Annotated in this window: 52 protein-coding genes (2 of these 52 only partly in view); 23 read left to right on the top strand and 29 right to left on the bottom strand. The window is 62.8% G+C overall.

Annotated elements, in window-relative coordinates:
- The 3 genes from mgrA to JVX91_RS19840 all read right to left on the bottom strand — a co-directional run.
- Positions 1-665, bottom strand: the 5' portion of a protein-coding gene (gene mgrA, locus JVX91_RS19850) for an L-glyceraldehyde 3-phosphate reductase (protein ID WP_205335872.1). It extends 379 nt beyond the left edge of the window; 665 of the gene's 1044 nt are visible here — the first part of the coding sequence; its start codon is at positions 663-665; its stop codon lies beyond the left edge, outside the window.
- 46 nt (positions 666-711) lie between these two features.
- Entirely contained in the window at positions 712-2034 is a 1323-nt protein-coding gene (locus JVX91_RS19845; RefSeq protein ID WP_205335871.1) for an LLM class flavin-dependent oxidoreductase, read from the bottom strand.
- Between the two features lie 98 nt (positions 2035-2132).
- Positions 2133-4388, bottom strand: a complete 2256-nt coding sequence (locus JVX91_RS19840) for a TonB-dependent receptor (protein ID WP_205335870.1) — start codon at positions 4386-4388, stop codon at positions 2133-2135.
- 221 nt (positions 4389-4609) lie between these two features.
- On the opposite strand from JVX91_RS19840, the gene JVX91_RS19835 reads away from it, so the two are divergent.
- Positions 4610-5650, top strand: a complete 1041-nt coding sequence (locus JVX91_RS19835) for a LacI family DNA-binding transcriptional regulator (protein WP_205335869.1) — start codon at positions 4610-4612, stop codon at positions 5648-5650.
- Positions 5651-5654: 4 nt separating this feature from the next.
- On the opposite strand, the gene JVX91_RS19830 is transcribed toward JVX91_RS19835, so the two are convergent.
- From JVX91_RS19830 to JVX91_RS19810, 5 genes are all read right to left on the bottom strand, one after another.
- Positions 5655-6296 (bottom strand): phosphoribosyltransferase family protein, encoded by a 642-nt coding sequence (locus JVX91_RS19830; protein ID WP_205335868.1) that lies wholly within the window; start codon positions 6294-6296, stop codon positions 5655-5657.
- 195 nt (positions 6297-6491) lie between these two features.
- Positions 6492-7145, bottom strand: coding sequence for a glycosyltransferase (locus JVX91_RS19825; protein WP_205335867.1), 654 nt, complete (start codon positions 7143-7145; stop codon positions 6492-6494).
- Positions 7142-7732, bottom strand: coding sequence for a class I SAM-dependent methyltransferase (locus JVX91_RS19820; protein WP_205335866.1), 591 nt, complete (start codon positions 7730-7732; stop codon positions 7142-7144). Before JVX91_RS19820 ends, JVX91_RS19825 begins: the two co-directional genes overlap by 4 nt.
- Positions 7729-8472, bottom strand: coding sequence for a PIG-L family deacetylase (locus JVX91_RS19815; RefSeq protein ID WP_205335865.1), 744 nt, complete (start codon positions 8470-8472; stop codon positions 7729-7731). The genes JVX91_RS19820 and JVX91_RS19815 overlap by 4 nt, the downstream gene beginning before the upstream one ends.
- Positions 8469-9491 carry an acyl-CoA dehydrogenase gene (locus JVX91_RS19810; RefSeq protein ID WP_205335864.1) on the bottom strand — a complete coding sequence of 341 codons (1023 nt, stop codon included), beginning with the start codon at positions 9489-9491 and terminating at the stop codon, positions 8469-8471. Before JVX91_RS19810 ends, JVX91_RS19815 begins: the two co-directional genes overlap by 4 nt.
- 259 nt (positions 9492-9750) lie before the next feature.
- Between JVX91_RS19810 and JVX91_RS19805 the strand changes: the two genes are divergently transcribed.
- From JVX91_RS19805 to JVX91_RS19790, 4 genes are all read left to right on the top strand, one after another.
- Positions 9751-9957, top strand: coding sequence for a hypothetical protein (locus JVX91_RS19805; RefSeq protein ID WP_205335863.1), 207 nt, complete (start codon positions 9751-9753; stop codon positions 9955-9957).
- A gap of 341 nt (positions 9958-10298) precedes the next feature.
- On the top strand, positions 10299-10724 hold the full coding sequence (locus JVX91_RS19800; RefSeq protein WP_205340051.1) for a low affinity iron permease family protein: 426 nt from the start codon (positions 10299-10301) through the stop codon (positions 10722-10724).
- A gap of 170 nt (positions 10725-10894) precedes the next feature.
- On the top strand, positions 10895-11287 hold the full coding sequence (locus JVX91_RS19795) for a response regulator (protein ID WP_205335862.1): 393 nt from the start codon (positions 10895-10897) through the stop codon (positions 11285-11287).
- A gap of 64 nt (positions 11288-11351) precedes the next feature.
- Positions 11352-11525, top strand: coding sequence for a hypothetical protein (locus tag JVX91_RS19790; protein WP_205335861.1), 174 nt, complete (start codon positions 11352-11354; stop codon positions 11523-11525).
- An 88-nt stretch (positions 11526-11613) separates the two neighbouring features.
- Here the strand turns inward: JVX91_RS19790 and JVX91_RS19785 are convergent, their stop codons facing one another.
- Both JVX91_RS19785 and JVX91_RS19780 read right to left on the bottom strand, forming a co-directional pair.
- Positions 11614-11781, bottom strand: a complete 168-nt coding sequence (locus JVX91_RS19785; protein WP_205335860.1) for a general stress protein — start codon at positions 11779-11781, stop codon at positions 11614-11616.
- 150 nt (positions 11782-11931) lie between these two features.
- Positions 11932-12192 carry a hypothetical protein gene (locus JVX91_RS19780; RefSeq protein WP_205335859.1) on the bottom strand — a complete coding sequence of 87 codons (261 nt, stop codon included), beginning with the start codon at positions 12190-12192 and terminating at the stop codon, positions 11932-11934.
- 230 nt (positions 12193-12422) lie between these two features.
- On the opposite strand from JVX91_RS19780, the gene JVX91_RS19775 reads away from it, so the two are divergent.
- The 5 genes from JVX91_RS19775 (at position 12423) to JVX91_RS19760 (ending at position 19479) form a co-directional block, all read left to right on the top strand.
- A complete protein-coding gene (locus JVX91_RS19775) occupies positions 12423-12638 on the top strand; it encodes a hypothetical protein (protein WP_205335858.1) in 216 nt (71 codons plus the stop codon).
- Between the two features lie 639 nt (positions 12639-13277).
- Positions 13278-13658 carry a BPSL0761 family protein gene (locus JVX91_RS29200; protein ID WP_345890254.1) on the top strand — a complete coding sequence of 127 codons (381 nt, stop codon included), beginning with the start codon at positions 13278-13280 and terminating at the stop codon, positions 13656-13658.
- Positions 13659-15457: 1799 nt separating this feature from the next.
- Positions 15458-16714 carry an EAL domain-containing response regulator gene (locus JVX91_RS19770; RefSeq protein WP_205335857.1) on the top strand — a complete coding sequence of 419 codons (1257 nt, stop codon included), beginning with the start codon at positions 15458-15460 and terminating at the stop codon, positions 16712-16714.
- Between the two features lie 10 nt (positions 16715-16724).
- Positions 16725-17135, top strand: coding sequence for a hypothetical protein (locus JVX91_RS19765; RefSeq protein WP_205335856.1), 411 nt, complete (start codon positions 16725-16727; stop codon positions 17133-17135).
- Between the two features lie 544 nt (positions 17136-17679).
- A complete protein-coding gene (locus JVX91_RS19760; RefSeq protein WP_205335855.1) occupies positions 17680-19479 on the top strand; it encodes a response regulator in 1800 nt (599 codons plus the stop codon).
- 9 nt (positions 19480-19488) lie between these two features.
- Here JVX91_RS19760 and JVX91_RS19755 read toward each other — a convergent pair whose 3' ends face one another.
- The 8 genes from JVX91_RS19755 to JVX91_RS19720 form a co-directional block, all read right to left on the bottom strand.
- Positions 19489-20412 (bottom strand): fimbrial protein, encoded by a 924-nt coding sequence (locus tag JVX91_RS19755; RefSeq protein WP_205335854.1) that lies wholly within the window; start codon positions 20410-20412, stop codon positions 19489-19491.
- Positions 20413-20558: 146 nt separating this feature from the next.
- On the bottom strand, positions 20559-23069 hold the full coding sequence (locus JVX91_RS19750) for a fimbria/pilus outer membrane usher protein (protein WP_205335853.1): 2511 nt from the start codon (positions 23067-23069) through the stop codon (positions 20559-20561).
- A 176-nt stretch (positions 23070-23245) separates the two neighbouring features.
- Positions 23246-23980, bottom strand: coding sequence for a fimbria/pilus periplasmic chaperone (locus tag JVX91_RS19745; RefSeq protein ID WP_205335852.1), 735 nt, complete (start codon positions 23978-23980; stop codon positions 23246-23248).
- A gap of 66 nt (positions 23981-24046) precedes the next feature.
- Positions 24047-24625 carry a fimbrial protein gene (locus JVX91_RS19740; protein WP_205335851.1) on the bottom strand — a complete coding sequence of 193 codons (579 nt, stop codon included), beginning with the start codon at positions 24623-24625 and terminating at the stop codon, positions 24047-24049.
- 291 nt (positions 24626-24916) lie between these two features.
- A complete protein-coding gene (locus tag JVX91_RS19735; RefSeq protein ID WP_205335850.1) occupies positions 24917-25327 on the bottom strand; it encodes a GFA family protein in 411 nt (136 codons plus the stop codon).
- Complete coding sequence (locus JVX91_RS19730; RefSeq protein WP_205335849.1) at positions 25324-26739, bottom strand: MFS transporter; 1416 nt, start codon at positions 26737-26739, stop codon at positions 25324-25326. The genes JVX91_RS19735 and JVX91_RS19730 overlap by 4 nt, the downstream gene beginning before the upstream one ends.
- A gap of 68 nt (positions 26740-26807) precedes the next feature.
- Positions 26808-27806 carry a flavin reductase family protein gene (locus tag JVX91_RS29035; RefSeq protein WP_240201629.1) on the bottom strand — a complete coding sequence of 333 codons (999 nt, stop codon included), beginning with the start codon at positions 27804-27806 and terminating at the stop codon, positions 26808-26810.
- Positions 27807-27873: 67 nt separating this feature from the next.
- Positions 27874-28935: an LLM class flavin-dependent oxidoreductase gene (locus JVX91_RS19720; protein WP_205335848.1), complete on the bottom strand. Its 1062-nt coding sequence runs from the start codon at positions 28933-28935 to the stop codon at positions 27874-27876.
- Between the two features lie 82 nt (positions 28936-29017).
- On the opposite strand from JVX91_RS19720, the gene JVX91_RS19715 reads away from it, so the two are divergent.
- The 6 genes from JVX91_RS19715 (at position 29018) to JVX91_RS19690 (ending at position 37928) form a co-directional block, all read left to right on the top strand.
- Positions 29018-29932 (top strand): LysR family transcriptional regulator, encoded by a 915-nt coding sequence (locus JVX91_RS19715; RefSeq protein WP_205335847.1) that lies wholly within the window; start codon positions 29018-29020, stop codon positions 29930-29932.
- 434 nt (positions 29933-30366) lie between these two features.
- Positions 30367-32169 (top strand): acyl-CoA dehydrogenase, encoded by a 1803-nt coding sequence (locus JVX91_RS19710; protein WP_205335846.1) that lies wholly within the window; start codon positions 30367-30369, stop codon positions 32167-32169.
- A gap of 34 nt (positions 32170-32203) precedes the next feature.
- On the top strand, positions 32204-34315 hold the full coding sequence (locus JVX91_RS19705; protein ID WP_205335845.1) for a 3-hydroxyacyl-CoA dehydrogenase NAD-binding domain-containing protein: 2112 nt from the start codon (positions 32204-32206) through the stop codon (positions 34313-34315).
- A gap of 50 nt (positions 34316-34365) precedes the next feature.
- The gene (locus JVX91_RS19700; protein WP_205335844.1) at positions 34366-35550 is read left to right on the top strand and encodes an acetyl-CoA C-acyltransferase; all 1185 of its coding nucleotides are present in this window, start codon (positions 34366-34368) and stop codon (positions 35548-35550) included.
- Positions 35550-36323, top strand: a complete 774-nt coding sequence (locus JVX91_RS19695; protein WP_138526256.1) for an SDR family NAD(P)-dependent oxidoreductase — start codon at positions 35550-35552, stop codon at positions 36321-36323. The genes JVX91_RS19700 and JVX91_RS19695 overlap by 1 nt, the downstream gene beginning before the upstream one ends.
- A gap of 132 nt (positions 36324-36455) precedes the next feature.
- Positions 36456-37928, top strand: a complete 1473-nt coding sequence (locus JVX91_RS19690) for an NAD(P)/FAD-dependent oxidoreductase (RefSeq protein WP_138526255.1) — start codon at positions 36456-36458, stop codon at positions 37926-37928.
- Positions 37929-37970: 42 nt separating this feature from the next.
- On the opposite strand, the gene JVX91_RS19685 is transcribed toward JVX91_RS19690, so the two are convergent.
- On the bottom strand, positions 37971-38981 hold the full coding sequence (locus JVX91_RS19685) for an AraC family transcriptional regulator (RefSeq protein WP_138526254.1): 1011 nt from the start codon (positions 38979-38981) through the stop codon (positions 37971-37973).
- Between the two features lie 205 nt (positions 38982-39186).
- On the opposite strand from JVX91_RS19685, the gene JVX91_RS19680 reads away from it, so the two are divergent.
- The 4 genes from JVX91_RS19680 (at position 39187) to JVX91_RS19665 (ending at position 44447) form a co-directional block, all read left to right on the top strand.
- Positions 39187-40635 carry an arylsulfatase gene (locus JVX91_RS19680; RefSeq protein WP_205335843.1) on the top strand — a complete coding sequence of 483 codons (1449 nt, stop codon included), beginning with the start codon at positions 39187-39189 and terminating at the stop codon, positions 40633-40635.
- Positions 40636-40843: 208 nt separating this feature from the next.
- Entirely contained in the window at positions 40844-41233 is a 390-nt protein-coding gene (locus JVX91_RS19675) for a c-type cytochrome (RefSeq protein ID WP_240201628.1), read from the top strand.
- Positions 41234-41286: 53 nt separating this feature from the next.
- Complete coding sequence (locus JVX91_RS19670) at positions 41287-43053, top strand: DUF1302 domain-containing protein (RefSeq protein WP_138526252.1); 1767 nt, start codon at positions 41287-41289, stop codon at positions 43051-43053.
- A gap of 17 nt (positions 43054-43070) precedes the next feature.
- Positions 43071-44447: a DUF1329 domain-containing protein gene (locus JVX91_RS19665; RefSeq protein ID WP_205335842.1), complete on the top strand. Its 1377-nt coding sequence runs from the start codon at positions 43071-43073 to the stop codon at positions 44445-44447.
- Positions 44448-44502: 55 nt separating this feature from the next.
- Here the strand turns inward: JVX91_RS19665 and JVX91_RS19660 are convergent, their stop codons facing one another.
- Genes JVX91_RS19660 through JVX91_RS19630 form a run of 7 tightly spaced genes read right to left on the bottom strand, consistent with a single transcriptional unit; the run spans position 44503 to position 50605 of the window.
- Entirely contained in the window at positions 44503-45522 is a 1020-nt protein-coding gene (locus tag JVX91_RS19660) for a DUF1254 domain-containing protein (RefSeq protein ID WP_205335841.1), read from the bottom strand.
- 22 nt (positions 45523-45544) lie between these two features.
- Positions 45545-46942: a DUF1254 domain-containing protein gene (locus tag JVX91_RS19655; RefSeq protein ID WP_240201627.1), complete on the bottom strand. Its 1398-nt coding sequence runs from the start codon at positions 46940-46942 to the stop codon at positions 45545-45547.
- Positions 46943-46999: 57 nt separating this feature from the next.
- Positions 47000-47578, bottom strand: coding sequence for a DUF2889 domain-containing protein (locus tag JVX91_RS19650; protein WP_205335839.1), 579 nt, complete (start codon positions 47576-47578; stop codon positions 47000-47002).
- Between the two features lie 53 nt (positions 47579-47631).
- Entirely contained in the window at positions 47632-48459 is an 828-nt protein-coding gene (locus JVX91_RS19645) for an SDR family NAD(P)-dependent oxidoreductase (RefSeq protein WP_205335838.1), read from the bottom strand.
- Positions 48460-48488: 29 nt separating this feature from the next.
- Entirely contained in the window at positions 48489-48908 is a 420-nt protein-coding gene (locus JVX91_RS19640) for a MaoC family dehydratase (RefSeq protein ID WP_240201626.1), read from the bottom strand.
- Positions 48909-48918: 10 nt separating this feature from the next.
- Positions 48919-49359 carry a MaoC family dehydratase N-terminal domain-containing protein gene (locus tag JVX91_RS19635; RefSeq protein ID WP_205335836.1) on the bottom strand — a complete coding sequence of 147 codons (441 nt, stop codon included), beginning with the start codon at positions 49357-49359 and terminating at the stop codon, positions 48919-48921.
- A gap of 58 nt (positions 49360-49417) precedes the next feature.
- Positions 49418-50605, bottom strand: a complete 1188-nt coding sequence (locus tag JVX91_RS19630; RefSeq protein ID WP_205335835.1) for a lipid-transfer protein — start codon at positions 50603-50605, stop codon at positions 49418-49420.
- 401 nt (positions 50606-51006) lie between these two features.
- Between JVX91_RS19630 and JVX91_RS19625 the strand changes: the two genes are divergently transcribed.
- Both JVX91_RS19625 and JVX91_RS19620 read left to right on the top strand, forming a co-directional pair.
- Positions 51007-52821, top strand: a complete 1815-nt coding sequence (locus tag JVX91_RS19625) for a DUF1302 domain-containing protein (protein ID WP_138526243.1) — start codon at positions 51007-51009, stop codon at positions 52819-52821.
- Between the two features lie 15 nt (positions 52822-52836).
- Entirely contained in the window at positions 52837-54201 is a 1365-nt protein-coding gene (locus tag JVX91_RS19620; RefSeq protein ID WP_205335834.1) for a DUF1329 domain-containing protein, read from the top strand.
- Between the two features lie 61 nt (positions 54202-54262).
- On the opposite strand, the gene JVX91_RS19615 is transcribed toward JVX91_RS19620, so the two are convergent.
- From JVX91_RS19615 to JVX91_RS19605, 3 genes are read right to left on the bottom strand one after another with little or no spacing between them, the layout of a single operon-like run.
- The gene (locus JVX91_RS19615; protein ID WP_205335833.1) at positions 54263-54949 is read right to left on the bottom strand and encodes a TetR/AcrR family transcriptional regulator; all 687 of its coding nucleotides are present in this window, start codon (positions 54947-54949) and stop codon (positions 54263-54265) included.
- A gap of 59 nt (positions 54950-55008) precedes the next feature.
- Positions 55009-55443 carry a thioesterase family protein gene (locus JVX91_RS19610; RefSeq protein WP_205335832.1) on the bottom strand — a complete coding sequence of 145 codons (435 nt, stop codon included), beginning with the start codon at positions 55441-55443 and terminating at the stop codon, positions 55009-55011.
- Positions 55440-56591, bottom strand: coding sequence for an iron-containing alcohol dehydrogenase (locus JVX91_RS19605; protein WP_205335831.1), 1152 nt, complete (start codon positions 56589-56591; stop codon positions 55440-55442). Before JVX91_RS19605 ends, JVX91_RS19610 begins: the two co-directional genes overlap by 4 nt.
- Before the next feature lie 379 nt (positions 56592-56970).
- Between JVX91_RS19605 and JVX91_RS19600 the strand changes: the two genes are divergently transcribed.
- A protein-coding gene (locus JVX91_RS19600) for a hypothetical protein (protein ID WP_205335830.1) crosses the window boundary here: on the top strand, positions 56971-56995 show its beginning. Its footprint extends 1406 nt past the window's final position; only the first 25 of its 1431 coding nucleotides appear in the window; the start codon lies at positions 56971-56973; its stop codon lies beyond the right edge, outside the window.

Genomic DNA, 56995 nt, shown 5'->3' with positions numbered 1-56995 from the left:
AAGGCGATGACGCCGGTGCCCAGCTCGTCGGTAGTGGCCAGCAGGTCCTTTTCCACCCAGCGGTTGAACAGGTTGTAGGCCGGCTGGTGGATCAGCAGCGGTACTTTCCATTCTTTCAGCAACGCGGCCAGTTCGGCAGTCTTGCCGGCGGAGTAGGAGGAGATGCCCACGTATAGCGCCTTGCCCTGCTGCACGGCGCTGGCCAGTGCGCCGGCGGTTTCCTCCAGCGGCGTGTCCGGGTCGAAGCGGTGCGAGTAGAAGATGTCCACGTAGTCCACGCCCAGGCGTTGCAGGCTCTGGTCGAGGCTGGACAGCAGGTACTTGCGCGAGCTGCCGCCCTGGCCGTAGGGGCCGGGCCACATGTCCCAGCCGGCCTTGGTGGAGATGATCAGCTCATCGCGGTAGGCGGCGAAGTCCTCGCGCAGCAGGCGACCGAAGTTGATCTCGGCGCTGCCGTAGGGCGGGCCGTAGTTGTTGGCCAGGTCGAAGTGGTTGATGCCCAGGTCGAAAGCGGTGCGCAGCAGGGCGCGCTGGCGGTCCAGCGGCGCGCTGTCGCCGAAGTTGTGCCACAGGCCGAGGGAGAGGGCAGGCAGCACCAGGCCGCTGCGGCCGACGCGGCGATAGGGGACGCGCTGGTAGCGGTCGGGGTGGGCGAGGTAGGTCATGGGAGCTCCTTTGCAAACGGGCCGCACAGGGGCGGCCCGTGAATCGTCAGATCGTGTAGCGATTGGCCGGGCGCTTGAGCCCGAGGTGGTCGCGCAGGGTGCTGCCGCTGTAGTCGCGACGGAACAGTCCGCGACGTTGCAGTTCCGGCACCACGAAGTTGGCGACATCTTCCAGCCCGCCCGGCAGATGCGGCACCAGTACGTTGAAGCCGTCGGCGGCGCCGCCTTCGAACCAGGCCTGGAGCTCGTCGGTGATCTGCGCCGGCGTGCCGATCAGGCTGTAGTGCCCGCGACCACCGGCGATGCGCCGGCCAAGCTGGGCGAGGGTGAGGTTCTCGCGCCCGGCCAGCTCGGTGAGCAGCAGCTGGCGGCTGCGCTGGCCGCTGTCGGTCAGCGGCAGCTCGGGTAGCGGGCCGTCCAACGGGTAGGCGGAGAGGTCGAAGTTACCGAGCATGCGCGAGAGCAGGGCGACGCCGACCTGCGGCTCCACCAGCTCCTGGAATTCCTCGAACTTCTCCTGCGCTTCGCTCTGGCTCTGGCCGACCACCACGAACACGCCGGGCATGATTTTCAGCTCATCCGGCGTGCGGCCGAACTTGCCCAGGCGGCCCTTCAGGTCGCTGTAGAAGTCGCGGGCGGCGGCCAGCGAGGTCTGCGCGGTGAACACCACTTCGGCGGTCTGTGCGGCCAGCTCGCGGCCGGTCTCGGAACTGCCGGCCTGGACGATCACCGGGCGCCCCTGGGGCGAACGCGCGACGTTCAGCGGGCCTTGCACGCGGAAGTGTTCGCCTTCGTGGTTCAGCACGTGCAGCTTGGCCGGGTCGTAGTACTGACCGCTGGCCTTGTCACGGGTAAAGGCGTCGTCTTCCCAGCTGTCCCACAGGCCGGTGACCACTTCGTGGAATTCCCGTGCACGGGCGTAACGCTCGGCGTGGCCGAAGTGTTCCTGGCGGTTGAAGTTCAGCGCCTCGGCGGCGGCATCGGAGGTCACCAGGTTCCAGCCTGAGCGACCGCCGGAAAGGTGGTCGAGCGAGGCGAACTTTCGCGCCACATGGTAGGGCTCGTTGTAGCTGGTGGTCACGGTGGCAACCAGGCCGATGCGCTCGGTCACCGCCGCCAGCGCCGAGAGCAGCGTCAGCGGCTCGAAGTGATCGGAGCGGGCCATGCGGCTGGCGATGTTCGCCGTGGGCGCGGCCACGCTGTCGGCAACGAAAACGGCATCGAATTTCGCCGCCTCGGCTATCTGCGCCAGACGTTTGTACAGTGGGAAGTCGAGGCCGCCGTCAGCCGGGACATCCGGGTGGCGCCACGCGGCGACGTGGTGACCGGTGGCCATGAGAAAGGCGCCGAGGGAAAGGGTTCGTGTCATGTCGGGTTTCCTGTGAGTCCATTGGGAGGACGCAAGGCAGCGGGTTCGATCTCATGGGCGGCGCCGGGGCGAGCCGGCGCCGCACTTCCTTGGAAGGCTCAGAAGTCCTTGCGCAGTTCCACGCCGAAGTAGCGCCCATCGTCACGCGGCACCATGCGGTAGATGTAGCTGCCGCCGCTCGCCAGCAGCGGCGAGTAGGACTTGTCGGTGAGGTTCTTGCCCAGCAGGGCGACGCGCCAGCCGTCGTTGTAGTCGGCCAGGGCGATGCTGGCGTTCCACAGGCCATAGGCGCCCTGGATGGTGTCGGGGTTCTGGCTCAGGTCGTACTGCACCTTGTCCTGCCAGCTGTAGTCGGTGCCCAGTTCCACATCCAGGCCGTTGTCCAGCGGGATGCTGTAGTCGGCGCGCACATAGCTCTTCCAGTCCGGAGTGAAGGGCAGGGGCTTGCCGTTGACGTTGCAGCTCGACGCCGCACCCGGCGGGCAGGCGAAGCTGTCGACCCGGGCCTTGGTGTAGGCGAGGGCGCCGGAGAGCTTCAGCTGGCGGGTGGCTTGGTAGCTGAAGTCCAGCTCGGCGCCTTCGGTCTTCACCTTGCCGGCGTTGATCAGCCGGGTCACCACCTGGCCGGCGACGGTGTCGTAGAAGTTCGCCTGGTAGTTGTCGTAAACCGTGTGGAACACCGCCAGGTTGGCGGTCAGGCGATTGTCCAGCGCGGTGGCTTTCAGGCCGACTTCCCAGGAGTTGGAAGTTTCCGGCTTGAGCGCGTCGGTATCGCGCGGCTGCATATTGAAGAACACGTTGTACGCCGGGCCTTTGTAGCCGCGCGAGTAGGTGACGTAGCTGGTGAGCTGCTCACTGAGGTCGTACTGCAGGCCGAGGCGGCCGGACCAACCGTCCTCGTCGGTGGACCCGGAACTGGACGTGGACGGCTGGATTCCGGTCACCGCCGTGGCCGAGGTGGAGCGCCGGCGATGGTCGTACTCCAGATCGTCATGGGTGTAGCGCAGGCCAGCGATGCCACGGAAGTCTTCGGTGAAGTTCAGCGTGCTCTCGCCGAATACCGCGTAGGTGTCGCTGCGCGTGCTGTAGTCCGCCACGCCGGTGTTCTGCGTGGTGGTGGAGGTCACCACGCGGCGGTAGGTCTCGTCGTCCACGGCATGCATGTAGTACAGGCCACCGACGTACTCGAGGAACTCCCCCTTGGGCGAGGCCAGGCGCAGTTCCTGGGAGTACTGGTCGTAGTTCAGCTCGCCCTTGTCGTGGGAGCTGGGAATGCTCGCGGTGACCTGCGAAAGGCGGTCGCCATCCTGCCACTGGGTATTGTCCCAACCGCGCCACGCGCTGATGGAAGTCAGGGTGTAGTCGCCCAGGCTCCAGTCCAGCTGCGCCGACAAGCCCTTGTTGGTGTCGTCGACGTGGGTGCGGTAATCGCTGTTGATCTTGCGGTTGTCGCTGTCCGGCGTCACCGGGCGCAGCGCGTTGGTGAAAGCCGCGCTGCTGCTCTGGGTGATCACGCCGCTGGGACCGTCGTCGTTGCCCTTCATGTAATCGGCGATCAGCGTGACCTTGAGGTCGTCGTTGGGGGTCAACTCGAACTTGGTGCGTGCGCCGGCGCGGTTGTAGCCGTTCACTTCGTGGCCGTTGTAGACGTTGTCGACGTTACCGTCGTAGCTGCCCACCAGGGTGGTGACACTGGCCTTGAGCTTGCCGGGAATCAGCGTGCCGCCGATGCCGAAGCGGGTGCGGTTCTCGTTGCCGCCGCCAAAATGCGAGTAGTCGATGTAGCCGGTGGTTTCGTCCGGCACTTCGCGGGTCACCACGTTGAGCACGCCGGCCGAGGCATTCTTGCCGAACAACGTTCCTTGAGGGCCGCGCAGCACCTCGATGCGCTCGACATCGAGGAGGTCCAGCGTCGCCTGGCCGGGGCGGCCGAGCACCACGCCGTCGATCACGGTGGAAACGCTCGGCTCGACGCCGGGGGAGGTGGAAATGGTGCCCACGCCACGAACGAACAGCGAGGTGTCCTTGTTCGAGGCGCCAGTGCGGAAGTTCAGGGTCGGCACCTGCTGGACGATGCTCGACACGTTGTTGCGGTTGTCGCGCTCCAGTTGCTCACCGTCGATTACCGAGACGGCCACCGGCACCTTCTGCAGCGACTCTTCGCGGCGGGTCGCGGTGACGGTCACGGCTTTCAGGGTCGGTGCAGATTCGGCGCTCTGATTGTCACTACTGGCTTCGCCAGCCTGGGCGTTGAAGGCCAGCGCGGCGATCACGCTGGCGATACCGATGGCCAGCGCGCTGCGCCGGCCGTTGAATTGCGGACGCACAGACGTCCCCCGATGTTGCGATTGCATAGCCACTCCTCATGCCCTGGTCCGCCCTCGGTTCTCGTTGCCGGGGCGCCTTTTTCTGCGGGACTGTCACGAGCTCTCGCTCGTGCGAGTGGCGTGTCGGTTGTTGCGGACAGTCTTGGTTGTTAGCGCTAACATCGGCGAGTATCCTGATCGCTTGATAGACCGTCAAATAATTAAAAATTACGTTTATATTCCTGAAATACAGAAACAGGAGAGTCGGATTGGCCAACCAGACACCGCGCAAACGCCGTGGGGCAGGGCGCGTGACGCTGACCGCCGTGGCGGAACTCGCGGGCGTTTCCGCCATCAGCGTGTCGCGCTACTTCAATCAGCCGGCGCAGCTGTCGGATGACCTGCGCGAGCGCATCGCTGCGGCAGTTGAAGAGCTGGGCTACGTGCCAAATCAGGTGGCCGGCGGACTGGCCTCGGCGCGGGGCAGGGTAGTGGGGATGGTGGTGCCGAACATTTCCGGGCCGATCTTCGCCGACACCATCCAGGCCTTCAGCGACACCCTGGCGGCCCACGGCTACCAGTTGCTGCTGGCCTCCAGTTATTTCTCCGAAGACAAGGAAGAAAACGCCGTGCGCGCCTTCCTCGGCTGGAACCCGGCGGCGCTGGTGCTGACCAGCCATTTCCATACGCCGGCCACCGAGAAGCTGATCGCAGCGGCGGACATGCCGGTGGTGGAGGTCTGGGATTACCAGCCCGAGCGCGCGCCGATCCAGGTCGGATTCTCCCACTACCAGGTCGGCGTGGATGCCGTGCGCTACCTGCACGGCAAGGGCTACCGTCGCATCGCTTTCGTGCAGAACAGCGCTCCGGGAGACTTCAGCGCCCTGGACCGCCGTGACGGCTACGCCGACACGCTGCGCGAACTGGGAGGCGAGCCATGGATGTTCGTGCCCACCGAAAGCGCACCCTTCGATGCCGGTCGGCAAGCCATGGAAGCGTTGATGGCGCGCGGCGCGGAACGTCCCGAGGCGATCATCTTCGCCAACGACAACCTCGCCGCTGGCGGCCTGCTCGCTGGCCAGCGCGCGGGCTTGAGGATTCCCGAAGACTGCGCGGTGCTGGGCTTCGGCGATTATCCCTTCGCGCCGATGCTGCTGCCGAGCCTCTCGACCATCAAGCCGCCGGCCCGAGAAATCGGCGAAATCGCCGCGCTACGGGTCCTGCAAGCCATCGGCGTGGCGCCGCTGGAAGGCGCGGTGGAACGCTTGAACCTGCTCGGCTGCCGCGTGCTGGAGCGCGAAAGCGGCTGACGGCTCACTTGTTCAGCAGGTCGATGACTTCCTGATCGCTGAGCTGGTGGAAATCCCGGTAGTGATCGCCGACCGAACGGAAGGGCGTCGGGGTTTCCAGGCAGACCAACTCATCGACCTGTTCGCGCAGTTTCTCCACCGTTTCCGCCGGGCCGACCGGCACCGCGAGGATCACCCGGTGCGGATGGTGCTCGCGCAAACCCTTGAGCGCCGCACGCACGCTGCTACCAGTGGCCAGGCCGTCGTCGACCACGATGACGTCGCGATCCTCCAGCGTGGCGGGCGCCTTCGAGCCGCGATAGAGCACACGCCGGCGCTCCAGTTCGCGCAACTCCTCCAGCACCTGCTGCTCGAACCATTCGGGCGGCGGATCGAAGCGTTCGAGCATCTGCTCGTCCACCACCCAGTTCGGCTCGGGACCGTCGACGATGGCGCCCAAGGCGAATTCCTCGTGGCCGGGCGCGCCGATCTTGCGTACCAGCAAAACGTCCAGCGGCGCATGCAGGGCGCGGGCGACCTCGCGCCCCACCGGCACACCGCCACGCGGCAGCGCCAGGATCAGCGGGTCTTCCAGGCGCAGCTCACGCAAGGCCATGGCCAGTGCCACGCCGGCATGGCGGCGGTTGGTGTATTGGGGATAGGGCATCTGGACCTCCTTTCGCGACTCACAGCAGCTTGTCCAGGGTGATGGGCAGCTCGCGGATGCGTTGTCCCGTGGCGTGGTGGGTCGCATTGGCCACCGCTGCCAGGCGTGCTGTCGCCGGGCCTCCAGAAGTTTCAGTGGCTTGCCTGGCGTGTGAGCGAGCCGTTTTACGATGGTTCAGAAAGTCGGTACGAGCGGTCACGGCGCAGCCAGCGTGTCGAGAAATTCGCCGAAGCCACCGCGTGCGCGGTAATCGCGCCGGGCGCTGGTGGTCACGCAGGTCTGGTGCGTCCAGACGATCCGTGCGCCGCTGCGCTGGAGATCGTGCACCAGGCGTACGTCCTCGTCCGACGTCAGCGGTCGAAAGCCGCCGGCACGCCGGTAAGCCCGCGCGCAGACACCGAGATTAGCGCCGTGGACGTGGCGATGATCCTCGCGGCTCTGGTAATGGCGTTCGTAGCGCAGGCGGACCTGCTCGGCCTGCGGCGACCAGTCGGTGACGCGCACGGTGCCGCACACCGCCTCGGCGCCGAAGGCCAGTTGGCGCACTAGCCAGTCCTGGCCGACGCAGCTGTCGGCATCGGTGCAGGCCAGCCAGCGTGCGCCGAGGTCCAGCAGATGCGCGGCGCCGGCGCGGCGGGCGTGCCCGACGTTGCGCTCGCTCACCCGCAGCACCGCCACCCCCAGCGACCGCGCGACCGATTCCGTTGCATCGGTGCAGGCGTCCAGCACCACCAGGATATGCACACGCTCCCCGCCCAGTGCCGGGTGCGATGCTGCGCGTTGCAATGTCAGCAGACAGGCGCCGAGCAGTTGCGCTTCGTTGTGCGCGGGCACCAGCACGCCGATCATCGCGCCACCGGGGCGAACCAGAGTTCGAGGCGAAAATCGCGTTCCAGGTGGCGAACCGCAGGGCGCGCGCCCATCGCCTGGGCCAGGTGGCCCTGCACGTCATCACCGCTCAGTACGCAGCCCTGGATGGGGTGGCGCCAATGGCAGGCCACCAACACGCCGTCTTCGCTCAGGGCGGCGGCGGCCTCGCGACAGACCCTACGCCAGGCGTCCGCGGAGAGGTAATAGCCCAGCTCACTGAGGACGATCAGGTCGAAGCTGCCCGCCGGCCATTCCAGCGGCAGCACCTGCAGCTCCGTGCGCACATTCTCCCGTCCCGCGAGCCGGTGTCGGGCCAATGCCACGGCTTCGGCGCTGCAATCGCTGCACAGCAGATCATCGACGCGCGCGGCCAATTCCGCGCTGGTCTCGCCGTTGGCACAGGCCGGCTCGAAGCCCTTGCGAAAGCGCGGCCGTGGCAGGCAGGCCAGCAGCACGTCGCGTTTGCGTTTCTCGTACCAGCGGGTGCGAAACGCCCAGGGGTCGGGGTCGCCGCGATACAGCTCGTCGAAGTACTCGGCGCCATGGCCCTCGGAAAATTCACTCACAACAGATACACCTCGAAAGGTTGCAACAGGGTTTCCAGCAATCCCGCGCCCAGCACCGGCTTCGGGCCATCGAGCTGACTGGCGTGGGCCTGGATGGCCGCGCGCTTGCGCTCGACCAGATCGTCGTCGAGGTCCAGGCGCCGCGCGCGAGCCCAGGGGATGCGCGGATCGCCGGGGAGTGCCCAGTGCCAGGCCCAGACCGGCGTTTCGAAGTGTCGCGCACCGCACTCGGCGGCCACCTGGGCGCACGCGAGCCCGGCTTGTTCGTGGTCGCGGTGGCCATCGTGGCGCCAGGTGCTGACCAGGCGATCACCAGGACGGATCAGTTCGCGCAGGCGGTCGACGAGCTGCGCGGCACTGACGCCACTGTCCGGCAGGCGCAGGCGAGGCCATTCCCAGCCGGCAAGATCGAGCCCGAGGCGGGCGAGGGCAGAGCGACTTTCCTCCTCCCGGGTACGGCGCAGCCGTTCCGGTGTCCAGCGTGGCGAGCCGGGATGGCTGCCTTCGCCATCGGTGACGGAGACCAGCAGGCCTTCCGCGCCGACCGGGAGGCCGGCGAGGAGCCCGCCGCACGCCAGGACTTCGTCGTCCGGATGCGGCGCCACCACCACCAGGCGGCGTCCCGGGGGCAGCAACTGCTCGCGGCTGATGCGCGGCAGGCGCTCCAGCTGGGCTGATCCCCGCCAGACCGAAGCCGGCGTACAGCGGCTGCCGGCGATGAGATTCTGCGTCTGACTCATAGCGACCAGGCCTCGTCCACCGGTGCAGCCTTCAGGTGCAGGCCCAGGTGCGCCAGGTCGCGCTCGCCGTGGCTCTGGCGCAGGAACACCGGCAGATCGGCGGCGAGCCGGGCGAAACGCCGCTCGCGGCAGAAGGGGGTAGCGCCGAGGGCACGCCCCACATGCCATTGCACCGCCTCGACGGCGCCTTCCACTTGCGCGCGCACACGTCGGGCCGGCAGCTCGGCCAGCACGGCGGGGTTCTCGTCGATCCAGTTGGCGCACTCGCGCAGGGCACCGGCCGCGCCGGCCAGCGCGGCATCCACCGCGCCGAGGTGGGCCATGGCATGCGGATCGTCGCGATGGCCGTGGCGCAGATAGCTGGCCAGCCGGCAGGCCGCGCCGTACCAGCACGCCGCGATGCCCGCGCCACCCTGCCAGAAACCGGGGCGTTCCAGGTATTCCTGCGGGCCGCCGACGCACACCGCCATCGCCCCGTCGAAATCCACCGACACACTGCTCGTGGCCGCCATGCCAACGGCATTCCAGCCGGAATTGCCGATACTCACCGCGGGCTGGCCGAGCGTCACGGCCACCAGTTGCGAACGCTGCTGCTCATCTTTCACTGTGACCAGCGCGTGCTCGACAACGGCGGCGCCGGAGCACCAGGGCTTGCTGCCGCTGATCCGCACGAAGCCATCCTCGCGGGCCACCAGGCACACGCTGACGTGCGGCGGTTCGGCCGCCCACACCGCCCAGAGGCCGGGCAGGGCGTCGCCATCCAGTTCGGCGAGAATCGCCAGCGCATCGGTGTGCCCCTCGTAGAGTTTGAGCAGCGACAGATCGCTACCGGCGACGGTCGCCAGGGCCTGCCAGCGGCGCAACGTGTCGCCGCTGCCCGGCAAGGGCAGGCGATCAAGTCCGTCGCCGCTGAGTTGGCGCAGGGTGGCGCCGATGGCGGGCAACTGGCGGTCGGGCTCGAGCGGCAGATGGAAGTCGGCGAGAAGGTCGCGCAGTGCGTGCAGGCGGTCGTGAGTCATGGCATTCCCCAGCGGAGGTCCTTTCCATTGCCGACTGCCATTTCCGCGTGCAGGTTCAAACGCAATTCGCCGCCGAGCACCGCCACGACGGCTCGGAGCGGGAACCGCCGCTGGCGGGACGTAACTCCTACGCAGGATTTCTACGCTATTCGAAATGCGGGATTAATCCGTCGTTCTGACGAGAAATGAACTACATACGTTGATCCAGCGCCCCGTCATCCTTTGCGCCACTTCGACAATTCTCGCAAAGGATTCCGACATGCAACTTCACCAGGGCAACAATCAGGTTGGTGATGTTCTCTCCCTCAACATCCTGCAGGGCGAGGCCTCCGAATCGATGATGCAACTCCTGCTGACACAGGGCATCGAGATCGAGGTGAAAGCCATCGGCGAAAACAGCGTAACCATCGCCGTACGAGCGCCGCGCGGAATGATGATTGTCGAGGAAGTCGCCAGGCACGGCTGACGAGGACTTCCGTGGTGCGGTGATTTCTGACGGCTGTCGAGCGCATATTCAGGACTTGCCTGGCGCGGCAATGGCGTTGCGCTCCTACAGGTCTGCGGAGAACTTCTGAACTCCCGCAGGATTTCCCGCCTCTACCGTTCACGCACTTTCACTCGGGAAGTCCAGCGATGAACACTCAGCGTCCGGCACCGATCAACCGCACCACCGCAAAGAAACCACGCCGCAACGCCGTCCCAATCTCAGCGGAGCGGGACTACGTGACCATTCTCGTGCCCGACCTGAAACCCCACGAAGCCTGACGCGCCATGACGACCGAGCAGCGGAAGAAAAAGGGCGCAGGCCTGACCTTCTCGCGCTTCGCCCAGGCGCTGTCGCAATGGGCGGGTCGGCCGCTGACGTTTGCCCTGGCCTGCGTGATGCTGATCGGCTGGGCCCTGAGCGGGCCGTTCTTCCACTTCAATGACACCTGGCAGCTGGTGATCAACACCTCGACCACCATTATCACTTTCCTGATGGTCTTCCTCATCCAGAGCACGCAGTACCGCGACACGGACGAACTGCACATCAAGATCGACGAACTGCTGCGCACGACGCACCACGCGCATCGCTTCCTGATGGGGCTGGATGACATGGACAGCGAGCAGTTGCAGCAGCTGCGCAAGACCTATCAGGAAATGGGTGAGGAGAGCGGCAACCAGGGTTCCGCCCAGGACGTCGCCAACGACGAGGAACAGCAAGGCCGGGAGGAGCAGGGCGCCCGGAGCTGATCCACACGCCGGGCATTTTGCATCGCGCAACGCTGCCATTCGTGCGTTTTGCTGGTTGCACGGCGAGATCATGGCCCGTGCCGGCCGCTCTGCGACGGGCCTCGACTATTGTGCCCGCAGGAGGCGCGAAACTTGCTGAGCTCCCAGTCTCGACATGGGAGATGCGCGATATGCAAACGCTCGAAAACAAAATGGTCCTCGTCCTCGAAGAAAGACCCGAACAACTGCAGCGCCTGGAACACCATCTGCTGTCCCAGGGGCATGCGGTCCTCAGCGCGCTGAGCGAAGAAGAAGCCATAGAACATCTGATTTCGTCATCGGTCATCGACCTGTTCCTGATCGACGAGCAACTCACCGGCCCGCTGACCGGCGCCGCCCTGATAGAGGCCTGCCTTCCGCTGCGGCCCCGCATGCGCGTGCTGGTGTTGTCGCCCTGGGCGGAACATGGCGAGGAGGGCGTTCCGTACCCTGTGCTGCCAAAGTCCGTCGACCTCAGCGAGCTGGAAGGCGCCATCCAGCAGACCCTACGCAATCCGCCGGTGCAGCCCTGGCTGTTGAACTAAGGCTGATCGTCACGTGATGCCTGCCAAGGCATTGCCGCTTTTTCCCAGCCACGGAGGATCAGCCATGCACGCCTATCTGATTCGTTACAGCCGCGACGGCCAGCCGATGAGCACCGTGCTTTTGCAGGAAAGCCTGAGTCGCGAGCAGGCTCAGAAATTCGTGCAGGCACTGCATGGTCCGCTGGGGCGGGACTCAGGGGCGGACATCAAGGTCAGCGCGGTGCTTTGTACGCACTGAGCGAGAAGTCGTGGAGGGCAGGGGGCGGGGTGTTTCATCGAGGCGGCGCCAACGCACGGGCGCCGCTTCGATGTTTCAGGTGTGGAATTCAGCGTCCGCCGTGGCTCCGCTGGCCGCCCTTGCGACCGGCATCGGACGCGCGCTGCGGATCATTCCTGAAGTTGCCTCCACTGATCTGACCACCTTTGCGGCCAGCTTCGGATGCACGTTGCGGGTCTTCCGCGAAATTGCCTTTACCGCCTCTGTGTTCGGCCATGACGACTACCTCATAGATTGCTGAATGGACGAATGCGGGGCATTCAGTTCATCGGAAAGGAATCGTCCGCGCATGTTCGATTCGTTTTCAGATCATTGAGTCATGATGTTCGCGAGTCGCCGTTATATACAGCGGCGTCGCGATGGCGAGTCAGATGACACGTTTACGCAGCCTCTCGATCAGCTTCTGCCGTTGTTCCAGGTCCGCTTCCCAGACCTTGCCGTCCAGCGCATGGCAGATCAGCCAGATTTCCTCGTTATTGAGCATGACCGCGCCACCACCGGCTTCCGCACGGCGCTTGCGATAGGCTGCCTGCTTTTCCGCGTTGGTGAGCGCGCCGTCCTTGCGGGGCCGTCCTTTGCGCGGCGGTTCGAAAGCATCGCGGGTAGCTCTGTCCTTGGCATCCTTCATGGCGTGCTTCCTTTTTGGTAACGCGTTACATAATGATGACTGGAGAAATAGTAACGCGTTACTAAATGTGCCGGCCAGCGTTATCTCTCTACGCGAACCCTGGCATCTGCAGGCCGCGCCAATCGTCGGTTTGCGCGGTGCCTTGGCGAAAATGGGGCTATTCCTGCATTGCTCGTTGAGCAACGGAGGACATGGAGGCGGAAACGATGGAACGGCTAAGGAAGGTGCTGTTGGCGACAGCGTTCAATGAAACCTGTGTGGTGGAGGTATTACGAGAGGCCGCTCGGGAAGTCGTCTCACCCAGAACGGTTACGGCGCTGTTATCGGCAGCACAGCTACTGGAGAGCGATGCCGAAATTCTGCTGCATGCCGCTCACCGGATCGACGTGGTGCTGCACCAGGCATCATCGGGGGGCAGTCCGATCCAGTTTGTAGTGATGGATTGATGCACCGTGCGTCGCCGCGGTAACGGGTTACCGGAAAGCCTGTCTGTTTTTGGTAACGCGTTGCCGTATTGAGGTGCGCGTCGATAGGAGCCGGCTTTTCGCAGGAATGGATCCTGTCCGTGACAGCCCTTGCTCGGCGCGGGGAAACTCGCGGAGAAGGTCTGCTGCTAAAAAGATGGAATCGAGAGCGCAGGAAACGATTGGCAGTGGATCGCGTTTCGTGGGGGCTGATTCGCCGTGGCGTAATTCGGGACGCAAAGAGACAAGAGCCAAACGGTCCGCCATGACATCGTTGAACGCTGAGAAACGCAAAGATGCCAGCAAAGCAGCCTGGGAGCTGAAATCCGGCCGCGAAATCTGTGACACTCGACCCTGGCCGCACCATACGTAACTTCGCATAATGTATATTATGTTAAATTACATATCAGGCCTTAAACAGCCTCCTCCTGGTACGGCTCAGTTCTCTGAACTAAATCTCTAAAAAATCGTGCACTACAAATCTAAAATGGGAGCGCTCCTCCCGTTTTAGATCTTTAGTTCTGCAAGGCTGTCATCAGGGCTGTCGTTTGCCCTGGATGCACTACTGTGCTCAGTGCGGTTCGTGGACGCCCCCATCGTTGGGGGGTAGCATGGTTCAAGATGCGCGAAGTGTGTAACGAGCTTTCGCTCCTGCAACCCGGCCCTGCTTCGCGCTTGCCATGGCTTCTGCAATGGAGCGTACACATGACCTTGCCTAGTGAACGCACCAGATCCATTGTCCTTGCGCGCGAGCTGTTGACGCAGTTGGAGCAGGACCCTGCTCAACGGGAGGACGTGCGCTCGCTTGCTGGGCAAATCCTTCGGCACTACCCCAGTAAGGGAGAGGTTCTTTTACAGGGGATGATCGAGGAAAGCCGCCCCCGAAGCGCTGGCCTATCACCCTTCCTCAGCTCTGTCTTGACTACCCATTCCCTGCGGACAAACGAATCGCTATGGGTTCGCCTGCGCAGGAGAGCTGCCCAGGCCTTGTTAGCGTACTGATCCTGATAGTGACAACGGTGGCAACAATGAAACAGCCCCAGCCACTTTTTGACACCCTAAATGAGTTTCGGAAATTAGACTTTGACGCGTATGGCCTTGGCAATGAGCGGCTCGTTGTTAGGGAGTATCTAGAAGGTTTCCCGCCAATCTGCCAGGCTATTGAGGGTTATGTCGCGGTCCGCTCATTTCTTCACGACTACTGCGAGTGTGACTCAACTTATTCGTCTTATAGAACTCATGCGGAGCGACTTTTATTGTGGTCATTACTGGTGGCTCACAAGCCATTATTACGCTTGCAAGGATATGATGCCGGTCACTTCATTAAATTCTGTACCACCCCCCCCCATCAGAATGGATTGGACCAGTCTCCAGGTCTAGATTCTTAAGAGTCGGCGGTCGCGTGAGGCGCGATAGTGATATATTTGTCGTGAACGAGAGTTGGCGCCCTTTCAATGCAACCACTTCCAAAAAGGAAGCCAAGATTGCCTCAGAGCGCGGCAGTGCCCCACCCTTGCCTATCTACAGGGTTGGCCAGGTAACACTTTCTCACTCTACTGCTGTCTGCGTCAGCTTTTACATGCACGCAATACGTAGCGGGCTGACAGAAGTAAACCCATTTTTATCGATAAAGCGAGAGTTGCACTTGGCTCAGAGTGGGTCAAGGGATGGGTTGGACAGATCCATCACAAGTATGCAGTGGCTTTATATTGTGGAGACCGCCTGCCTTATGGCAAATAATGACCCGAATCACGAAAGGAGCCTCTTCATAATAGCCACAATATACTATTTAAATTTACATGTCTTAGATCTTGTTGGGCGAGGCGTTCATATCCCTGTCATGGGGGATATTTGTTGCGATCAGCATGGAGCCTGGTGGCTGCATCTCTATGGAAGCGAGGGACGCGAGAGAAGGACGGCGCTTCACGAGTCTTATTTTAACAATTACCTAGTTCGATATCGTCGACACTTGCAGCTGCCTCCCCTGCCCTGCGCGGGTGAAACGACGCCGTTAGTAGGAACGCTTAGGGGGCGCGCAGGCCTGTCAGACAGACATGTTCGTCTGCTGATTCAAGAGGTCTTAGATCGTACTGTTAATCGAATGTTGCTCGAAGGGTGGGCAGATGAAGAGGTCGATCGCTTACGTTCTGCATCTCTGGAATGGCTGCGTTCATCGACACCTTCTGAATGGCGAGTTTAAGGGGTCTTAAATGGCTTCCAAGTGGCTCATTTCCCCGCTGGGGGATCCTAGCGCAAGATCCGAACCGGAGCCCTCCCCTGACGGCATTGCACATCCATTCGCACTCGCTAGCTGGGACGGCAGCAAATGCACGCAGGCTAGACTGGAATAGTGCGTAGCTGAAATCGGTCCCGGCAATGCTGCGGACGATGGTCCTTGCTTTGAAGAAGTGGCCCGGAGCAGCTAGATAGCGAGGGCTGATACGCGGAAACAGATCTCGGCGACCCACTGTCTTCCTGCGACCGAGCCCTCTTCGGTCTAGGTCGCTAGGTAGAGCTTGCCTACTGATACGAGCGATCGCTCTGGATCCGTAGCTGACTCTCGTCAACGGCATCAACCGGCCAGAAGCAGACTTTCGAGAGTAAGCCCCTTCCAAGTCGAAGCCCTCAAGGCATGTAATTGGGCTGCAGGCAAGTCTTTCGTTAAGGTCGGAGGTCGACTGGCCTCACAGAACCACAGTTACAGGAAAAGTCCTACAGCAAATAGGGAAAAAAGCTTCAATACCTTACCTTTGGAAGCCCAGCAGAATTCTGCCGTCTTCCATTGTTCCAGGAGCAGGCCCATGCGCCCGCTTTCCGCCTTTAATCTGCAAGCTCCCAGCCTTCACCGCACCATTGCCTCCACATCACTACGCCGGCTTGGCTACACGACCATACTCGAGGGATCCAGCGATAGGCTCGCTCTGCGCCAAATGCGCAGAGTCGGCGGGGTCCACCTGCTCGTCTGCGACCTTCGTGTCGATCCTGCGGCTCGGCTGAACTTCCTCCAGACAGTGGCACAAGAGCATCTCGCCTATGGCGTCGCCGTTATCGGCGAGCTGGTGACGGGCACGTGGTCCACCTTGGCTCGCTTGCTCCGTCTCCAAGGGCTAAAGGTGTTGAACGGCGGGCCAACCACCCATGAACGCATGAACGCCCTGCTCGAAGAGTTCAATCCTCTTGGCATTGACTCGCCTTCGCTGCCATTGATACGCGAGATCCCCAGTGACGAGGATGTTGTCGGGGCGCTGAGCCGAGACGAGATCAAAGCAGCGCTGCAACCGAAAATTTCGGTCAGTACTGGCGGGATTACCGGTTTCGAAGTCTTGGCGCGCTGGCAGCGGGAAGATGGCGAGATCGTACTGCCTGGCTGCTTCCTGCCGGCGCTTCGCCGTAACGGCCTATTGGACGCTCTTCTCTTCACTTTGATCGACCAAGCTATCTGTGCCCTTCAGTCTTTCGGAGATCACCCGTTCCACCTCGCATTTAATGTGGAGCCGGTACAACTTTCACGCCCAGGCTTCTCGGCCCAGCTCGCACATCGCCTGCTCCGTCAGGGAGCTGATCCACGGCGGATCACCTTCGAACTGACTGAAATTGGTGCATTGCGTATGCCTGCGATCAGCCTGGACAACCTCCTGCGACTGCGGCTCCTTGGCTGCGGTCTGGCCATTGATGACTTCGGCAGTGGCCATTCCACGCTGGAGCGCTTGATTGAACTTCCTTTCACTGAAATGAAACTGGACGCCCAATTCCTCACAGAGCTGGATGACGATCCACGATGTGGCGGGGTGCTGGCGAGCGCACTCGCCCTCGGCCGCGCCCTGGGCCTGACTGTCATAGCGGAGGGTGTGGAAAGTGAGAGTCACCTGCGCCACCTACAACTGCTCGGTTACGAACATGTTCAGGGCTATTACTTCTGCAAACCGCTCATGGGCAGTGCACTCCACCACTTTTTGCGCCGCGCAGCCCGTCGCGAAAACATCGACAGTCGGCCATCCCGAGAACCTGCCCCTCGCTGTCCGATTAGCCGGGCGGAACCTCACCCGCGTGCCGATTGAGAACCACGGAATGGCCAACAAACAATTGCGCATCTTGATCGCCGATCGCCTCCACGCGGAGTCGTTGCAGGCGGAGCGTCTTCTGAATCAGATGGGCTACTACCGCATCGCAACAGCCACTTCGCTAGACGAGGTCCGTCTCCTGGGGCGTTTCACCGGTCGGCCCTTCGACGTGCTGATCATTAGCGGAAGCCTCATCGCTAATGAACCGCTTGATGGCACGTCCCTCAGCGGAGTTAGCCTTAATGGATTGATATACCATTGCCAGTATCTGCCCCATCACTTTAATCCACTTTCTGCAAGCGGAACATCCATGCAACTGCCAGGGCCGCTGAAGTACTCAGAGGTCAGAGACTTCATGCTGCGGGTTGACTCGGAGGGGAATAGCCGCAATAAATGCAGTATTGCAGAGTTCCCCTGACCCAACATGTATCCTACGTCTCTTGAGCAAATCGCGCCGCCCGCTAGCGGTGTCAGATATGTGCACAAAGATGATTATAAAATGAAAGCACCCCAAACTTAAAGAATTACATAAAGATCCTCCTGCAGCAATAATTTTGAATAGTTGAAATAAATATTTCATTTCCCAAGCGACTTGTCACGCCACGACCTCCTGCCGCCCAAAAGACCTCCTTAACTTTAAGACCTAAAAATATCCACTCGCGGATGGACCAATTCTGCATATTTTAATTATCGTCGATATGCCAAATCAAAAAGCCGCAGACCAGCTATTCACGGAATTTCCCCCATAAAAATATCTTAGCAAAGACAATCCAGCTCTTTCAGTTCAGGAAATTTTTTCAATGCCTTTATTGATTGCCATGCACCACAAAAACCCACCACCTCCTGCAAGACAAGCTATACCCAAGGCTGAGCGCGCAAGACCACACCGATCCTTATCCTGGCGATCGAAGGGTCTAGTGCTAAAGCACCAATATCATTCACCGTCCAGGCAGCTTTAGACCATGCGTAAGGTACTGATTGTCGACGAGCACCCCGTAACGCGTCATGCGCTCCGACAGCTCCTAGAGGCTGAAAATTTCGAGGTCGTTGCCGAGGCCGATAACGGTTTGGATGCCCTGGACCTTGTCAGGTCTCACAAGCCTCATTTGATGACGCTTGAGCTGTCCATTCCCAAATTGGGGGGGCTGGAACTCATCAAGCGTCTATCAGAACGAAACAGCCCAGTGAAAATCCTGGTAGTCACGTCCCAAGACTCAGAGTACTACGCCGGGCGTTGCTTGCAGGCTGGAGCGGCAGGGTTTGTCAGCAAGCATGAACGGCCGGAAACCTTCAAGGCAGCGATTGCATCGATCTACCACGGGCAAACCTACTTCCCTGTACACGCGCTGGGGACCGTGAGGAACTTCGTCAACCCGTCCAACAAGGATGGAGAGCTGCAAAAGCTCTCGGTACGCGAGTTGACGGTTTTGCATCTGCTAGCCCAAGGACTCGGCAACACCGTGATAGCTCGCCAGATGTCGATCAGCAATAAAACTGTGAGTACCTACAAGCTTCGCCTGATGCAGAAGCTGCAGGCGAACTCGATGGTTGAACTGATCGACATCGCACGGGGCCAAGGTTTGATCGCCGGCAATGTGGAAATGCAGCCTGCACCTGGGCTTACTCTGGATCCGGAGCGTCTCCAGCACCTGGAAATGCTGCATCAGATGATCAATGCGATGCCTCACCCAATCCACTTCCGGGATCAGGAGGGGCGCCTGCTGCTCTGCAATCAAGCCACACTAGATATGCACAGAGCCAGCTTGGACGAGGTGTTGGGCAAGACTGTCCTGGAAGGCGATTGGTACCCACCGGAGCAGGCTCAATTTCTCCAAGAAAAGCTGCTCGATTGCGTTAGGGAGGATCAACCGTGGAAAGGTGATTACACCATCGAACCCAAAGGCGGGCGCCGGGTGGTACATGCCTGGCTGACGCCATACCACGATAAGGACGGAAAACTGCATGGTGTGATCGGGGGGAGCATAGATATCAGTTCCCGGGCCCGGCTCATGAGCGAATTGCGCGATGCCTATGAACTGCTCGACTCCGGCCAGAGGAGTCTGAGCCACTTCATGTTGGCCGTGGCTCGCGAGTTCTACACGCCTCTCAATACCGCGGACGCCATGCTCGGCCTACTGCATAAGGATGAGGCCTTGAGCTCCACGCAACATGAGCGCCTCTCCGTCCTGCAGGCGTCCATGGACCAGATGCAATCGATGCTCAATGATTTGCAGGAGCTTTCCAGGTTCGAGGCCAATAAGCACGTGCTGGCACCGGAACGAACCAACCTGAGAATGCTGGCTGAATCAGTTACCGACCAGTTCGTCGGACAGGCTAGCCTGAAAGGGTTGCAGTTCATCGTCGACTTGCAACAGGTCCTGCAGCCTGAAGTGTGGATCGACCCCGTCCAGTTCAAACGCCTGCTGGATAACCTGCTGAGCAACGCGATCAAATTCACTGACACAGGCTTGATCACCTTCAGACTCCGAGCGATCGGCTGTGGTGATGGCTCGGTCATCATCCGCATACGCGTGAAGGATACCGGCATCGGTATCTCGGAAAATGACCAAGCAAAGATATTCGAGCCATTTGTGCAGATTCAGTCCGCAGGGCGCTATCGACAAAGTGGCACAGGACTCGGCTTGGCACTTTGCCGTCGCCTCGTTGAGCAGATGAAAGGGGAAATTCATATCACCAGCCAACTGGGCGAAGGCACTATCGTCCAGGTGGATCTAGAGGTGCCCCAAGCCATTCTCGAATAGACCGACCAGCTACTGGTAGCTCATGGTGAAGGTAGCAACCCCCTTGACCTCCCCACCGATGATGGTTCCAGTCCTCACATAGCCGGCGGTGAAAGGGATGTTCATCATGGCGCCACTGGTGGTGGCGATGGATATCTGATTGGGGTTTCCTGCTACGGCGCTGTCGACACCGAATCTTACCGGCTGCGAATTGTAGTTGATGCGTATTCCAACCCCCGATGCCGACTGCGGGCCAGGCGTTAGGCTCAGTACATCGCTGGTGTTGGCAGCATTGTTGTTATCACTGAAGGTCATGTAGACCTTCAATCCGGTCGAACAGCCTTCCAACTGAATATTGAAGTTGGCACTCCCAGCAGTGCTCCCGATATTTCCGAAAGCTGTGCTGTTGATCTTGGCTAAAGGCACTGAGAAATTTTGTGAGCCAGTGCTGACTGAGCAGGTCCTGGACGTAAAGGTTGCACTGCCGGCAACCATCAAGTTGATAGGGATGATTGTGCTGCTTCCTGCCAGGTCGGCCTTATCTACAACCTTCAACTGGCCGATAACCCCAGGCAATGTAACGGTGCCGGAAACAATGGTTTTTCTTGTAGAGACGAGGCGCACACCGAACGATGCATCCCAGTAATCGGTGACACCCGTTATTATATCCACCCAGTCACTCTGAAGTGGCGCGCCTGGATCAGCGTCCCGGCTGCGGCCTTTGAAAACGACACCAATACCCGGCACGTTGGTTGTATATATCGGATATCCGTCAATACTGCTCCCCTCCAACGGGAGGGTGATTTTCCCCTGCAATGTCCTGTTTGCATTTGTACATGAGTTATAAATTCTGGAGTACCCCGAAGCAGGGCCGTACACCCAGTTTGTCAGGTAGCGCCCCGTAGGACTTCCAACGGTAGTAATTGGAGTGCTGGGAATGGTTGCCGTAAGCATCGGTGTCACCGGCGCACTACAAGTAATCCCCGCGTGGACCTGCGATGACATCATTAGCCCCACGATTGTCAGAAGCAGGACTTGTCCGAAGCACTTTGTAAATATATTCATGATTCAGTACCTATACGTAATATCGGCAACCCGCCTTACAGGCAGGGCGCATCGATCTTGTCCAGCACACTCGAGCTTTTTCCCTGCTCGCGGGGTGGCAGCTTGAAACTGATGGAGCACTGGCTGTTGTCCTTGCCGCCCAGGCCGATCCGCAACTGGCCCTCGTCTGCATCGACGCGAGCGAATATCTTGCCGCCCTGCCCTACCGCGCCAACTTCCCGGCCCTCCTGGTCGTAGACGCTTGCGCCAAACGGAAGCGAGCTGCCATCAGAGCGACGGCTCTGTACCAGCAGCGCACGGCCGGTGATGGTGTCGTACTTGACTAGCATCACGGCGCCGCTGCGCGGGACTACTTCCTGGCTGGTGGTCTTGAGTTCCACATCGTCGGACAGCCCCTTGGGATCCAGCGCCAGTTCGTTGCGACGGTAGGCCGACAGATACGGCACCACCGCTTGGCCGCGGCCATCCAGAGAGACGTTCGATGCACTGCTGACCAGGGCACCCGCGGCGCCAGGCGCGTCGATAATGGCGATGCTGTCGCCCAAGCTCTGGCCGAATGTAACTCCGGCCGGATGGGCCACCACCGAGCCGCTGACGCCCACCGATGCCTGGCGGTAGTCGGCACTCTTGCTCAGCGAACCACTGACCATCCCTCGGGAGCCGCGGTACTGGGCATTGCCGCTCAGCGTTGAAGCACTGTCGCCGTCGCTGGGGCGGTCATGGTTCGCTGTCAGGCCGTAGCTGAGCTGCTGTTGTTCCCCGGCGCTGCCGCTGTAGGAGGTCTGCACGTTGCTTGCACCACTGGTGCTGTGGCTGACACTGCTGGACAGATAACCGTAGCCACTCTCCCGGCCCAGCGGAATGGAGACGCTGAACAGCGTCTGCGTCTCCGACTTGCCAAATGGGTCCTGGGTCCGGGCCATGCTCAGGCTGGTGCTACCCCAGCTCCAGCTGCGGGTATAGCCAGCTTGGAGCTGGGTGTCATAGCCGCTGTCGTTCCAGTAGTCCTGGCGCGAGCCGTTGACGTAGAAGTAGTCACGGTCGGTGATGCGCTGGTTGATGTTGACCTCGCTGCGAGTACGCAGGCGACGGATTCGCTCGCTGCTGTCTCCGCCCAGTTCCTGCACCTGGTCGATCGCGGTCAGGGCATCACTGAGGCCGAAATAGCCATCGGTGGAGTAGCGATAGGCGGCCAGGGTGAAGTCAGTGCCGGTGTCCGGCATGACCTTGTTGTAGCTGACACGAACCGACTGGCCCGTGTAGTTCTGCTTGCCCAAGTCCGTGCTGGCGTTGGTGATGTCGGCGCCGAAGGCGCCGTACTGGGTATTCAGTACGCTGCCCAGGGTAGCCGCGGAGTAATCCTCGGACGCGGTGACGCCTGTGTAGCCGGTGATGGCATTGGTCAGGCCCCGCTGATACGTGCCCTGGGCAATGGTCGGCGAGTAATCATATTGCAGGTCGCGGGCCTTGCCGATGGATGCCGTGTAGCGCGAGACGCCCGGCCGCAGCGAACGGGCGACGGAGGAGAACGGCACGATGAAGTGGCTTTCCTGGCCATTGGCCTCGGTGACCGTGACATCGAGGTCGCCGTTGTCGCTGGTGGGGTTCAGATCATTGATCTCGAAGGCGCCGGGCGACACAGTGGTTTCGTAGATGATGTAGCCACGCTGACGCACGGTGACCCGCGCATTGGTGGAGGCAATGCCGCGCACCACCGGTGCATACCCTGTCTGGGAGTCAGGCAGCATACGGTCATCGCTCGCCAGGCGCAGGCCACGCATGGACACGCTGTCGAACAGGTCGCCGTCGGTGAAGGCATCGCCAATCGTCAGTTGCGAACGCAGCGCATCGATGTCGCGTTGGGCAAAGGAGCTGAGTACTTCGTGCCGGCTGCCTGACTCGTTGTCCCAATTCAACGAAGAGCGCTGGCGCAAGCGCCAGTCTCCGATGTTGAAACCCATGTTGAGACTGCCATAGGCATTCTGGTTGCTCTTGCCGTTGAACTCGCTTTCATAGCCATTGGCGCTGTAGTCGAGGAAACCTGCGGTGACACCGCGGTCCCAGCGCTCGGGGCTGACATAACCACGGGGATTACGTCGCATGTAGAGCTGCGGCACGCTCAAGTGCAGGCTCTGTTCGCCGGTGTCAACGCTGTAGCTGGCGCCGGAGATGCGTGCCGGCAGATCCAGGCATTGCCCGGCATCCGGCTTCTGTTGCCCTTCGGCAAGCGGCAGTTTCTCCAGGTCGATCCCCAGGCGATCGAGCAGCTCCGGAGTGAAGCAGGGTTTGGCACGGCCAGGCTTGTCCCCGGCATCGAAGCGGATATCGAAGGTACCGATCGAGTAGTCGTCATTGACGAACACGGCGAGTGAGTGCGTGCCGGCCTCCACCGGATTGCCCTCGGCGTATCGATCCAGGTCGACGCTGCGCGCTCCCTGTCCCCACAGCATGGAGCTGTCGAAGTTGACCTCCTGGTTGTCACCTTCTCCGGCCAGCGCGAGGCCCGATCCCTGCCAGAAACCGTTGACCATCAGCAAAGCCAGCATCAGTGGCTTCAGCGCAAACACTGCAGCAGAGCAACTGGAGGGTCCGGGGTGGCGAGGGTTCATTTTCATCATCACTCTTCAACGGGGCAAAGCCTCTCCCCGCGCCTTTCGACAGGCGCGCAGAGGCCTTCCCGATGCTCCACAGGGGCTTGTTGCAGGAGGGTTGGAACGCGGTGTCAGCGCTTCAGAGGCTGCTCGTGCTGATTGACAGAGCCGAAATCATTGATCGTCGAGTAGCTGACGTTGCCAGACGGGGGCTCGCTGGCGCTGAGCGGGAGACGCAGGTGCTGGCCTGGCGCAACCAGGGAGTTGTCGATACCGATCTTCAGTTCGATACCGGCGACTTTCACTTGGTTCAGTGTGACGTAGTAAGGGCTCGGGTTGCTGCAGTCGAGAACCCAGCCATTGCCGCTGCGCTCTGCGCGCCACTGCACACTCCCGGCAGCGCTAACGGCATCGCCTGGAAGTTTGGCCGGACGATAGAAGAGTTTGAGGCGGCTGCGGAAGGCGATCTTTAGTTTGTTCTGGCCGTCGCTCACCGTAGGCGGGATCTCGAGCACGTTGAGCCAGAACAAGGACTCCTTGTCCTGCGACAGTTTCTGACCCGTGTAACGCAGGCGCAGTGTCTGCCCCTTCTTGCTGTCGATGCGCGCAATGGGCGGCGTCAGGATGAAGGGCGCGGTGGCAACATCGGGGCCGGCCTGAGCATCGCCGTCATCAATCCAGGACTGCACCAGGGCAGGCATGGCGCCGTCGTTGTTCAGCTTGATGGTCACTTCGCGCTGGCTGGCGTCGTAGATGACGCGAGTGCCGGTGACGACCACGGAAGCCTGGGAAACGTAGGAGCAAAGCAGGCAGCCGGCAATCAGCAGTCCTTGCAGGGTGCGGCGGGTACTGAGGGGAAATCGCATGATGGCGTGTCTCGGACTGAGTAGCGAGCGGCCGCATAGGCGGCGCACTCGCTGGGTGGAACGGCATTACGGGTACACGATCGAATAGACAACGCGCGCTGCTACTGCGCCCGGTGCTGCCGGGGAACCGTCTGCGTTGTAGTACTTGGCCACGTACTTGACTTCCGCAGCACCAGACGGGTCAGCGCCAGAGATGGTGGTATCCGCAGCGGTCGGGGCAGTACCCAGGATCAGCGCAGTCGTGGGAGCGCTGGCCTTGTAAAGGGCGATATTCACGTTCGCCGGACCGGTACTGTCAGTGTTATCCAGGCGACCTGCCGCGTTGACCGAGCCGCCGGCGGGTTCGAAGTAAACGGCGATTCCCTTGGGTGCCGCTTCGGTACCCGTGTCCGCAGTCGAACAGCCGCTCAGATTGATGCTGAAAGGAGTATCGCCCGCAGTGGCGCCTGGGCCGGAGCTCAAAGCGCTTGCAGCCACGGTCGGCAGCGTGATCGTGGCGGAGGAAGTGCCGCCGTTGACCTTGATGGTGCAGGTCACGTCGGTGATCTGGCCATTGAAGTTGATGGTGCCATCCGAAGCCAGGGACTGTTGAGCGATGGCCAGCGACAGAAGTGCGAGGGCGGGGGCGATGAAGAGCTTTTTCATGATCGAGTATTCCTGAAGCGTAAGTGGCAGAGCCCTTCTCAGGTCAGTCGTTGAACTGCGCTACTCAGAAGGTGCTGTCACTATCCCCGGATCACTCTTATTAGGATGTAAGCTTTAGGGAAGTCGAATGTAGGACGCGTCTCGTAATCTCGAACTTCAATGGTTGCGAAAGGATCTTCAGGGCGCTCCATCTACCGCTTCGGTCGAGTGCCCCGACAAGGTTGAAAGCGGGCAGAGTGGTACGAGTACGCGAGCACCCTGATGCAGCGTTCATCAGGGTACCTTGCGGGCTCAGGAAGGGGTGTGTTCGAAGCGAGGCAGGGATGGGTCAATTGCCACCCACGGCTGGGCCGACGCGCACCACACGTGCAGATTTGGCGTGACCGTCGACGAATTGCGCAGTGTCCCGGCTTTTACCGCGAGGACACCCGGCATGGCAGCCATTTCGGTATACAGCGGAGAGCCGCAATGACTGCAGAAGAATCGTCGCACCTGCATGCCGCTGCCGCCCTGCACACGATAGCTGGCCAGGGTAAGGCCATTCACCTGGAACCCCTCGGCCGGGATCATGACGTTGACCGAAAAGGCGCTACCCGACTGCTTCTGGCAGTCGCTGCAATGGCAGACGGCGGTCATGGTGGGGGCCTGGGAGCTGGAGTATTGAACGCTGCCGCACAAACAGGTGCCTTGAAGGGTTTTCATGGGTGTTCTCCGGAGGGCGGATTCAGGGGTGGAGTGGTGTTCGCGGGGTGCCACTGCCGAGCATGCAGCGTGGTGAGTCTGAAGCTCCGCCGGGCAAGGAGCAGAAGCGGGCAGGCGAGTGCACAGGCGAGCAGCGTCAGGAAGAGAATCGAGTAGCGTATGGCCGCGGGATCAGCCAGTGCATAGTCGGTAATGAGGCCGATCGACAAGGGGCCGACTCCCACTCCGACCAGGTTGAGAACACCCGTGAACAGGGCGATGAATTGCCCTCGCATCGGGGCCGGTGCTATTTCGACTATGAGAGCCGGGCCAATGCCGAACAGACAGACCCACAAGGCGGCGGAAAGGGCGAGGAACGGAATCGCCAGGGGCGCATTGGGTGCCAGAAGCAAGGGCGTGGCACACAGGGGGAGCAGGGTGCTGGCGAGAATAGCGACTCTCAGGTTGCCATTGACCACGCCGCGCCTGCGCCAGAATTCGCCCAACCAACTGGCCCCCAGCACGCCAAGGGGCGAGCTGACGCACATGACCAACCCCATCACGGTGCCTGCCTTGGCATAACTCCAGCCGAACTCACGGACGAGGTAGGTCGGGACCCAGGCGCCGCCACCATAAACCGCCGCGTTATAGCAGCCCATGCCAATCAGAATGGCGACGAAGGTGCGCCGGTTTGCTCGCAGAAACTGCGCTACATCCCTGAGTGGAATACTTGGCGCCTTGATGGCCTGGGTGTTGCTCATCTCACGATCCAGACGCGGCTCAGGCACGCCAAACATCAGCAACAGCACGAGCATGCCGGGCAGGCCAATCGACATCAGGGTGGCCTGCCAAGGGGCCAGGGGGCCAATCAAGGGCAAGGTCAGGGGGTGAGCGTTGAAGTAACCGAGCACCAGCCCAGTCGCGAGCAGACCGGCACCGACGCCTACGGGACCGCCGGCACCAAACACGCCAAGTGCGCGGCCACGCTTCTCCGCCGGGAAAAGGTCACTGATCAGAGACACCGCTCCGGGGAGCAGCACCGCTTCGCCCACCGCTACGCCAACGCGAGCCAGCAGCAGATGCCAGAACTCCGTGGAAAGGCCACTGGCGGCGGTCGCCATGCACCACAGGCCAATGCCCACGGTGATGACCAGTCGCCTGTTTCCACGGTCGATCAGCCTCGCAATCGGTAAGCCAGCCAGCGAATAGAACGCCGCAAAAGTGAAGCCGTGGAGCAGCCCCATCCAGGAGTCGTTTACATGGAGTGATTGCTGGATCGGACCTACGAGCAGGCTGAGCACCTGGCGGTCCATGATGGAGAAAACGTAGGCAAGCAGCAGTATGCCTAGAGCATAATTGGCCCTGCCGCGGCTGGGCAGTTCTTGTGCGGAACAGGGCATCCCAGAGGCCTGCATGGTTGTTGTGCTGGACATCGACGGTACACCTCAACGGCTGGTTCTAGTGGTTGCAAAAGTGCGGCGTGGAACCGCACGGCGCCGCATTAGCCAGCAGACTGAGCGGCGCTGGTCTGCTGCCAGAGGTTGTTGTCCCGCCAGATGTTTTCCTTGCGCCAATGAGGCGGCAGTTCGCTTCCTGTTTGCCGGATCACGCGCTCGATCAGCGATTTGAGCTGCTGTGACTCGTCGAGGGAGAGCGCCTCCAGGGCCCTTATCTCCGCCGACTTGGCCTGGGCCAACCACTGGATAGCTAACTGGCGCCCTTTGTCGGTAAACATGACGCGCCCCTCCTGCAGGCAAAGCAGACCCTCCTGCAGCCAGCTCTCCAGGCGCTCCTCATCCAGGGCCTTGCCGGTGAACTCGACCAAGGCTCGCAGCTCATCCAGGAGACGTCCTTCGCTGAAGGTCAGGAAGCCCAGCAGCTCGAAGTCGCCCTCCAGCATGCCCTGTGCCCTCAGATGCTGGCGGATCGGCAATTGCAGCTGGTAATAGGCTCGACCGAGGAGGAACCCCAACCAGTTTTCGCCGTAGTTGACGCTTGCTTCTTCACGAGGAGCAGGAGGCACCAGTCGTCGATATCCTCCGCTTTGAAACACCAGTGGTGCCTTGTCGAAACGATCGAATGCCAGTACCTCGCCTACCAGAATAATGTGATCGCCACCTTCATACTGATAGGCGGTCTTGCATTGGAAGCGCGCGGAACAACCGTCGAGCAAGGGCACATGCTTCACGCCACGCTGCAACTCCAGGTCGACGAACTTGTCGGTGCCGCTCCTGGCGAAACGGTTGGAAAGCGGCTCCTGATCGGTCGCCAGGATGTGTACCGCGAAATGCGAGCTCTGGGTAAAGGCGGACGCCGATGACGAGTCCTTGTTGATACTCCACAAGACCATGGGAGGATCGATCGAAACCGAGTTGAAGCTGTTGGCGGTCAACCCATAGTCCAGCCCATCAGGGCCGCATGTGGTCACGATGGTCACGCCGGTAGTGAAGGCGCCGAGCGCCTGGCGGAATTGCTTGGGATCGATGGTCGAGATTGGCATCGTCAAGGGCTCCAACGCTTCCGGCGCTGGCCGGAAGCTGATTCTTGTTATTGGGGTGGTACGTGGATCAGCGACGCAGCAGTGGCATGACCAGGTGTCCGAAACGTTCAGCCTCTTCGTGGTGCGGATAGCCGGAGAGACAGAAACCGCTGCAGCCTGCATCGACGAATGCCATGAGCTGATCGGCGACCTGCTGTGGATTGCCCACAACAGCGATTCCGGCTCCGGGGCGCACTTCGGTGATGCCCGTCCAGAGGTGCGGTGTCATCTTGCGGCCGACGGTTCTGGAGAGCTCCTTCATCCTCTGGTTGGCAACGGACTCGGCCATCATGGTCTTCACCTGCTCGACCCAGCCCGCATCCGCGCCGTTGACCAGCGTATCCGCCGCGGCCCATGCCTCCTCTTCCGTTTCCCGGCAAATGATCTGCAGGCGCATGGCGAACTCGATGTCATCACCGCGGCCGTACTTGGCTGCGCGGTTGCGCATTTCCTTGATCTGCTCAGCGATACGTTCCGGGTAATCGCCCCAGAAAAGGTGAACGGCGGAGTGTTTCGCCGAAATCTCCGCGGCGTGCTCCGAACCACCACCGAGGAAGAACGGCGGATGAGGCCGCTGGAAAGGCGCCGGTATGACTTTCGGGCCGTGCGCCTGATGGTACTTACCGTTGTATTCAACGCCCTCTTCCGTCCAAAGGCGCTTCATTAGCTCGACTTCCTCTTCGAGTTGCTCGTATCGCTCCTCCTTCGAAGCAATCTGCCCCTCCGCATAAGCGTCCTTCTCACTAAGACCCGCGATCAGGTTGATATAGATGCGCCCCTGAGAGAGTTGGTCGAAGGTTGCGAACATCTTTGCCTGCGCCACCGGATGGATGAAGCCGGGCTTCACAGCGACCAGGGCCTTGAGCTTGCGGGTGCGAGCGATGATGAACGAGGCGGTAACCCAAGCGTCCCAGCAGAATGGAGTAACAGGGACCAGCACGTAATCGAACCCTGCCTGCTCGGCAGCCAAGGCTACATTCTCGAAGTGTTCGAGAGACTGGGGGATACTTTTGCTCGGATCACTGAAGGCCGTGGTGTCACCGATGGTCGGGATGAACCAACCCATCTGCAAGGGCTTCTTGTTATTCATTGGGACTCTCACGCAGAGGAAGTGAAGCCCCACTACAGCAAAGCCTTTGCGATGAAGGAAGTGAATATGTAGCATCCATTGAATGCACAAAATTAATACAAGAACGCTCGACCTGAACCTGCTGGTGGTCTTCGCCACACTGTGGGATACCCAGAGCGTCACCCGAGCAAGCGAGCGCCTTTCGCTCAGTCAGTCGGCTGTCAGCCATGCGCTGCGCCGCTTGCGCGAGCGGCTCGGTGACGAGCTGTTCGTGATCGGGCGTGGAGGCCTGGTGCCGACTGCACGCGCCACCGAACTGATCGGCCCGGTACGAGATGCGCTGTCTCGACTCGATGAAGCACTGGAGGGTTCCGGCCCCTTCGTGCCGGCCTCGATGAAGCGCAAGTTCCGCATCGCCTCCGGCGACTTCGTGGAGTTCCTAATCCTGCCGAAGCTGATTCAGGCCATCGCCCGCGAGGCGCCCGGTGTCATGATCGAGGTGGTTCCACTTCCGCCCAACAGCAGCGTGGCGGCGTCACTGGAAAGTGGCGAGATCGATCTGGTCCTCAGCACGCCGATGACGTTCGGTGCCGGGCTGCGCAACGAGCTGGTCACTACCGTCTCTCTGCTCACACTGATCTGGCAGCGCGAAGGCCTCCCGCCAGGCCCCTTCCCTCTCGACCTCTACCTCCAAAGGCCGCAGGTGATGATCGAAGTGCATCAGCGCGATGACAACATCATCGACCAGGCACTGCGAGCCAAAGGCCTCGCGCGACGCATTGGCGTGCTGGTGCAGAACTTCATGGCGATGCCGGTGATTGCCGCACAGACGGGATACATCTGCAATCTCCCAGCCCCCATTGCCGAGGCTTTCGCGGCGTCTTTCGGGCTCACTTGCCATGAGCCACCGATCGAATTCCCCGTCCCCGAGTTGATGGCCTACTGGCATTCACGATTCGATGCCGATCCGAGTTTGAGGTGGTTGCGGGAACAGGTGGCGAGCTGTTCGGCTCTGTGAGCCCTGAATGACGGTTTTCGCCCGGGGGAGGACGAAAACATCGACCCTGCGCAGTAGGCGCAACCGGATGCTTAACCCAAGCATCAAGTTATGTAGATGTCCGCTTTGGGTCGGTAGCAGACTTCTGAGCGAGGCACCTTCTGCTCCCATAGCCGACGCTCGTATCAAAAACAGTCAGCGCGTGCTAATGCAGGACGGTGCGCGCATTGACGGGCACACAGACTGGTTCACCAATAAACACCTCAAGGTCCTGGAATTACCACTAGCGCGACAGTCTCTCCGGTCGCCAGCTAGCAGCCCCCCTCCCCTCACAATGGGAGGGGCTGCAAGGCCACCCTTGGGGGTGTGAGGACCGGCATGTTCGCGTTTCACTTCGTCCATCACCGCCCGCTCTTCCATCACGGAGTCTGCGGGCGACTCTGGACGAGGACGCCATGGCCGCCGGACTGCTCAACGAACGCGATATAGAATTCCTGCTGTACGAGCTGCTAGACAGCCAGGCGCTGCTGCAACGCCCCCGTTACGCCGAGCATGACATCGAAGTATTCCGCGCCACGCTGGACACCGCGCGGACCATCGCGCTCGAGTACTTTGCCCCGCATTACCAGAGCGCCGACGCCGAGGAGCCGACCTTCGACGGGCAACGGGTACACCTGCTGGAAGACACCCGCAGAGCCTGGGACTCCTTCGCAGCCGCCGGCTTTGGCGCCGCGCACCATGACGCCACCGATGGCGGCCTGCAGTTGCCGGAAGTGCTGTTGCGAGCCTGCATGGCCTATTTCAATGCTGCCAACGTGGGAACCACCGCCTACGCCTTTCTCACCATCGGCGTTGGCAACCTGGTGAAGAGCTTCGCCGCCGACGAGTTGCGCCAGCGATTCCTGCCGCCGCTACTCGATGGCCGGTTCAGCGGCACCATGGCGCTGACGGAGCCTGGGCAAGGTTCTGCGCTAGGCGACCTGCGCACCACCGCGCGTCCGGTTGGTGACGGGACCTACCGCGTGTTCGGGCAGAAGATGTTCATCTCCGGCGGCGACCACGACCTGACCCAGAACATCGTCCACATGGTCCTGGCCCGCATCGACGGCGCGCCGGCCGGCGCCAAGGGCATCTCGCTGTTCCTGGTGCCGAAGCTGCTGGTCAACCCCGACGGCAGCCTGGGCGCACGCAACGATGTGGCGCTGGCTGGCCTGCTGCACAAGATGGGCAACCGCAACACCACCTCGACGGTGCTCAATTTCGGTGAAGGCGAAGGCGCCGTCGGCTATATGGTCGGCGAGGCCAACCAGGGCCTGGGCTACATGTTCCAGATGATGAACGAGGCGCGCATCGGCGTGGCGCTGGCCGCCGCCAGCCTCGGCTACCAGAGCTTCAACCATGCCCTGGATTATGCCCGTGAGCGACCACAGGGGCGCCTGCCCGGTGCCAGGGCAGAAAACGCTCCCCAGGTCCGTATCATCGAGCACGCCGACGTGCGCCGCATGCTATTGCAGCAGAAGGTCTATGCCGAGGGCAGTCTTGCGCTGTGCCTGTACGCCAGCAGCCTGGTGGAAGACGCGCATACCGCGCCGTGCACGAAGGCGCGCAGCGACGCTGGCGAGTTGCTGGATCTGCTGACGCCGATGGTCAAGTCCTGGCCTTCGCGTTACGCCACCCAGGCCTCTGATATCGGCATCCAGGTACTGGGCGGTGCCGGCTATACCCGCGAATATCCGCTGGAGCAGCTGTACCGCGACAACCGCCTGAATCCCATTCATGAAGGCACAGAGGGGATCCAGGGCATCGACCTGCTCGGGCGCAAGCTTGGCCCGCGCGGCGGCGACGGTTACCGGCTGTTCCTCGATCGCGCCTTCGCCACCCTGGCCGATGCGGCCACCGACGCTGTCTGTGCGCCCCTGGCGGCACAGCTGGGCGAGGCCTTGCAGCATCTCGAAGACGTCACCCGCGAACTGCAGGCACAAGTTGCCGAAGACGCCCGGCACGGGCTGGCCAACGCCACCGTCTACCTCGACCTGTTCGGTCGAGTGATCGTCGGCTGGCTATGGCTGCGCATGGCGCTGCTCGCCAGCCGCGCGCTCGCTGCCGGCGCACAGGGCCCTGAGGTCGATTTCTACCAGGGCAAGCTGCAGGCGGCGCGCTACTTCATGGACTGGGAACTGGCACCACTGGAAGCCCAGTCACGCCTGCTGCTGGCCGGCAATCGCGTGAGCCTGGACATGCGTGACGCCTGGTTCTGAGTCCCCTTCCCTATCACCACTTCCCGGAGCCACGATGAATTCATTGATCCGCTATCAGGTCGAGGACGGCCTGGCCCTCATCACACTCGCCCGCCCGCCAGTCAACGCCCTCGGCCAGACATTACGCGCCGCTGTCCTCGATGCCTGCCAGCGTGCCGCAAGCGATGCGAGCGTGCGCGCGATCATTTTGCATGGCGACGGCAAACTGTTCAGCGCGGGCGCAGACATCAGCGAGTTCGGCAGCGCGGCGTCGTTCGCTGCGCCCTCGTTGCCCGATCTGCTGAGTCGCCTCACCCAGTTGGACAAGCCGCTGATTGCCGCGTTGTCCGGCCTGGCACTGGGAGGCGGACTGGAACTCGCCCTCGCCTGCGGCTACCGGATCGGCGAACCCTCACTGCGCCTGGGCCTTCCGGAAATCAGCCTGGGCTTGCTGCCCGGCGCTGGGGGAACCCAGCGTCTACCGCGTCTGATCGGCGTCGCGCCAGCATTGGACATGATGATTTCCGGCCTGCCAATCGACGCCAACCGGGCTCTGGAACTGGGCTTGCTGGATCGACTCGCCGCCAGTGCCGACACACTGGTCGAAGCCGCTCGCGCCTTTGCCCTTGATCTGCTGGGCGACCTGGCCCCGGCCCGCCGGCAGACACCCTTCGCCGAGCCTGCCGCGAGCGTGGCGGAGGACTTTTTCCAGCAGTACCGGCAAACCCATGAACCGCGTTGGAAGAACCGCCTGGCACCGCGCCTGGTGCTTGCCGCGGTGGAAGCCGCTTGCGTTCTGCCGTTGCAGGCAGGGCTGGAGCGAGAGCTGGCACTGTTCAAGCAGGCCGAGGACTCCGCGCAATCGGCAGCTCTGCGGCACCTATTCTTCGCCGAGCGCGAGGCAGGTCGGATTCCCGGTATCGCCGAGGATATCGCCCTGAGGCCAGTCGCCAAGGTCGCGGTGATCGGCGCCGGCACCATGGGTGGCGGCATCGCGATGAACTTTGCCAACGCCGGCATTCCCGTCGTGGTCCTCGAGCAGAAGTCTGAAGCTCTCGAGCGCGGCCTGGCCAACGTTCGCCGCAATTACGAGAGCAGCGTCTCGCGTGGCAAGCTGAATGCCGAACAGTTGGAGCAACGCATGCAACTGCTCGTCGGCACGTTGGACTACGCCGATATCGCCGATGCCGACCTGGTGATCGAGGCAGTGTTCGAGAAGCTCGAGATCAAGCAGCAGGTGTTCCGCACTCTTGACGAGGTATGTAAGCCCGGCGCAATTCTCGCCAGCAATACCTCCAGTCTCGATGTCGATGCCATCGCCGCGGTGACGCGCCGACCGCAGGACGTGATCGGCCTGCACTTCTTCAGTCCGGCCAACGTGATGCGGCTGCTGGAGGTGGTGCGCGCCCGTGAAACCGCGCCCGATGTATTGGCGACCACACTCCGGCTGGCCAAGCGCATTGGCAAGGTGGCGGTAGTCTCCGGAGTGTGCTTCGGCTTCATCGGCAACCGCATGCTCGAACCTTACAACCGCGAGGCACACCGGCTGGTACTCGAAGGCGCGACGCCGGCGCGGGTGGACGGCGTTCTCACCGACCTCGGGCTGAACATGGGCGCGCTGACGATGACCGACCTGGCCGGGATCGACGTGAATTTCCTGGTGCGTGACTCCAACCGGTCGGCCTTCGCCGACGACGCGAGCTACTACCGAGTCGGCGACGCGCTCTACTCCCTGGGACGCTACGGACAGAAGACCGGCCGCGGTTTTTATCTCTACGAAGGCCGCCAGCGCCGTGACGATGATGAAGTGGTAGCCCTGGCTGAACGCCTGGCAAGTGAACTGCAAGTCGAGCGCAGGCTGATTGGCGATGCGGAAATCCATGACCGTTGCCTGTTCATGCTGATCAACGAGGGCATTCAGCTGCTCGACGAAGGCATTGCCCTGCGCGCTGGCGACATCGATCTGGTGTGGACCAACGGCTACGGTTTCCCCGCCTGGGTTGGCGGGCCATTGCACTATGCCGAGCAACTCGGCCTGGACAAGGTGCTGGACGGCATCCACCGCTATCGCGACAGCCTCGGCACCTATGGCCAGCGCTGGTTCCAGCCTGCGCCGCTGCTGGAGCGCCTGGTTGCAGCCGGCAAGACCCGCATCGAGAAAATCTGACTGCACGGCCGCCTTGGGCGGCCGTCGCCCCTTCGCCTCAGGATCAGCCCATGAAAGAAGCCGTGATTCTCTCCACTGCCCGCACGCCTATCGCCAAGGCATTTCGCGGGGCATTCAACGCCACCACAGCACCGACCATGACCGCCTTCGCCATCCGTGCGGCCGTCGAACGTGCCGGTATCGATGCCGGCGAAATCGAAGATCTTGTGCTGGGGACGGGCATGCCTGCCGGCACTGCTGGCTGGAACCTGGGGCGCATGAGTGCGCTGGCTTCCGGGATGCCCCTGTCGGTCAGCGGCCAGACCCTCGACCGCCAGTGCGCTTCGGGCCTCATGGCCATCGCGACCGCTGCCAAGCAGATCATGGTGGATGGCATGCAGGTCACCATCGGCGCCGGCCAGGAGCACATTTCCCTGGTGCAGAACCGCCACATGCAATGGGTCGGCGAGTTCCATGACAACCAGGTACTGCAGCATGAGCCATGTGCCTACATGCCGATGCTCAACACCGCGGAGCTGGTCGCGCTGCGCTACAACATCAGCCGTGAGGCGCAGGACGAGTATGCGCTGCAATCCCAGCAGCGCACGGCCACCGCCCAGGCGGCCGGCCTGTTCGAAGGCGAGATTGTCCCGGTCAGCGTGACTCGCCAGGTCGTTGACAAGGCCAGCGGCGTCACCAGCCTGGAACAGATGGAGCTGCGGCGTGACGAAGGCAATCGCCCACAGACCACCCTGGACGATCTCCAGGGCCTCAGGCCGGTGATCGAGAATGGCAGCATCACCGCCGGCAACGCCAGCCAGTTGTCTGATGGCGCCAGTGCGTGCGTGCTGATGGATGCGCGCCTGGCCGAGCAACGTAACCTGCAGCCGCTGGGCATCTATCGGGGCATCGCGGTGGCCGGCCTGGCGCCGGAGGAAATGGGAATCGGCCCCGTGCTCGCGGTGCCGAAACTGCTCAGGCAGCACGGCCTGAAAGTCGACGAGATCGGCCTGTGGGAGCTGAACGAAGCCTTCGCCTGCCAGGTGCTGTATTGCCGCGACAGGCTGGGCATCGACAACGCAAACCTGAACGTCAATGGCGGCGCCATCGCCCTCGGCCACCCCTACGGCATGAGTGGCGCTCGCATGGTTGGGCACGCCCTGCTCGAAGGAAAACGCCGTGGGGTGAAGTACGTAGTGGTGACCATGTGCGTCGGTGGCGGCATGGGTGCGGCCGGCCTGTTCGAGGTGCTGTGATGCGGGATGATCTGTTCTCTCTGGCTGGCAGGACCGTGCTGGTCACCGGTGCCTCCAGCGGTATCGGCGCGCACCTGGCGCGAGTCGCCAGCCAGGCTGGTGCCCGTGTAGTACTCGCGGCGCGGCGCATTGATCGCCTCGAACATCTGGCTGCCGACCTGGGCTGGGAGGGAGGGCGTGCCATCGCGGTCGCCATGGACGTCACCTGCCGGGAAAGCGTCGAGTCAGCCTTCACCGCTGCCGAGAAGGCTTTCGGTGTGGTCGACGTGGTGCTCAACAACGCCGGTATCGGCAATGGCCAGCGCGCCCTGGAGATCAGCGAGGAAGACTGGCGCGCGATGCTCGCCACCAACCTCGATGGCGTCTGGCGCGTGGCACAGTGCGCCGCCCAGCGCATGGTGCGTGCAGGCGTATCGGGCAGTATCGTCAACATCGCTTCGATGCTCGGCCTGCGTGTCGGGACGGGCTACAGCCACTACTGCGCGGCCAAGGCCGGCGTGGTGCAACTGACGAAGTCTCTGGCACTGGAATTGGCGCGCCACGGCATACGCGTCAACGCTCTCGCACCGGGCTATTTCAAGACCGAGATGAACGATACCTACTTCGACAGCGAACAAGGCCAGGCCTACATCCGCAACGCCGTACCGCTGCGCCGCCTGGGCCAGTTGGCGGAACTGGAAGGCCCGTTCCTTCTGCTGGCCAGCGAGGCCGGCGCCTACATGAGCGGTGAGGTGATTGCCGTGGACGGCGGGCAACTGGTCGGTTCGCTCTGACGAGGCTCGAAGCAGGGTTGGCGCCGGAAGGCAAAAGCCTGGCGCCTTCGAGCGATATGCCCACGCCCCTCAACTGCCATCGTTTCGTCACGGCGCCTGCAAGGCGCCCCCTATATGACAACGAGGCCTGCAATGCACGATATTCCGCAAGACGAGCAACCCACTGGCGTCAGTCGCCGCTCCTTCATCCGTAACGCTGGAGTGGTCAGCGCTGCCGGAGCAGTGGCGGCACTTGGCGCGAACGCCACGCTAGCAGCGACGCAGGACACTGCGCGCCCGCTGCGTGCCAAGGACTGCGACTACGACGTTATCGTCATTGGTGGCGGTTTTGCCGGCGTTACCGCCGCGCGCGACAGCCGCAAGCAGGGCTACCGCACTCTGCTGCTGGAAGCCCGTAACCGTCTCGGCGGAAGAACCTTCAGCAGCCAGTTCGCCGGGCACCACATCGAGCTCGGCGGTACCTGGATCCACTGGACGCAGCCTTTCGTCTGGAGCGAAGTGCAGCGCTACGGGTTGCAGCTCAAGGAAACGCCTGAGCCTTTCGTTGAAGACAAACAGGTCATCTACGTCCAGCACGAAGGCCAGGGCGTTGAACTCAAGGGCGCAGACCTGGTGACCGTCGCCGAGGCGGTTCAGGCCTACTTTGCCGAAGGCCGGCGCATGTGGGAGCGGCCGTACGATGCCGCCCACACCTGGGAGGCGATCAGCGCCGCCGATGCCATGACCGCGGCCGACCGCTACGACGCGCTCAAGCTCACCCCGCTGCAGCGCACCATCGTCGATGCCTATGTCGGCGGCGCCGCCCATACCTCCAGCGACAAGGCCTCCTATGTCGATGCCCTGCGCTGGTGGTCTCTGCCCGGCTGGGACCTGTCGCTGTTCATCGATTCGCTGGGGCACTACAGCTTCAAGGACGGCACGATCAGCCTGATCAACGCCATGCTCGAGGAAGGTAAGCCCGAGGTCCGCTTGTCCACCCCGGTAAAGCACGTCGAGGACAAGGGCGACCGCGTGCTGATCACCACGCAGCAGGGTGAAACCCTGAGTGCCGGTGCGGTCATCGTGGCCGTGCCGATGAACGTTCTGCCGCGTATTGGCTTCTCCCCTGCCTTGGACCCGGCGCTGGTGGAGGCCGCCAAGGAACGTCACTCCGGTAGTGGTGTGAAAGTCTTCATCAAGACCCGTGGCAAGCTGCCGGTGGAAGGCAAGATGCTCGGCATCGCTGACTCGCACCAGCCGCTGAGCCTGCTGGTGACCTATGCCAAGGCCGAGGACCACACGATTTTCGTCGGTTTCGGCAGCGACCCGGAAAAGCTCGATATCCAGGACCGCGACGCGGTGCAGAAAGTCGTCGATGGTTTCTTCCCTGGCATGCAGGTTGAAGAGTGCTACGGCTACGAATGGACCCTCGACCCCTACTCCCTCGGCACTTACTGCAGCTACAAGCCCAAGTGGTTCGGCAAGTACTACGACCACTTCCAGCAGGATCGCGGCCGCGTGCTGTTCGGCCAGGGCGACCATGGCGAAGGCTGGCGCGGCTTCATCGATGGCGCCATTGCCGCCGGTGGCAAAGCGGCGCTGCGGGCGCACAAGCTGCTCGGCTGAGGCACGCCCGGTGATCGCCTGTACAAGGCGATCACTGGGAACTCAACCGCGTGCGGCCTGCTGGCGGAATTCCCGCGGCGTGAAGCCGGTCCAGCGGCGAAATGCGCGGGTGAAGGAGCTGGACTCGTTGTAACCCAGCCGCGTGGCAATTTCCGTGAGGTTGGCCGGGGAGCGACGCACCAGGTCCACAGCCAGGGCCTGGCGAATCTCTTCCACCAGATCGTTGAACTCCAGATCAAGCTCGCGCAGGCGACGTTGCAGGGTGCGCTTGCTCATGCACAGCTGGCCGGCGATGTCATCCAGGTTGATGCCACTTCCCAGGCACGTCTCTATCGCCAGTCCCAACCGAGCGGTCAGGTCAGTATCAGCCAGGCGCTGCCGGCGGGCCTCTTCCAGGCCCGGCTGCAAGGCCTGGAACAGCCGGGGGTCGGCGCTCAGCAGCGGCTCGTCGAGCATTGCCGCAGGCCACAGCATGAGGTTATCCGGCTGGCCGAAACGCACCTGGCAGGGGAACGACCGCAGGTGCTCGCTGATGTCGTCCGGTTGCTCGTGGGCAAAATCGACGCGGCACACCTCGTACTTGCCGCCCGTGACCTCGCGTATCCGGTTGTAGAGCGCGCCGAAGGCATATTCGGCGTCCTGCCGGCGTTGGGTGATGCTCGGGTCGCTGATCCGGTAGCGGATTGCCAGGTGCTCGCCGAGTGTCGACCAGCTCACTTCGTTGGCCTGCGCATGCACGACCAGGTAGCGCTCCGCGAAGTCGAGCATCGCACGCACGTTGGCGGCCGCGCGGATCGCATGACCGAAACCGCCCAACAACGTCGCGTTAGGCGTGGTGTTGAAATGGCCCAGACCGAGTTTGAGGCCCAGCGCGGGGTCCAGCTCACTGGCGGCGATTTCCAGCAGCTGCACGTAGTTGCTCAGCGGAATCTGCCGCTCGGGGTGGTCGAGCACGCCCTCCCCCAGCCCTGCCGCTGCGAGAAAAGGCCGAAACATCGCCGCGTGGGTCTGCAGCAAGGCCTCGGCGTAGATGGTGTGTTTCAATCGAGACATGAGGCGTCGCTCGTTGTTGTTCTTGTCATGGCCAGTGCGAGGCAGTTCCTCGCTGTCATTTCATTGTCTCTCACGCCCGGATAAAGAGCAGTGGCACTTCGTCGATTGGCGTGCAAGGACAATATGCTGACACGCAAGGACGATATGCATACCCCCCGTTCTGGGATCGTTTGGCCTCATCCGGCAAGCCATCCCGAGGAACGCCATGACCCGCCAGTCGCTGCTGTGCCTGTTCGTCTGCACGCTGATCTGCCCCTGGGCACTCGCTTCGTCCACCGACAAGCCGAACATCGTGCTGATCCTGATGGACAACCTCGGCTATGGCGAGCTCGGCGCTTATGGCGGTGGCGTCCTGCGCGGTGCAGCGACTCCGCGGATCGACCAGCTCGCTGCAGAGGGGGTGCGCCTGACCAACTTCAACGTCGAGGCGCAGTGCACACCGTCGCGCTCGGCCCTGATGACCGGCCGCTATCCGATTCGCTCCGGTACCTCTCGCATCCCCTCGGGCGGAGCGCCGGATGGGCTCACCCTGTGGGAGGTAACCCTCGCCGAAGTCCTGTCCAGGCGTGGCTACGCCACCGGTATCTGGGGAAAATGGCATCTGGGCAGCAGCGAAGCGCGCTTCCCGACACACCAGGGCTTCGACGAATGGTACGGCGTGCCGCGCACCTACGATGAAGCGATGTGGTCCGGCTCCGATCACATGGAGGGGCTGACGCCGGCCATTGGCAGCCAGCAGGGATGGAGCCCGTCGCTGGTGCCACCGCAATACATCTACGAGGCGCGTGCGGGCGAGCCAGCGAAGAAAGTGGCAGAGCTGACCTTGCAGACACGACGCACCCTGGATGCTGAGATCACCCGCCGGGCAACCGACTTCATCCAGCGCAACGCCAAAGTAGGCAAGCCGTTCTTCGCTTACATCCCCTACTCACTCGTACACATGCCGGTCATGCCCAATCCGGCTTTCGAAGGGCGCACCGGTAATGGCTCCTGGGCCGATGGTCTGGCGGAGATGGACGACAACACCGGACGCATCCTTGATGCGCTGCGCGAGGCCGGTGTGGCCGACAACACGCTGGTGATCTTCACCAGCGACAACGGTGGCGAGGCGACCAGCCCGTGGGAAGGCGCCAACGGTCCCTGGCGCGGCACCTACTTCACTGCCATGGAGGCCTCGCTGCGCGCACCTTTCATCCTCCGCTGGCCTGGCAAGGCGCCCATTGGCATGGTCAGCAACGACATCGTGCAGATATCCGACCTGTTCACCACCCTGGGGCATGCAGCAGGCGCCGAGCTGCCCAGTGACCGCCCGATCGATGGGGTCGACCAACTGCCCTTCCTCACCGGGCAGCAACCGCACTCCGCGCGTGACAGTGTTCCGGCCTATGTGGGCGAGCGTTTGTACGCGGTGAAGTGGCGCAACTGGAAGGTCCATTTCATCTGGCAGGAAAACATGTACGACCCGCCTCAGCAGCTGCCAGTACCCAAGATCATCAATCTGCTGACTGACCTGCGCGAAGAGCACAACGTCGCCGCCACCAATTCCTGGGTCGCTCACCCGGTAATGAAAATGATCGGCGCGCTCAATGCCAGCCTCAAGCAGTACCCGCCGATTCCCCCCGGCAGTCCTGATCCCTATCAGCCTCCCCGCTGAACCGAGAAGGTGCTGCTCCTTTGGGCCGGGCTTTGCCCGGTCTTTTTTTGCCTGCACGTCGCCTCCGCAAATTGGCACCCAATGACAAGACGGTGGCGTGCTTCAGCGATCCACCCGGGCACCGGAACTGCGATTTTTCAGGCAACGGCGTTCACAGCGCCGCACTCCCCTGAACCTCCTGTCGCGCGCCAAGGCGCGCAGAGCCCTGATGACAATGCCCAGAAACCTTTCACCACTGGCTCTGACCAGTCTGTTCGCGGGAGCACTGCTCCTGGCTGACCTTGCGCAGGCCGCCAACTGCGATGCCACCCCCGGCCAGCGGGTCTTCGAAAACAAGTGCAGCGCCTGCCATGCCCTCGGCGAGGACCGCGTGGGCCCGCACCTTTCCGGCGTGGTCGGCCGGCGAGTCGGTTCGGTTGCCGGTTACACCTATTCGGCCGACCTGGCCTCGGCCGGTACCGACTGGTCGCTGGAACGCCTCGACCAGTGGCTGAGCAGCCCCGCCCGACTCTACCCCGGTACGGCAATGGCCTTCGGCGGCATCCGTAATCCAGCCGATCGCCAGGCCCTGCTGTGTTTCCTCCAGCAACAGCACTGAGCCTTTACCTGCACTTCCTCACCCGTATGGCATGACAACAAGGAAAACAATCAATGCACGCCAACACCTTCACCCGTTGCCTGCTGGCCGGCGCGGTCTCCCTCGCCGCGGCCGGCCAGGCCGGCGCAGCCGCCTTCACGCTGGGCGAGATCAAGGGCCAGTTCGACTCGAGTCTGTCCATCGGCGAGAGCTGGTCGACGGCCAGCCCCGACAAGAAACTGATCGACGTGAGCAACGGCGGAACCGGTCACTCGTCCACCGGTGATGACGGGCGCCTGAATTTCAGCAAGGGCGACGCCTTCTCGAAAATCTTCAAGGGCGTGCACGACCTGCAGCTCACCTACGACGACACCAGCTTCTTCTTGCGCGGCAAGTACTGGTACGACTTCCAGCTGAAGGATGAGAACCATCCTTTCAAGGAAATCAGCGACCACGGCCGCGAGATGGCCTCGCGATCCTCCGGTGCCGAGTTCCTCGACGCCTACGTTTCGCAGAAATACGAGCTGGCGGAGCGGCCAGGTAACGTGCGCCTGGGCAAGCAGGTCATCAGCTGGGGCGAAAGCACTTTCTATGGCAACTCGATCAATGCCATCAACCCGCTGGATGTCGCCGCCTTGCGCCGCCCCGGCGCGGAACTCAAGGAAGGGCTGATTCCGGTCAACGCGCTGTATGTCTCGCAGAGCGTGAACGAAAAGGTGAGCGTGGAGGGCTTCTACCAGTTGCAGTGGAAGCCCTACGCCTTCGACAACTGCGGCACCTTCTTCGGCAGCGATGTAGTCGCCAAGGGCTGCAATACCAACATGACCGTGGGCTTCGCCGATGCAGAGGCGCTCGAAGCCCAGGCGGCCGCCCTTGGCCTGGGCTTCGGCGTCAACGGTCGCGAAGGCGTCTACGTGCCGCGGGAGAAGAACCGCGAGCCCGGCGACAGCGGCCAGTATGGCCTGGCCATGCACTGGCTCGACGATGGCGCGGAGTACGGCGTCTATTACCTCAACTACCATTCGCGGATTCCCTTCGCCAACACCCGCACAGCCAAGGGCGTGGTCGGCCAGCTCGATGCCCTGCTCGCCGCCGATCCCAGCGGCGAGCTGGCCATCGCCAGCACCCTGGGCAACAGCAGCTATTACCTGACCTACCCAGAAGACATCCACCTGTTCGGTGCCAGCTTCGCCACCACCCTGCCCACCGGCACGGCCTGGAGCGGCGAGATCAGCTACCGCCCCAACGCTCCCGTCGACATCAACGGCACCGACGTCGGCGCTGCGGTACTCAACCCGGTCTACACCGCACTGACCGGAGCCGCCGCGGAGCCCACCGTTCCGAGCGTCGAAGGTCAGGTCAACGAAGGCTACAAGCGCAAGGAAGTGACCCAGCTGCAGAGCACCCTGCTGCACATCTTCGACCCCATGCTTGGCGCGGAGTCCCTGGTGCTGGTTGGCGAGGCGGCCATCACCCATATCGGTGGCCTGGAATCCCTGGACCGCCAGCGCTACGGCCGGGACTCGGTGTACGGCGATGTCACCAACTCGCGCCACGGTTACTACAGCGCGACCTCCTGGGGCTACACGGTCAGCGCCCAACTCGACTACAGCGACGTCTTCGCCGGCATCAACCTCAAGCCCAATCTGGGCTGGAGTCACGACGTGCATGGCTACGGCCCGGTGTTTAACGAGGGCTCGAAAGCCATCAGCGTCGGCGTCGACGCGGACTACCGCAGCACCTACACCGCCAGCCTGGCTTACACCAATTTCTTCGGCGGCGACTTCAACACCAACGTCGACCGCGATTTCGTCTCGCTGAGCTTCGGCGTTAACTTCTGAATAGGAAAACGAGCAGCATGAAAAACCGCAAACTGATGCAAACCGGCGCCCTCGCAGTCGCACTCTCACTGTTGGCCAGTAGCGTGACGGCAGCCGTCAGCCCTCAGGAAGCCGAACTATTGGGCACCAAGCTGACGCCGATTGGCGCGCAAAAGGAAGGCAATGCCGAAGGCAGCATTCCCGCCTGGACCGGCGGCCTGCCGAAGAGCGCGGGGCAAGTGGATGCCGGCGGCTTCCTCAGTGATCCTTTCGCCGCTGAAAAGCCGCTTTTCGTCATCACCGCTGCGAACGCCGAGCAGTACAAGGACAAGCTCAGCGTCGGCCAGTTGGCGATGCTCAAGCGCTACCCGGACAGCTACCGGATCCCTGTGTATCCGACCCACCGCAGTGCCGCGGTTCCCCAGCAGATCGCAGCCCTGGCCAAGCAGAGCGCGCTCAAGACCCAGTCGATCAATGATGGCAACGGTCTGGCCGAATTCTCCAGCACGGGCTACTACGCCTTCCCGATCCCGAAGAACGGCGTCGAGGTGGTATGGAACCACGTCACCCGCTACCTGGGCGGCAGCTTCAAACGCAGCTACATCCAGGCAACTCCCCAGGAAAACGGCGGTTTCACCCCGGTGCGTTTCGAGGAGGAGCAGGTCTTCCCGCCACAGATTTCCGGCCTGCCCAAGGACGAAGCGGACAACCTTCTCTACTACTACAAGCAGTGGGTCACCGCGCCGGCACGCCTGGCCGGCACCGTGGCAGTGGTGCATGAAACCATCGACCAGGTGAAGGAGCCGCGCCTGGCCTGGGTCTATAACGCTGGCCAGCGCCGAGTAAGACGCGCGCCACAGCTGGCGTATGACGGCCCGGGCACGGCCTCGGACGGCCTGCGCACTTCCGATGACCTGGATATGTTCAACGGCGCGCCGGACCGCTACGACTGGAAACTCGTTGGCAAGAAGGAGATGTACATTCCCTACAACAGCTACCGCCTGGAGTCGCCGCAGCTGAAATACGACGACATCGTCAAGGCCGGACACATCAACCAGGACCATACGCGCTATGAGCTGCACCGGGTCTGGGAGGTAGTCGCCACGCTCAAGCCCGGCGCCCGACATCTCTACTCACAGCGGCACTTCTACCTCGACGAAGACACCTGGCAGATCGTCGAAGAAGATCGCTACGACGGCCGCGGCCAGCTCTGGCGCGTCGGTGAAGGGCATATTCTCTATCGCTACGACCAGCAGGCTTCCTACGCAGCGGCGGAAACGCTGTATGACCTGCAGTCCGGACGCTATATGGTGGTGGGCCTGCGCAACGAGGAGCCGCGCAATACCCAGTACGGGTTCACCGCCAAGGCGTTCGACTACACCCCCGCTGCCTTGCGCAACGATGGTCTGCGCTGAGTCAGCGCCGCACCTGGAGAGCGGGGCCCGGCGGGCCCCGCTTCAGGTTTGCAGATCAAGGCAACGGCTTCGCCTCGGGGAACTTCCAGCTGCCGTCCAGCAACTCGGCCTGGGGACGATACAGACGCACCATGTAGTTCCAGCCCGGAGTGATCGGCAGGCAGTTCGCCTGCTTGCCATCGCAACCGCCAAACAGCACCTGCACCGAACCATCGGCGGCGCGCTTGGCCGTGAGGTTGTTCAGGGTGTAGGCGTTCTGCGGGTTGGCCTGGAAGTAGCCTGCGGCGTTGTACACACTGATCGACCAGAAGGCATCCACCGGTACCCGTCCGACCGTCAGCCCGTAGCGCGTGGTGCCGTCATTTCGCTCCGGCGTGACATTCAGGTACAGCGCATCGCGCTCCGGGTTACCGCCCCAGGCCGAGGCACTGCCGATCAGGTGCCGCAGCGGATCGACCTGACCGCGCGCGCCGAACATGCCGCGCGAATCCGGCAAGGTCGCCGCCAGGCCTAACAACGCAGTGCGAACACGTTGCTGACTGGCTGTATCCCACGAGGTCTCCTCATAGCGTCCGGGCCCTCCCGGTTGGCTCACCCGTACCTGCTGCTGCAGCGCATGGGCAGCCTGCAGGTCACTGGCATCGGTGGGGTCGACCAGAGTACGGATACCGACGAGCACATAGCGCGTGCCGACCTGCTGACGATCGAAGCGATAGGTGCCAGCGCCGTAGCCCATCGGTGAGGTGTACTGGTCCTGGCTATAGGCAACCAGCGAGAAGTAGCGCTTGCCGGCATCGGGCAGCGTGATGCTCACCGGGCCGGCGTCGAGGTCGAACACCGCCGAAGAATACAGCGTGTCGCGGTTAGGGCGGACAATCACCTGGCTGTCGATCGGTACCAGTGCGGCGTTGTGCACGAACTGGCCAAAACCGCCGCGTTTGACGGTCAGATCGAAGAAGCGCGTCGATTCGGCACGGGTGAAGTTGTCGATGGTCACCGTCGTTTCGGCGGCCAGCGCGGGCGCCTGGGCAGTGGCGACCGCCAGGACCAGGAAAGTGGCCTTGAATGCGGACATTGCGGTTTCCTTGTTGTTGTATTCAGTCAATGCGTTGCACGCGGGGAGCCTGCCAGTGGCCGTCGAGCGCTGCAGGCCTGGGCCAGTAGAGCCGACCGGCGATGTAGAACGGCCCATCGGGAGCGGGTAGCCAGTTCGCCTGCAGCGGTCCAGCCGGCGGCTGGTGCTGGATGTAAAGGGTCAGGCCGCCATCGGCATCGTGCTGCAGCGTTGGCAGCATCGCCGAGTTGATCAGGTAGCGATTCAGCGGGTTGGCTACCAGTAGGCGAGCCGAGTCGTACATCGTCAGCGACCAGAAGGCGTTGACCGGCGGCAGTTGGCCGGGAGCGAAGCGCAAGGTGTAGCGATGGCGCGAGGCATCCAGCTTTTCGCCGCTGCTGTCGAGGTAGAACGGCGGATAGAGGGTTTCTTCCTTGTCGTTGCCGTACAGCCCAGTGACGGTCGCCCGCATCCGATAAAGATAGTTGTCGCCCAGGAAGGCGCGGCTGCCGAGGAAGTTGCTGGTGGCGACCTCGCCGCGCGCCACGCGCTGGCCCAGGGCTTCGAAATCGCGCCAGGCGTCGGCCATGCCTGCTTTGATCGCCTCGCGCAAGTCCGCCGGCAGATTGTCCGCATCGAAATGCTGGCCCGAACCTATCCCCAGCCTGGCGAAGCGGGCCATCAGAGCCTTCTCGGATGGATGAGTCGGGCAGTACCCGAGCACGAAGTTGAGCTGCTCGAAGAACTCGAGACTGCTGCGCTCCGCCTCGGCGCTGAGCGGCACACGGAAGTCCACCGGCGGTACGGCAGGCGGCGCAGGCTGACCAAGGAACGCCGAGAGCGTCTGCACCTTGTAACCCGCCTGGACCTGCTTGACATTTTCCAGGTCGTCAGTCCCCTTGAGCTGGGTGCGATAGAAGACGAAAGCGAACTCGGTTTCCGAGCGGAATACGCGATCGATGCCCGGCGGTACAGCGCCGTCCCAGTCCGGACCGGCGAGCAGAAAGCGCCCACCACCATTGCCGGTGGTGCGGCTGCCGACGTAGCCGAAGTTGTAGGTGTAGGCATCGACGAACTGCGCCGAGTAGTAGCGCCCGTCCTCGATTACCGGCAGGGTCAGTACCAGCGGCTCGCGGCGCAAGTCGGCGCCGAGCTGGGAGTACGGAGTATCGGCATTGGGCGTCGGGTATGCCTTGTCTTCCGGGGTGTAGATGCGCGCGGTGTTGTGCAGAGTGTTCCAGGGTGCCTTGAATTCCGGATGCTGGCGGTCCTGGAAATAGGTGTACTGCACCCGGTAGTTGTCCACCAATGGGAAGCCGTAGATATAGGCCTCCCTGGCGATGGCCCGGGCCTCCTGCGGCGATGGTGCTGCGGCGTGGGCGCCCGAGAACGCCGTCAGCAGCATGGCAATGAGGAAAAAGGGACGTTTCTTGTTGTTCACGTTCGTCTCCTGGAGCCGGCCAGCGACGACCGGCATGGTGGGAAGGCTTGAGTCTGTCTATTTCGCGGGATCGATAGCCGGAACGTCAGGTTTCCAGGTACGAATGCGCCGGGCAGCCTCGCCCTCCTCGCGGTAGGCATGGCAGGTATTGAGGACCCAATGGCTTGGCATCTGGAACGATGGATCTGCGGCCGCACGTTCGCGCAGGCGCTTCTGTTGCAGGGGTGCGAGCGTCTGAATGGCAGTGGTGGCCATGGGGCCGAGCAGTTCGGTCAGGTGCGTGCAACCGACGGTTCCGCCAACCCGTTCGGCTACTCGTCGTTTGAAACCAGCGCCGATGCGCACCCCTGCCAGTGCGCGGTAAGCCTCAGTAACCTGGCCGCATTCGGGGGTCGGAGCCTGCTCGCTGAAGGCCTCGACGCTGTGGATCACCAGGTCCCAGTCCAGCACCATCACCAGACGCATCTGGTGCAGCACGCCGCTGGCAGCCACCTTGCCGTAGATGAATTGTGTCTCTTCGCCCTTGGTGTCGATCAGGCAGCCTTCGATTTCGAACAGCCCGTCCTCGCGATGGTAGCCACGGCACTGCACCTGGCGGTCATGCAGCAGGCGACGTGGCGGTCGTGAGTCTTGCATGGAAATTTCTCCGCTTGAGCAAAAGACCAGGGGCGCCGTGGCGCCCCTGTCATTCACACGGTGCCCAGGCCGCCACCGCAGACCAGGACCTGCCCGGAGACATAGTCGGACTCCGGAATGCAGAACAGGTACACCGCATCGGCCGCTTCGTCCGGGGTGCCCGGACGGCCCAGTGGGATCAGCGTCTTCGATGCCTCGACGGTCGCTGGGCTGATACCCACCTTGATCTGCCGGCCTTCGATGTCGATGAAGGTCGGATCGCCCTCCACCGGCTGGGTCTGGCGGGTCTCGATGTGGCCGAAAGCCACGGCGTTGACGTTGACCTTGTAGCGCCCCCACTCCTTGGACAGGGCCTTGGTCATGCCCAGCACGCCCGCCTTGGCGGTGGAATAGTTCATCTGGCCCGGGTTGCCGGCGGCCGATACCGAGGAGATGTTCACCACCTTGCGGTTGACCACCCTGCCCTCCGCTGCCTCCTGCTTGGCCAGGGCGCTGATGATCGGCTGGGCAGCACGCAGGATGCGGAATGGCGCGGTGATGTGGCAGTCGATGATGGCGTACCACTGCTCGTCGCTCATCTTCTGGATCACGCTGTCCCAGGTGTAGCCGGCATTATTGACGATGATGTCCAGCGTGCCGTAGGCATCCATGGCGGTCTTCACGAAACGATCGGCGAAGTCCACGGCGGTGACGCTGCCGATACAGGCAACGGCGTCGCCACCCTCGCTACGAATCTGTGCGACGACCTCCTCGGCCGGGGTCGCATCGAGATCGTTGACGACCACGCGGGCGCCCTCGCGGGCCAGTTTCAGCGCGACGCTGCGGCCAATGCCACGACCGGAGCCGGTGACCAGCGCCACCTTGCCTTCGAGTTTCTTCATCGGGGTTTCCTTGTTTCTTGTCATTGGAATCAGGCCAGCGCGACGACGGCCTCGCCGATCAGCTTGTCTTCGCCGTACTGGTTGCTGCAGCGCAGCGCCAGGCGCACAAGGCATTCACCGTCGGCCTCGTACTTGTCGATGACCCGTCCCCGGCAGGTGGGGACATGGCCCAGTTGGGTAATGCCGGTGAAGCGCACTGACAGCGCGCGGATCTGCGCCTGCGGGACCCAGCGGGTGAGCATTCGGCCCAGGTAGGCGACCGAGAGCATGCCGTGGGCAAAAACGTCGGGCTGACGCGCGCGGCGAGCGAAATCGAGATCGATGTGCACCTGGTTGTGGTCGCCGGAGGCACCGGCGTACAGGGCCAGCGTGGTGCGATCAACGGCTGGAAGTGACAGCGGCGGAATTTCGTCGCCGACCTGCAGGTCGTTGTAACAGGGTTGCTGCACGGCTCTCTCCTCAGCGTTGCACCAGGGACGAACGGATGTCCGCGACATGCTCGCCGCGCTGGTTGGTGACGCGGGTTTCCTGGACCACGAAAGTCAGCGCTCCACCCTTCTTCTCGTACACGTCGACCACCCGCGTGTCGAAAGTCAGCAGGTCGCCGGCGAACGCCAGCCGGTGGTACACGAATCCCTGCTCGGCATGCAGGATGCGGCCGAGGTCGAAGCCGAAGATGTCCTCGACGATATGGTCGCTATCGCGTCCTTCGCACTCCAGGCACATGAGAAAGCTGGGCGGCACCGGCAACGAGGGATGGCCGGCCGCGCGCGCAGCGGTTTCGTCCGTGTAGACCGGATCGGTTTCGCCGATGGCCTTGGCGAAGAAGCGCAGGCGCCCCTTCTCCACTTCGGCCACGGTGACGCCCAGTGACCGGCCGATCAGGCTCTTGTCTGGCATCTGCTATTTCCTCCGCAAGGAGACGCCCCGCGCCTGTGCGGCGGGGGCGTCCGAGCCATCAGCCGCGACCGAACAGGGTGACGATGCCCGCACCGCCCAGGCCCAGGTTGTGCTGCAAGGCGTGCTGCAGGCCTTCTACCTGGCGTGCACCGGCGGTGCCGCGCAGCTGGTTGGTCAGCTCATAGCACTGCGCAAGGCCCGTGGCACCCAGCGGATGGCCTTTGGAGAGCAGGCCGCCGGAGGGGTTGGTGACCACGCGGCCACCGTAGGTGTTGTCGCCGTCGAGAACGAACTTCTCGCCCTCGCCTTCGGCACAGAAGCCCAGACCTTCGTAGGTCAGCAGCTCGTTCTGGGCGAAGCAGTCATGCAGTTCGCAGACACGGATATCCTCTGGGCCGACGCCGGCTTTCTCGTATACCTCGCTGGCAGCCTGACGGGTCATGCCGACACCTACCGCGCTGATCATCGACGGCGGGTCGAAGGCCTCGGGCTGGTCGGTCACCAGGGACTGGGCAAGGATGGTGACGTCGGTGCGCAGGCCATGCTTTTTCGCGAAGCGCTCGGAGACGATGATCGCCGCGGCGCCACCGCAGGTCGGCGGGCAGGCCATCAGGCGCGTCATCACGCCGGGGAAGATGACCTGGTCGGCCATCACATCCTCGACGCTGACCACCTTCTTGAACACCGCGAGCGGGTTGTTCGCTGCATGGCGGCTGGCCTTGGCGCGGATCGCCGCGAAGGTTTCCATCTTCGTGCCGTACTTCTGCATGTGCTCCAGGCCCGCGCCACCGAAGAAGCGCAGTGCGTTGGGCATGCCGGCGCCTTCGGGGAAGACGATGTCGGCCACCGCGCACCCTTTGCCAACCGTGGCCGGGCGGTCGGTCCAATGGTCCTTCAGGGCGCCAGGCTGCATCTGCTCGAAGCCGAAGGCCAGCGCACAGTCCACCGCGCCGCTTTCCACCGCCTGGCGCGCCAGCCACAGTGCCGAGGAGCCGCTGCCGCAGTTGTTATTGACGTTGAGCACCGGGATACCGGTCAGGCCCACTTCATAGAGGGCCGACTGGCCACTGGTGGAGTCGCCGTAGACGTAGCCGGCGTAAGCCTGCTGCACCAGGTGGTAGTCGATTCCGGCGTCCTGCAGGGCCAGGCGTACGGCCTGGGCGCCCATCTCGATGTAGCTGGCGCTGGCGCCGGGCTTCGCGAACTGAATCATGCCGACACCGGCGACGTAGGTTTTCTGCGACATCACTCTCTCCAGAGTCATTGGACGGTGGCCAGCCGCCGCGGCATGCGGCGAACAGGCCAGGCTGGATTCGATGGTTGCGCAGTGCATGCGGGGCGCCATCCCCTCCCCTCGCCGATGGCGCCCCCTCCCGACGAGGGGGGAACCGTTGGAAGGCGCTCCAGGCACTCTCGCTGGCCACCCCCCCATCAGGGAGGGGGGATTGCGCCCCTCCGAGGGGAGGAGGTAGCTACCCGGCAGGTACAGGATGAGCTCGCCGTCGTAGGACGGCGCAAGCCACAGCAGCCGGGGCGCAATAGCCGCGCAAGCCACCTCACCGTCAGCCGCCCCGGCACTGTCAATTCCCGCGTCGGATGGGCTCCTGGCCGCTTCCGATGTCGGGGAAACACGCACTGGAGAACCGCATGACAATAAGAAAAACCGGAGTCTTCCAACCGCACCTGCTCGCCGCCGCCGTCGCTCTGGGCGTGGCCACGCAGGCTGCCGCCGTCGACTTCAACATCGGCGAAATCGAGGGCAAGTTCGACTCGTCGCTGTCCATTGGTGGCAGTTGGTCCACCACAGGCGCCAACCCGAACTTCATCTCCAACTTCAACTCCCAGGGCGCCAAGGGCAAGGCCGCCTCGCGCACTGCCGACGACGGCCGTCTGAACTTCCGCTCCGGGGAAAACTTCTCGACCATCTTCAAGGGCATCCATGACCTGGAGCTCAGGTACGGCGACAGCGGCGCCTTCCTGCGCGGCAAGTACTGGTACGACTTCGAGCAGGCCGACGGCAACCAGCATTTCTACGACATCGACGACAAGGGTCGCGACGAGGCCGCGCGGACCAAGGGTGGGCAGTTCCTCGATGCGTTCGTCTACCACAACTACAACCTGGGCGATCTGCCGGGCAACGTGCGCCTGGGCAAACAGGTGGTGAACTGGGGCGAGAGCACCTTCATCCAGAACGGCATCAGTTCGATCAACCCGGTGGACGTGGCCGCTCTGCGCCGGCCCGGTTCCGAGGTAAAGGAAGCCCTGGTACCGGTGAACATGTTCTACCTGTCCCAGGGTCTGACGGAGAACCTCACCGCCGAGGGCTTTTATCAGATCGAGTGGGATCACACCGTCGTCGACAACTGCGGCACCTTCTTCGGCGTGGACGGCATTGCAGCCGGCTGCTACGACCGCCTGGTGGTGACCGGCGACGACCTCGCCCCTGGCCAGGCGAACAACACCGGCGGCCCGGCCACACTGGTGCGTGGTGGCACCGACGATGCCTATATTCCGCGCAGCAAGGACCACGACGCCCGCGACGGCGGTCAGTACGGCATCGCCTTGCGCTGGTTCGTGCCGGAGCTCAACGACACCGAGTTCGCCGCCTACGCGATGAACTACCACAGCCGTTCACCGGTGCTCAGCCTGACCACCGCCACCAACCTGTCCAACCAGTTGGCGGCCATCCGCAGCGCGCGCTACTACATCGACTACCCCGAGGACATCCGCCTCTACGGCCTGAGTTTCGCCACCAACCTGGAAGGCGTCTCGCTGGGTGGCGAATTGAGCTTCCGCCCCAACATGCCGCTGCAGATCAACACCGCTGACCTCAACCTCGCAGCCCTGGGCAGCGCAGCGTCGCCGATCTACGTCAGCGGCGAGCAACGCCTGAGCGCCGGCGCCGACATCCCGGGCTACAAGCGCATGCCGGTCACCCAGGCACAGCTCACCGCCACCAAGCTGTTCAACCAGGTCCTGGCTGCCGAACGCCTGACCGTCGTCGGCGAGGTCGGCTACAACCACATCGGCGGTGTCGGCGACGCCGACGGCAGCGACATCCGTTTCGGCCGCAACCCGGTGTTCGGCGCCGGCCAGCTGTCCAACCAGGCCGTCTGCCGGGGCAGCGCGGTGGGCACGGCCAACGCCAGCAACCCGCAGCAGGAATGCAACGACAACGGCTTCTACACCAGTAGCTCCTGGGGCTATCGCCTGCGTGCGCAACTCGACTACCCGAACGTGTTCGCCGGCATCAACCTCGCGCCGAACCTGGCCTGGTCGCAGGACGTCAGCGGCTACGGTCCGAACTTCGAGGAAGGCCAGAAAGCAATCAGCGTCGGCCTCAACGCCGATTACCTGAACACCTACACCGCCAGCCTCGCCTACACCGACTACTTCGGCGGCCACTTCAACACCCAGACCGACCGCGATTTCGTCGCCCTGAGTTTCGGCGTGAACTTCTGACGCAGGTAACCGATCATGAAAAACTCGATGTTGATGAGCACTGGCGCACTGGCGCTGACCCTGCTGGCCTCCAGCGTCATGGCGGCTGTATCGCCCCAGGAAGCCGCGCAACTGGGAACCACCCTCACACCGCTGGGTGCACAGAAGGAAGGCAACGCCGATGGCAGCATCCCTGCCTGGACCGGTGGCCTGAAGCCTGACGCAGCTCCCGTGCAGAATGGTTTCCTGGGTGATCCCTACGCCCAGGAAAAACCGCTGTTCGTCATTACTGCGGCCACCGCCGCACAGTACAAGGACAAGCTGAGCGAAGGGCAGCTCGCGCTGTTCAAGCGCTACCCGGATACCTACCGAATTCCGGTCTACCCCAGCCACCGGAGCGTCTCCAACCCACAGGCGCTGTATGACGCAGCCAAGACCAGCGCCACCTCGACCGAACTGGTCAACGATGGCAACGGGTTGGCGCACTTCACCGCACGCAACTATGCGTTCCCGATTCCCAAGAGCGGCGTCGAGGTCGTGTGGAACCACGAGACGCGCTATCGCGGCACCAACTACCAGCGCACCACCGCCCAGGCCGTTCCGCAGGCCAAAGGCGACTACATGCTGGTCGGCTTCCGCGAAACCATGGGGCTGCCGCAGTACCTGCCCGACGCCGATCCGGCGAAGACGGCCAATACGCTGTACTACTTCAAGCAGGAAGTGATTTCCCCGGCGCGCCTGACCGGCACGGTCAACCTCGCCTACGAGACCATCGACCAGCTCAAGGACCCGCGTCAGGCCTGGACCTACAACGCCGGCCAGCGCCGTGTGCGACGCGCCCCCGAGATTGCCTACGACGGCCCAGGCACCGCTGCGGACGGCATGCGCACCACGGACAACACCGACCTCTACAACGGCTCGCCGGATCGCTACACCTGGAAGCTGGTGGGCAAGAAGGAGATGTACATCCCGTACAACAACTACCGGCTTTGGTCACCGTCGGTGAAGTACGCCGACATCATCAAGCCGGGCCACATCAACCAGGACCTGACCCGCTACGAACTGCACCGCGTCTGGGAGGTCGAGGCGACGCTCAAGCCCAACGAGCGGCACATCTACGCCAAGCGCCACATGTATTTCGACGAGGACAGCTGGGCGCTGGTTGGGGTCGACCACTACGACAGCCGTGGTCAACTCTGGCGGGTCGCCGAAGGGCATCTGGTCAGCGACTACCAGCACGGCATCGCCAGCTATGCCGCGCAGACGCTGTATGACCTGATCGCCGGCCGCTACGTGGTGCTGGGCCTGATCAACGAGGCCAAGCAGGGTACGCAGTACGACCAGAAGTTCACCACCAACGACTTCACGCCTGCCGCCTTGCGCAACGCAGGCATCCGCTGAGTCAGATCTGCTGCAATACGCACGCCCCGCTCTGCGGGGCGTGTCGTTTCTGCTGCGGTCGCTATGCTTCGCTGGTCAGCAGCCCGTGGAGCATCCGCGCGATCATCGCGGCGCTCTCGTCTTCCGCCAGGTAGTGCGGGCGCTCCAGGCGCATGGCCCGTGGCAGGGTCAGGAGTGTCTGGTACACGAAAAACCGTGCCTTCTCACGGTCCTTCACGCGGATTTGCGCCGCGAACCGCTCGAACAGCGCAGGCGTCGCGCCGGCAGACCAGCATTGCCGGGAGTCCACCAAGTCCAGGCGGACCAATTCGTCGTAGCGGGTCACCCGCTCGCTGAATTCCGGGTCCAGGCAGGACTTGCGGTGATGCACCGCCAGCCCCCTACGCAGCACCAAAAGCAACCCGTCGAGCAACGTCGCCGCTTCGGGCAGGGCATCAATGGCGGCCAGCAACTGCTCGCCCGCCTCGCGGCGGTAATCTTCGAACACCGCGGCAATCAGCGATTCCATCGCCGGAAAGTATTCGTAGATCGAGCTGATGGCCACTCCGGATACATCCGCGAGCCGCAGAGCTGTAAGGGCCTCGCGGCCCTCTTCCTCGAGAATCTGCCGCCCGGCCTGCTTGAGCGCCTCCACCAGGGCAATGGAGCGCGCCTGTCGCGGTTGCTTGCGCGGTTGCGGCGGCATGCCCAGCGGTATCAGCGCAGGATCCGCATCGTGGTGTTCCTGGTCTTTCGGCGGTTTGCCCATGGTTTCCAGCCCTCCGGCTGACTTGGCACCGCGCCGAGGCTGCACGGTGCCAAGGCGCTTCAGACGATCAGGGTCGACAACTCGCGACGGACCACACCCGGAATGCTCGCCGAACTGCGGCTCTCACGGTCGACATAGACATAGACCACTTCGCCGCAGGCGCAGGCCTCGTCTTCATCTTCACGGAACACACCCAGCTCGTAACGCGCACTGCTATGCCCCAGGTGGACGATACGCAACCCGATGCTGACCCGCTCGGGAAAGGTGATCGATGCGAAGTACGTGCAGTTCGAGGCCACGATCAGCCCGATCACCGGGCTGTTGCCGATATCCAGCGTGCCGCTTTCCACCAGGAACTGGCTGATCGCGGAATCATAGAAGGAGTAATAGACCACGTTATGCACATGGCCATAGGAGTCATGGTCGCCCCAACGCGTGGTCACCGGGTAGAAACGCACATAGTCGGCCCGACGCGGGCGCCCTGCCGGCTTCACAGTACCGCCTGATACAGTGCAAGCGCCGCATTCAGGCTGACCTCGCGCGGGTTGTTGGCGAGCAGGCGACCCTGTTTCAGCGCGTCCTCGGCCAACCCCTCAAGGTCATTCTCGGCTACCCCGACCTCTCGCAGGCGAGTCGGCAGGCGCAAGCGCAGCGGCAGGTCGGTGAAGTACTCGATCAGCGCCTGTGTCCTGCTTCGTGCGTCACCCTCCAGCCCCGGCAGGACGATATCCGCCAGTTCGGCATAGAGAGGCGCCGCAGCGTCCTGGTTGAAGCGCAGCACACCGGGCAGCATCAGCGAATTGGACAGGCCGTGAGGCACATGGAAGCGCGCACCCAACGGGTAGGCCAGCGCATGCACCGCCGCCACCGGCGAATTGGCGAACGCCATGCCGGCCAGGCAGGCGCCCATGAGCATGTCTTCGCGGGCCTGGATATCTGCACCGCTGCTGCACGCGCGCTCGATACTTCCAGACAGCAGGCGCAGGGCTTCACGCGCCAGGCAATCGGAAATCGGATTCTTGCGGTGGCGGCTGGTGAAGGCCTCGATGGCATGGACCATCGCATCGATCCCGGTGGCCGCCGTGACATGCGACGGCAAGCCGATAGTCAGGTCGGCATCAAGTACCGCGAGGTCCGGCAGCAACAAGGGCGAGATAACCACGCTCTTCTGCCCGTCGCCATTGGTGACCACGGATACCGCGGTCACCTCAGAGCCGGTACCCGCCGTGGTCGGCACCAGGATCAGCGGCAGGCGGGGCCCGCGCGCCACCTCGGTGCCGTAGACGCAAGCCAGCGACTCGCCGCTGCGCGCCAGCAGTGCCGCCAGCTTCGCAGCGTCCAGAGAGCTACCGCCGCCCAGACCGATCACGCAATCGGCCTCGCATTCCAGCGCCGTGGATACCGCAGCCTCGATCACGCTCTCCGGCGGGTCGGCCTGGACTTCAGCGAACACGCGCAGCGATAGCTGACTGCGGGCGAAATCGTCAATCACTGGCTGCAGCAGTCCGGCGCCCAGGACGCCCGGATCAGTGACCAGCAGTACCGAGCGGCAGCCCATGCTGCGCACACGTTCGGCCAATCGCGCGGACGCGCCGCGCTCGATGTGAATGGATGGAGTCGTATTGAAAGTCAGCGTCGCCATGGTGTCTTCGTTCCGGCTGGTCTGTCGCTTTGCGAAGGCGCCGAGGCGTGTCGGCGCCGGACGGCGCTCCCCGCTCCCACAGCCAGCATAGGGACCTCGACACGCCATCGGTCCCCCTCATCCGGAGGGGGCGTTCATGGCTCGCGGACACTTAGCCGGCAAATCCAGAATGCCCCTGGCAAGGATTTTTTTGCCTTCTGAAAACCCTTTATAAACAGTGCGTTACGAATTAACTCGCTACAACGAACCCGGAACGTGATGGGCAGTTTTCGTCCCTATACTGGCCCCTCGATACGGCCTCTGCCGGCCCCGGCCGCCGCCTTGTCGAAACGCTCCGGCGCCCCTCGCCGGCCCTGTCATTGGAGTAGCGAGTCAATCGATGACTGCATCGCTGGAACAAAGAA

It is taken from the genome of Pseudomonas sp. PDNC002, assembly GCF_016919445.1.
GTDB lineage: Bacteria > Pseudomonadota > Gammaproteobacteria > Pseudomonadales > Pseudomonadaceae > Pseudomonas.
Note: the sequence above shows the minus strand (reverse complement) of the source record. Positions and strands in the feature narration are given on the sequence as shown.

What these genes read in the sequence shown, in the direction of transcription:
- JVX91_RS19845 (WP_205335871.1), bottom strand. Translation starts at nt 2,034, where the DNA reads ATGACACGAACCCTTTCCCTCGGCGCCTTTCTCATGGCCACCGGTCAC.
- JVX91_RS19840 (WP_205335870.1), bottom strand. Translation starts at nt 4,388, where the DNA reads ATGCAATCGCAACATCGGGGGACGTCTGTGCGTCCGCAATTCAACGGC.
- JVX91_RS19830 (WP_205335868.1), bottom strand. Translation starts at nt 6,296, where the DNA reads ATGCCCTATCCCCAATACACCAACCGCCGCCATGCCGGCGTGGCACTG.
- JVX91_RS19825 (WP_205335867.1), bottom strand. Translation starts at nt 7,145, where the DNA reads ATGATCGGCGTGCTGGTGCCCGCGCACAACGAAGCGCAACTGCTCGGC.
- JVX91_RS19815 (WP_205335865.1), bottom strand. Translation starts at nt 8,472, where the DNA reads ATGAGTCAGACGCAGAATCTCATCGCCGGCAGCCGCTGTACGCCGGCT.
- JVX91_RS19810 (WP_205335864.1), bottom strand. Translation starts at nt 9,491, where the DNA reads ATGACTCACGACCGCCTGCACGCACTGCGCGACCTTCTCGCCGACTTC.
- JVX91_RS19805 (WP_205335863.1), top strand. Translation starts at nt 9,751, where the DNA reads ATGCAACTTCACCAGGGCAACAATCAGGTTGGTGATGTTCTCTCCCTC.
- JVX91_RS19795 (WP_205335862.1), top strand. Translation starts at nt 10,895, where the DNA reads ATGCAAACGCTCGAAAACAAAATGGTCCTCGTCCTCGAAGAAAGACCC.
- JVX91_RS19790 (WP_205335861.1), top strand. Translation starts at nt 11,352, where the DNA reads ATGCACGCCTATCTGATTCGTTACAGCCGCGACGGCCAGCCGATGAGC.
- JVX91_RS19785 (WP_205335860.1), bottom strand. Translation starts at nt 11,781, where the DNA reads ATGGCCGAACACAGAGGCGGTAAAGGCAATTTCGCGGAAGACCCGCAA.
- JVX91_RS19780 (WP_205335859.1), bottom strand. Translation starts at nt 12,192, where the DNA reads ATGAAGGATGCCAAGGACAGAGCTACCCGCGATGCTTTCGAACCGCCG.
- JVX91_RS29200 (WP_345890254.1), top strand. Translation starts at nt 13,278, where the DNA reads ATGCGCGAAGTGTGTAACGAGCTTTCGCTCCTGCAACCCGGCCCTGCT.
- JVX91_RS19770 (WP_205335857.1), top strand. Translation starts at nt 15,458, where the DNA reads ATGCGCCCGCTTTCCGCCTTTAATCTGCAAGCTCCCAGCCTTCACCGC.
- JVX91_RS19765 (WP_205335856.1), top strand. Translation starts at nt 16,725, where the DNA reads ATGGCCAACAAACAATTGCGCATCTTGATCGCCGATCGCCTCCACGCG.
- JVX91_RS19760 (WP_205335855.1), top strand. Translation starts at nt 17,680, where the DNA reads ATGCGTAAGGTACTGATTGTCGACGAGCACCCCGTAACGCGTCATGCG.
- JVX91_RS19755 (WP_205335854.1), bottom strand. Translation starts at nt 20,412, where the DNA reads ATGCTTACGGCAACCATTCCCAGCACTCCAATTACTACCGTTGGAAGT.
- JVX91_RS19750 (WP_205335853.1), bottom strand. Translation starts at nt 23,069, where the DNA reads ATGCTGGCTTTGCTGATGGTCAACGGTTTCTGGCAGGGATCGGGCCTC.
- JVX91_RS19745 (WP_205335852.1), bottom strand. Translation starts at nt 23,980, where the DNA reads ATGCGATTTCCCCTCAGTACCCGCCGCACCCTGCAAGGACTGCTGATT.
- JVX91_RS19740 (WP_205335851.1), bottom strand. Translation starts at nt 24,625, where the DNA reads ATGAAAAAGCTCTTCATCGCCCCCGCCCTCGCACTTCTGTCGCTGGCC.
- JVX91_RS19735 (WP_205335850.1), bottom strand. Translation starts at nt 25,327, where the DNA reads ATGAAAACCCTTCAAGGCACCTGTTTGTGCGGCAGCGTTCAATACTCC.
- JVX91_RS19730 (WP_205335849.1), bottom strand. Translation starts at nt 26,739, where the DNA reads ATGTCCAGCACAACAACCATGCAGGCCTCTGGGATGCCCTGTTCCGCA.
- JVX91_RS29035 (WP_240201629.1), bottom strand. Translation starts at nt 27,806, where the DNA reads ATGCCAATCTCGACCATCGATCCCAAGCAATTCCGCCAGGCGCTCGGC.
- JVX91_RS19720 (WP_205335848.1), bottom strand. Translation starts at nt 28,935, where the DNA reads ATGAATAACAAGAAGCCCTTGCAGATGGGTTGGTTCATCCCGACCATC.
- JVX91_RS19715 (WP_205335847.1), top strand. Translation starts at nt 29,018, where the DNA reads ATGCACAAAATTAATACAAGAACGCTCGACCTGAACCTGCTGGTGGTC.
- JVX91_RS19710 (WP_205335846.1), top strand. Translation starts at nt 30,367, where the DNA reads ATGGCCGCCGGACTGCTCAACGAACGCGATATAGAATTCCTGCTGTAC.
- JVX91_RS19705 (WP_205335845.1), top strand. Translation starts at nt 32,204, where the DNA reads ATGAATTCATTGATCCGCTATCAGGTCGAGGACGGCCTGGCCCTCATC.
- JVX91_RS19700 (WP_205335844.1), top strand. Translation starts at nt 34,366, where the DNA reads ATGAAAGAAGCCGTGATTCTCTCCACTGCCCGCACGCCTATCGCCAAG.
- JVX91_RS19695 (WP_138526256.1), top strand. Translation starts at nt 35,550, where the DNA reads ATGCGGGATGATCTGTTCTCTCTGGCTGGCAGGACCGTGCTGGTCACC.
- JVX91_RS19690 (WP_138526255.1), top strand. Translation starts at nt 36,456, where the DNA reads ATGCACGATATTCCGCAAGACGAGCAACCCACTGGCGTCAGTCGCCGC.
- JVX91_RS19685 (WP_138526254.1), bottom strand. Translation starts at nt 38,981, where the DNA reads ATGTCTCGATTGAAACACACCATCTACGCCGAGGCCTTGCTGCAGACC.
- JVX91_RS19680 (WP_205335843.1), top strand. Translation starts at nt 39,187, where the DNA reads ATGACCCGCCAGTCGCTGCTGTGCCTGTTCGTCTGCACGCTGATCTGC.
- JVX91_RS19675 (WP_240201628.1), top strand. Translation starts at nt 40,844, where the DNA reads ATGACAATGCCCAGAAACCTTTCACCACTGGCTCTGACCAGTCTGTTC.
- JVX91_RS19670 (WP_138526252.1), top strand. Translation starts at nt 41,287, where the DNA reads ATGCACGCCAACACCTTCACCCGTTGCCTGCTGGCCGGCGCGGTCTCC.
- JVX91_RS19665 (WP_205335842.1), top strand. Translation starts at nt 43,071, where the DNA reads ATGAAAAACCGCAAACTGATGCAAACCGGCGCCCTCGCAGTCGCACTC.
- JVX91_RS19660 (WP_205335841.1), bottom strand. Translation starts at nt 45,522, where the DNA reads ATGTCCGCATTCAAGGCCACTTTCCTGGTCCTGGCGGTCGCCACTGCC.
- JVX91_RS19650 (WP_205335839.1), bottom strand. Translation starts at nt 47,578, where the DNA reads ATGCAAGACTCACGACCGCCACGTCGCCTGCTGCATGACCGCCAGGTG.
- JVX91_RS19645 (WP_205335838.1), bottom strand. Translation starts at nt 48,459, where the DNA reads ATGAAGAAACTCGAAGGCAAGGTGGCGCTGGTCACCGGCTCCGGTCGT.
- JVX91_RS19635 (WP_205335836.1), bottom strand. Translation starts at nt 49,359, where the DNA reads ATGCCAGACAAGAGCCTGATCGGCCGGTCACTGGGCGTCACCGTGGCC.
- JVX91_RS19630 (WP_205335835.1), bottom strand. Translation starts at nt 50,605, where the DNA reads ATGTCGCAGAAAACCTACGTCGCCGGTGTCGGCATGATTCAGTTCGCG.
- JVX91_RS19625 (WP_138526243.1), top strand. Translation starts at nt 51,007, where the DNA reads ATGACAATAAGAAAAACCGGAGTCTTCCAACCGCACCTGCTCGCCGCC.
- JVX91_RS19620 (WP_205335834.1), top strand. Translation starts at nt 52,837, where the DNA reads ATGAAAAACTCGATGTTGATGAGCACTGGCGCACTGGCGCTGACCCTG.
- JVX91_RS19615 (WP_205335833.1), bottom strand. Translation starts at nt 54,949, where the DNA reads ATGGGCAAACCGCCGAAAGACCAGGAACACCACGATGCGGATCCTGCG.
- JVX91_RS19605 (WP_205335831.1), bottom strand. Translation starts at nt 56,591, where the DNA reads ATGGCGACGCTGACTTTCAATACGACTCCATCCATTCACATCGAGCGC.